Origin of the sequence: Psychromarinibacter sp. S121 (assembly GCF_049801035.1) — a bacterium.
GTDB lineage: Bacteria > Pseudomonadota > Alphaproteobacteria > Rhodobacterales > Rhodobacteraceae > Psychromarinibacter.
In genome coordinates, this window is sequence record NZ_JBNAGE010000008.1 from 1 (window position 1) to 57220 (window position 57220).

53 protein-coding genes (1 of these 53 cut by a window edge) are annotated in these 57220 nt (G+C 66.3%); 22 read left to right on the forward strand and 31 right to left on the reverse strand.

Annotated elements, in window-relative coordinates:
- The 6 genes from ACP156_RS23775 to ACP156_RS23800 form a co-directional block, all read right to left on the reverse strand.
- A partial coding sequence (locus ACP156_RS23775; protein ID WP_425053843.1) for a phytoene desaturase family protein occupies positions 1-1416 on the reverse strand: 1416 nt, incomplete at its 3' end.
- A complete protein-coding gene (locus ACP156_RS23780) occupies positions 1413-2963 on the reverse strand; it encodes an indolepyruvate oxidoreductase subunit beta family protein (RefSeq protein WP_425053844.1) in 1551 nt (516 codons plus the stop codon). The genes ACP156_RS23780 and ACP156_RS23775, both read right to left, overlap by 4 nt.
- 10 nt (positions 2964-2973) lie before the next feature.
- A complete protein-coding gene (locus ACP156_RS23785) occupies positions 2974-5118 on the reverse strand; it encodes a thiamine pyrophosphate-dependent enzyme (protein WP_425053845.1) in 2145 nt (714 codons plus the stop codon).
- Positions 5119-5167: 49 nt separating this feature from the next.
- Positions 5168-5653: a MarR family winged helix-turn-helix transcriptional regulator gene (locus ACP156_RS23790; protein WP_425053846.1), complete on the reverse strand. Its 486-nt coding sequence runs from the start codon at positions 5651-5653 to the stop codon at positions 5168-5170.
- Entirely contained in the window at positions 5650-7218 is a 1569-nt protein-coding gene (locus ACP156_RS23795) for a phytoene desaturase family protein (protein ID WP_425053847.1), read from the reverse strand. Before ACP156_RS23795 ends, ACP156_RS23790 begins: the two co-directional genes overlap by 4 nt.
- A 24-nt stretch (positions 7219-7242) precedes the next feature.
- Entirely contained in the window at positions 7243-8034 is a 792-nt protein-coding gene (locus ACP156_RS23800; RefSeq protein WP_425053848.1) for a cyclase family protein, read from the reverse strand.
- A gap of 347 nt (positions 8035-8381) precedes the next feature.
- On the opposite strand from ACP156_RS23800, the gene ACP156_RS23805 reads away from it, so the two are divergent.
- Genes ACP156_RS23805 through ACP156_RS23815 form a run of 3 tightly spaced genes read left to right on the forward strand, consistent with a single transcriptional unit; the run spans position 8382 to position 10474 of the window.
- Positions 8382-8807, forward strand: a complete 426-nt coding sequence (locus ACP156_RS23805; protein ID WP_425053849.1) for a cupin domain-containing protein — start codon at positions 8382-8384, stop codon at positions 8805-8807.
- Between the two features lie 18 nt (positions 8808-8825).
- Complete coding sequence (locus tag ACP156_RS23810) at positions 8826-9668, forward strand: fumarylacetoacetate hydrolase family protein (RefSeq protein WP_425053850.1); 843 nt, start codon at positions 8826-8828, stop codon at positions 9666-9668.
- Positions 9665-10474 (forward strand): SDR family NAD(P)-dependent oxidoreductase, encoded by an 810-nt coding sequence (locus ACP156_RS23815; RefSeq protein WP_425053851.1) that lies wholly within the window; start codon positions 9665-9667, stop codon positions 10472-10474. Before ACP156_RS23810 ends, ACP156_RS23815 begins: the two co-directional genes overlap by 4 nt.
- Before the next feature lie 242 nt (positions 10475-10716).
- Here ACP156_RS23815 and ACP156_RS23820 read toward each other — a convergent pair whose 3' ends face one another.
- Positions 10717-11139, reverse strand: a complete 423-nt coding sequence (locus tag ACP156_RS23820) for an acyl-CoA thioesterase (RefSeq protein WP_425053852.1) — start codon at positions 11137-11139, stop codon at positions 10717-10719.
- A 278-nt stretch (positions 11140-11417) separates the two neighbouring features.
- On the opposite strand from ACP156_RS23820, the gene ACP156_RS23825 reads away from it, so the two are divergent.
- The 6 genes from ACP156_RS23825 to ACP156_RS23850 all read left to right on the forward strand — a co-directional run bounded on the left by ACP156_RS23825 (position 11418) and on the right by ACP156_RS23850 (position 16247).
- Entirely contained in the window at positions 11418-13703 is a 2286-nt protein-coding gene (locus ACP156_RS23825; RefSeq protein ID WP_425053853.1) for a bifunctional salicylyl-CoA 5-hydroxylase/oxidoreductase, read from the forward strand.
- On the forward strand, positions 13700-14443 hold the full coding sequence (locus ACP156_RS23830; protein WP_425053854.1) for an SDR family NAD(P)-dependent oxidoreductase: 744 nt from the start codon (positions 13700-13702) through the stop codon (positions 14441-14443). The genes ACP156_RS23825 and ACP156_RS23830 overlap by 4 nt, the downstream gene beginning before the upstream one ends.
- Positions 14440-14880: an acyl-CoA thioesterase gene (locus ACP156_RS23835; RefSeq protein WP_425053855.1), complete on the forward strand. Its 441-nt coding sequence runs from the start codon at positions 14440-14442 to the stop codon at positions 14878-14880. The genes ACP156_RS23830 and ACP156_RS23835 overlap by 4 nt, the downstream gene beginning before the upstream one ends.
- Positions 14877-15290, forward strand: coding sequence for a RidA family protein (locus ACP156_RS23840; RefSeq protein ID WP_425053856.1), 414 nt, complete (start codon positions 14877-14879; stop codon positions 15288-15290). Before ACP156_RS23835 ends, ACP156_RS23840 begins: the two co-directional genes overlap by 4 nt.
- Entirely contained in the window at positions 15283-15657 is a 375-nt protein-coding gene (locus tag ACP156_RS23845) for an acyl-CoA thioesterase (RefSeq protein ID WP_425053857.1), read from the forward strand. The genes ACP156_RS23840 and ACP156_RS23845 overlap by 8 nt, the downstream gene beginning before the upstream one ends.
- Positions 15658-15767: 110 nt before the next feature.
- Positions 15768-16247 carry a MarR family winged helix-turn-helix transcriptional regulator gene (locus ACP156_RS23850; protein WP_425053858.1) on the forward strand — a complete coding sequence of 160 codons (480 nt, stop codon included), beginning with the start codon at positions 15768-15770 and terminating at the stop codon, positions 16245-16247.
- A 139-nt stretch (positions 16248-16386) separates the two neighbouring features.
- On the opposite strand, the gene ACP156_RS23855 is transcribed toward ACP156_RS23850, so the two are convergent.
- Positions 16387-18063 (reverse strand): ATP-dependent acyl-CoA ligase, encoded by a 1677-nt coding sequence (locus tag ACP156_RS23855; RefSeq protein ID WP_425053859.1) that lies wholly within the window; start codon positions 18061-18063, stop codon positions 16387-16389.
- A 265-nt stretch (positions 18064-18328) separates the two neighbouring features.
- On the opposite strand from ACP156_RS23855, the gene ACP156_RS23860 reads away from it, so the two are divergent.
- Together ACP156_RS23860 and ACP156_RS23865 are read left to right on the forward strand one after the other, a co-directional pair.
- A complete protein-coding gene (locus ACP156_RS23860) occupies positions 18329-19498 on the forward strand; it encodes a thiolase family protein (protein WP_425053860.1) in 1170 nt (389 codons plus the stop codon).
- Positions 19495-20595 carry an SDR family oxidoreductase gene (locus tag ACP156_RS23865; RefSeq protein ID WP_425053861.1) on the forward strand — a complete coding sequence of 367 codons (1101 nt, stop codon included), beginning with the start codon at positions 19495-19497 and terminating at the stop codon, positions 20593-20595. The genes ACP156_RS23860 and ACP156_RS23865 overlap by 4 nt, the downstream gene beginning before the upstream one ends.
- Before the next feature lie 7 nt (positions 20596-20602).
- Here ACP156_RS23865 and ACP156_RS23870 read toward each other — a convergent pair whose 3' ends face one another.
- Positions 20603-21241 carry a flavin reductase family protein gene (locus ACP156_RS23870; protein ID WP_425053862.1) on the reverse strand — a complete coding sequence of 213 codons (639 nt, stop codon included), beginning with the start codon at positions 21239-21241 and terminating at the stop codon, positions 20603-20605.
- Between the two features lie 160 nt (positions 21242-21401).
- Between ACP156_RS23870 and ACP156_RS23875 the strand changes: the two genes are divergently transcribed.
- From ACP156_RS23875 to ACP156_RS23885, 3 genes are all read left to right on the forward strand, one after another.
- Positions 21402-22601, forward strand: a complete 1200-nt coding sequence (locus tag ACP156_RS23875) for an acyl-CoA dehydrogenase family protein (protein WP_425053863.1) — start codon at positions 21402-21404, stop codon at positions 22599-22601.
- Positions 22602-22668: 67 nt separating this feature from the next.
- Positions 22669-23598: a LysR family transcriptional regulator gene (locus ACP156_RS23880; RefSeq protein ID WP_425053864.1), complete on the forward strand. Its 930-nt coding sequence runs from the start codon at positions 22669-22671 to the stop codon at positions 23596-23598.
- Positions 23595-24086 (forward strand): flavin reductase family protein, encoded by a 492-nt coding sequence (locus tag ACP156_RS23885; protein ID WP_425053865.1) that lies wholly within the window; start codon positions 23595-23597, stop codon positions 24084-24086. Before ACP156_RS23880 ends, ACP156_RS23885 begins: the two co-directional genes overlap by 4 nt.
- Before the next feature lie 292 nt (positions 24087-24378).
- On the opposite strand, the gene ACP156_RS23890 is transcribed toward ACP156_RS23885, so the two are convergent.
- From ACP156_RS23890 to ACP156_RS23935, 10 genes are all read right to left on the reverse strand, one after another.
- A complete protein-coding gene (locus ACP156_RS23890) occupies positions 24379-25119 on the reverse strand; it encodes an HpcH/HpaI aldolase family protein (RefSeq protein WP_425053866.1) in 741 nt (246 codons plus the stop codon).
- Positions 25116-26516 (reverse strand): FAD-binding oxidoreductase, encoded by a 1401-nt coding sequence (locus ACP156_RS23895; RefSeq protein WP_425053867.1) that lies wholly within the window; start codon positions 26514-26516, stop codon positions 25116-25118. The genes ACP156_RS23890 and ACP156_RS23895 overlap by 4 nt, the downstream gene beginning before the upstream one ends.
- A 2-nt stretch (positions 26517-26518) precedes the next feature.
- Positions 26519-27019, reverse strand: a complete 501-nt coding sequence (locus ACP156_RS23900) for a V4R domain-containing protein (protein WP_425053868.1) — start codon at positions 27017-27019, stop codon at positions 26519-26521.
- Positions 27020-27032: 13 nt separating this feature from the next.
- Positions 27033-28346: a TRAP transporter large permease gene (locus tag ACP156_RS23905; RefSeq protein ID WP_425053869.1), complete on the reverse strand. Its 1314-nt coding sequence runs from the start codon at positions 28344-28346 to the stop codon at positions 27033-27035.
- A gap of 15 nt (positions 28347-28361) precedes the next feature.
- Positions 28362-28874 (reverse strand): TRAP transporter small permease, encoded by a 513-nt coding sequence (locus ACP156_RS23910; RefSeq protein ID WP_425053870.1) that lies wholly within the window; start codon positions 28872-28874, stop codon positions 28362-28364.
- 116 nt (positions 28875-28990) lie between these two features.
- Positions 28991-29983: a TRAP transporter substrate-binding protein DctP gene (gene dctP / locus ACP156_RS23915; protein ID WP_425053871.1), complete on the reverse strand. Its 993-nt coding sequence runs from the start codon at positions 29981-29983 to the stop codon at positions 28991-28993.
- A 67-nt stretch (positions 29984-30050) separates the two neighbouring features.
- Positions 30051-30734 carry a GntR family transcriptional regulator gene (locus ACP156_RS23920; protein ID WP_425053872.1) on the reverse strand — a complete coding sequence of 228 codons (684 nt, stop codon included), beginning with the start codon at positions 30732-30734 and terminating at the stop codon, positions 30051-30053.
- A 366-nt stretch (positions 30735-31100) separates the two neighbouring features.
- Positions 31101-31595 carry a flavin reductase family protein gene (locus ACP156_RS23925; RefSeq protein WP_425053873.1) on the reverse strand — a complete coding sequence of 165 codons (495 nt, stop codon included), beginning with the start codon at positions 31593-31595 and terminating at the stop codon, positions 31101-31103.
- A complete protein-coding gene (locus ACP156_RS23930) occupies positions 31595-32824 on the reverse strand; it encodes a styrene monooxygenase/indole monooxygenase family protein (RefSeq protein WP_425053874.1) in 1230 nt (409 codons plus the stop codon). Before ACP156_RS23930 ends, ACP156_RS23925 begins: the two co-directional genes overlap by 1 nt.
- A 33-nt stretch (positions 32825-32857) precedes the next feature.
- A complete protein-coding gene (locus tag ACP156_RS23935) occupies positions 32858-33634 on the reverse strand; it encodes an SDR family oxidoreductase (RefSeq protein WP_425053875.1) in 777 nt (258 codons plus the stop codon).
- A 143-nt stretch (positions 33635-33777) separates the two neighbouring features.
- On the opposite strand from ACP156_RS23935, the gene ACP156_RS23940 reads away from it, so the two are divergent.
- A complete protein-coding gene (locus ACP156_RS23940; protein WP_425053876.1) occupies positions 33778-34797 on the forward strand; it encodes an AraC family transcriptional regulator in 1020 nt (339 codons plus the stop codon).
- A gap of 54 nt (positions 34798-34851) precedes the next feature.
- Here ACP156_RS23940 and ACP156_RS23945 read toward each other — a convergent pair whose 3' ends face one another.
- Positions 34852-36771, reverse strand: a complete 1920-nt coding sequence (locus ACP156_RS23945) for an FAD-binding monooxygenase (protein WP_425053877.1) — start codon at positions 36769-36771, stop codon at positions 34852-34854.
- A gap of 135 nt (positions 36772-36906) precedes the next feature.
- On the opposite strand from ACP156_RS23945, the gene ACP156_RS23950 reads away from it, so the two are divergent.
- Entirely contained in the window at positions 36907-37362 is a 456-nt protein-coding gene (locus tag ACP156_RS23950) for a MarR family winged helix-turn-helix transcriptional regulator (RefSeq protein WP_425053878.1), read from the forward strand.
- A 156-nt stretch (positions 37363-37518) separates the two neighbouring features.
- Entirely contained in the window at positions 37519-38757 is a 1239-nt protein-coding gene (locus tag ACP156_RS23955; RefSeq protein ID WP_425053879.1) for an amidohydrolase family protein, read from the forward strand.
- A 64-nt stretch (positions 38758-38821) separates the two neighbouring features.
- On the opposite strand, the gene ACP156_RS23960 is transcribed toward ACP156_RS23955, so the two are convergent.
- From ACP156_RS23960 to ACP156_RS23980, 5 genes are all read right to left on the reverse strand, one after another.
- Positions 38822-39706 (reverse strand): MBL fold metallo-hydrolase, encoded by an 885-nt coding sequence (locus ACP156_RS23960; protein WP_425053880.1) that lies wholly within the window; start codon positions 39704-39706, stop codon positions 38822-38824.
- Positions 39703-40413, reverse strand: a complete 711-nt coding sequence (locus ACP156_RS23965; protein WP_425053881.1) for a GntR family transcriptional regulator — start codon at positions 40411-40413, stop codon at positions 39703-39705. Before ACP156_RS23965 ends, ACP156_RS23960 begins: the two co-directional genes overlap by 4 nt.
- 15 nt (positions 40414-40428) lie before the next feature.
- A complete protein-coding gene (locus ACP156_RS23970; RefSeq protein ID WP_425053882.1) occupies positions 40429-41334 on the reverse strand; it encodes an ABC transporter permease in 906 nt (301 codons plus the stop codon).
- A gap of 6 nt (positions 41335-41340) precedes the next feature.
- Positions 41341-42315, reverse strand: coding sequence for an ABC transporter permease (locus ACP156_RS23975; protein WP_425053883.1), 975 nt, complete (start codon positions 42313-42315; stop codon positions 41341-41343).
- Between the two features lie 76 nt (positions 42316-42391).
- Positions 42392-43987, reverse strand: a complete 1596-nt coding sequence (locus tag ACP156_RS23980; protein WP_425053884.1) for an ABC transporter substrate-binding protein — start codon at positions 43985-43987, stop codon at positions 42392-42394.
- A 216-nt stretch (positions 43988-44203) separates the two neighbouring features.
- On the opposite strand from ACP156_RS23980, the gene ACP156_RS23985 reads away from it, so the two are divergent.
- The 4 genes from ACP156_RS23985 to ACP156_RS24000 are packed head-to-tail and all read left to right on the forward strand — an operon-like array spanning position 44204 to position 49513.
- Complete coding sequence (locus ACP156_RS23985; RefSeq protein ID WP_425053885.1) at positions 44204-45199, forward strand: ABC transporter ATP-binding protein; 996 nt, start codon at positions 44204-44206, stop codon at positions 45197-45199.
- Positions 45199-46191: an ABC transporter ATP-binding protein gene (locus tag ACP156_RS23990; protein WP_425053886.1), complete on the forward strand. Its 993-nt coding sequence runs from the start codon at positions 45199-45201 to the stop codon at positions 46189-46191. Before ACP156_RS23985 ends, ACP156_RS23990 begins: the two co-directional genes overlap by 1 nt.
- 28 nt (positions 46192-46219) lie before the next feature.
- A complete protein-coding gene (locus ACP156_RS23995) occupies positions 46220-47509 on the forward strand; it encodes an NAD(P)/FAD-dependent oxidoreductase (RefSeq protein ID WP_425053887.1) in 1290 nt (429 codons plus the stop codon).
- Between the two features lie 3 nt (positions 47510-47512).
- Complete coding sequence (locus ACP156_RS24000; RefSeq protein WP_425053888.1) at positions 47513-49513, forward strand: alpha/beta hydrolase domain-containing protein; 2001 nt, start codon at positions 47513-47515, stop codon at positions 49511-49513.
- Positions 49514-49521: 8 nt separating this feature from the next.
- Here the strand turns inward: ACP156_RS24000 and ACP156_RS24005 are convergent, their stop codons facing one another.
- From ACP156_RS24005 to ACP156_RS24030, 6 genes are all read right to left on the reverse strand, one after another.
- A complete protein-coding gene (locus ACP156_RS24005) occupies positions 49522-50985 on the reverse strand; it encodes an amidohydrolase family protein (protein ID WP_425053920.1) in 1464 nt (487 codons plus the stop codon).
- An 85-nt stretch (positions 50986-51070) separates the two neighbouring features.
- Positions 51071-53107: an ATP-dependent helicase gene (locus ACP156_RS24010; RefSeq protein ID WP_425053889.1), complete on the reverse strand. Its 2037-nt coding sequence runs from the start codon at positions 53105-53107 to the stop codon at positions 51071-51073.
- Between the two features lie 80 nt (positions 53108-53187).
- Positions 53188-53682 (reverse strand): RES family NAD+ phosphorylase, encoded by a 495-nt coding sequence (locus tag ACP156_RS24015; RefSeq protein ID WP_425053890.1) that lies wholly within the window; start codon positions 53680-53682, stop codon positions 53188-53190.
- A 2-nt stretch (positions 53683-53684) separates the two neighbouring features.
- Positions 53685-54035 (reverse strand): hypothetical protein, encoded by a 351-nt coding sequence (locus ACP156_RS24020; RefSeq protein ID WP_425053891.1) that lies wholly within the window; start codon positions 54033-54035, stop codon positions 53685-53687.
- Positions 54036-54088: 53 nt separating this feature from the next.
- Positions 54089-55162, reverse strand: coding sequence for a ParB/RepB/Spo0J family partition protein (locus ACP156_RS24025; RefSeq protein WP_425053892.1), 1074 nt, complete (start codon positions 55160-55162; stop codon positions 54089-54091).
- A gap of 1 nt (position 55163) precedes the next feature.
- Positions 55164-56567: an AAA family ATPase gene (locus ACP156_RS24030; RefSeq protein ID WP_425053893.1), complete on the reverse strand. Its 1404-nt coding sequence runs from the start codon at positions 56565-56567 to the stop codon at positions 55164-55166.
- Positions 56568-57204: 637 nt separating this feature from the next.
- Between ACP156_RS24030 and ACP156_RS24035 the strand changes: the two genes are divergently transcribed.
- Positions 57205-57220, forward strand: the beginning of a protein-coding gene (locus tag ACP156_RS24035; protein ID WP_425053894.1) for a replication initiation protein. The gene runs 1172 nt beyond the window's last position; 16 of the gene's 1188 nt are visible here — the first part of the coding sequence; its start codon is at positions 57205-57207; its stop codon lies off the right edge, out of view.

The window sequence follows — 57220 nt, forward strand, 5'->3', positions numbered from 1 at the left end:
CAGGAAGTTCTGGGTCAGGTGATGCGAGCCGCAGATCTGGTCGCCGCCGACAAGGTTCGGGTTCCCGGCTTCGAGGTCCAGGGGCGACACCGTCGTCTGCCCAAGGATGGTCTGGCGGAAGCCGGGCGCCTGTTCCTCGATCAGGTCAAGGACACGCTCGGTCATCGGGGCCTTCGCGGCGTCCCAGTCGGTCGCGGCGATCTGCCCCTTGGCGTCGCCGGTGATCCCGGCGGGCACGACACGGGCCTGCACCCACAGGACGTGCTTGCCCTCGGGCGCGCGGGAGGGGTCGAACAGCGTCGGTTGTCCCACCACCAGAATCGGCGTGTCGGGCAGCAGACCGGCCTTCGCCTGCGCATAGGTGCGGGCGGCGGTGTCGATCGAGCGGCCCACGTGGACATAGGCGAATTCGCCAAGCTTCTCGGCGGTCCACGGCACCGGACGATCCAGCGCGAGGTGCAGCATCATGGTGCCGGGGGCGTGCTGGAACTTTGCCATGCCCCGGTCGAACCGCGCATCGCCCGAGGTGCCGCCGATCAGCCGCATCAGGTGTTTCGGCGCCAGCCCCGCCAGAACGGCAGAGCCGGGAATGCGGGCGCCGTTCGCGACGACGCCGATCACCGAGCCCTTGTCGTGCAGGATCTCGGTCACTTCGGTGTCGCACTCGACCAACCCGCCGCGCGCCTCGATCATCTTCACCAGCGCGCGCGTCGCCACGTCGGCGCCGCCCTTGCCGATGACCATGCCCATCGCCTGACCGGCCATCGCCTCGAGGTAGGGGAAGATCGCGCCACCGGCGATGTCGGGCGCGAAGTCGAGGTGCATCCCCCATGTCGACAGCGCGGTGCGCAGGCGGGGGTCCTCGAAGGTTTCTTCCAGCCATGTCCGGGGCGAGGTCATCAGGAATCGCGCCACGTCCAGCGACTTGGCGGTGCCCTGCGCGCGCCACGTTTTCCACAGGAACTTTGCCAGCGGACCGCGCCGCATCGGCGTGCCCAGCAGACCGCCGACGATGCCCGCGCGTTCCGGGAACTCGGCCATCAGGTCGCGCCACGCCTTCTTGTCGGCGTCGGACGCGAAGGTCGCCAGCGTCTCGTCCACGTCGGTCGAAACGCCAAGGTAATCGCCCGGCTCCATCGCCTGTGCGAAGGGGCGGGGGATCGGGACGAACTCCATCCCGTGCTCGACCATCTCGGCCCCGTGCTTCGCCATGAAGGCAGAGCCTGCGAACATCGACAGGTTCATCGCCGCCACATCGTGACGGAAGCCGGGCAGCGTCAGTTCCTCTGTCCGGACCGCGCCGCCGGGGGTCGGGCCCTGTTCCAGCACCCGCACCTTGAAGCCGCGCGTGGCAAGGTCGGCGGCGGCGACAAGGCCGTTGATCCCCGCGCCGATGATCAGAACCGGACCGCTCATGCGGCGAAGCTGCGCACGGTTTCCAGCGCGCCGTCCAGTTTCTCGCCCTTCACGTCGTCCAGCGCGGCGGTGCGCAGGCGGCGCATCCAGTCGGCGGCATCGTCGCGGCCCTTCAGCATGTCCAGCGCGCCCATCACCTTGGCGAACTTGGACAGGCCGCGGGCGTGGGTGTCGGAGTAGCCCTTGATCAGGCGGTAGTTGGCCAGCACCTCGGCGGCCAGCTTGCGGTCGGTCTTCGCGACGTCCAGCACCGTGGCGAACCACGCATCCACATGCGCCATCTCGGATTCGTGGCGCAGCAGGCGGCGGCGGATCGGCCGCAGCGAGGACATGACCCACAGCGACAGGAAGCCCGGAACGCTGTCGGTGCGGATGCGGCGGCCCTTGTCGAACCGCTTTTCGTACCACGCCTCGAAGCCCTTGCGCTTTTGCACCCAACGGCCAAGGCCACGGGGCAGGGTGGTCGAAAATTCCTCGAACCGGGGGTGGAAATACTCGGTCAGCATCAGGACCTGATCGTCCTTCACCACCACCTCGCCCTTCACGCGCTCATAGCGCGAGGCGCGGGTCTTGATGTCGGCGACGCGGGGAATGTCGTCGTAGCACAGCGCGCGGGCGCAGTACTTGGCAGCGTTGACGCTCATGTCGAAGGGGGCTTCATCCTGCGCGACGACCTTCTCGACCATGTCGAGATACTGCGCGCCATAGGCGACGTCCTGATAGTCGACGACCTTCTTCAGACCCAGCCCCGCCATCTCTTGCACCTCGGCCGGCAAGGCGGTCAGGCGGGATTCCAGCGCGGCCCATTTGGCTTTCAGCTTCTCGGGGACGTGCAGCACCGGGACCGGCGCGACGGGCTTTTCCTCGATCACCGGTGCGGGCTTCTTGCCCTGCGCCACGTCGTAGGCGTCGTTGAAGGCCCGCAGCGAGGCGTCGACGCCCCGGCCCGAGGCGCGGATGACTTCTTCATAGCTTTCCTTCGGGAAGGGCAGGGCGCCCGACCCGGCCAGACCGCCCAGAAGCGAGGACGAGATGACCGAGCCCGCCTGTTTCGCGATCGTCTCCATGTCGAAGGCAACGACGTGGTCGGCGGCGATGCCCATCGCCTCGATCACCTCGGGGCCGTTGGCGCGGCCGTCGCCGGGGACGACCTTCTCGGACACCGCCGGGATGCGGTGGGTCGAGGCGATCATCGTGGTCCGGCCCGGAGTCACGAAACCGCGCATGATGGCGCGTCCGCCCTCCATCAGTTCGGACGCGATCATGATGTCGACGTCACCGATGGCCGGCGACAGCGCGAAGACCGGCATCCGGCCGGTGTCGCGGCACATCTCGACGTAATAGATCGTGGCGCCGGTCCGTTGCGCGACGCCCGCTACAGACGTGGACTGCGCGCGATAGCCGTTGGCCTCGGCCACGGCGACGATCCAGTTGGTCAGGACCCCGCCGCCCTGACCGCCGACGGCCAGCGCCGCCAGCGTGATGATCTTTTCCCCGTCGGGGCCCGGAGAACGGCGTGCGATGATCGGTTTGGCTTGCATGTTCATGGGTTTGACCTCAGGCGAAGGCGATGCGCTTGGCGTCGCGGCGGGTTTGCAGCCACGAGATGATCCGGCGCGACCGCGAGGCGCGGCGTTTCTCGGCGTCGGACGGGTTAGAGACGATTTCCGCCTGATAGAACGACGGGCACAGCACGGCGGCATCCGCCACCTCGCCGCAGTTGCCGCAGCCGACGCAGGTCTGGTCGATGGCGGCGACCGGATCGTCGCGCAACGGATCGCCGGTGTCCTTCACCGACAGCGACGGGCAGCCCGACAGCCGCATGCAGGCGTGGTCGCCGGTGCACACGTCCTCGTCCACTCCGAAGCGCGGGCGCACCACGCGCTTGCCGTCCTTCGCGGCCTTGGCCATCTCGGGCTTCACCCGGCGCTGCTTGTTCAGCATGCACTCGGACGAGGCGACGATGACCTTGGGGCCTTCCTCCTCGGTGGTCAGGGCCTCTTTCAGCGTGTCGCGCACCTTGGTCACGTCGTAGGTGCGGTCGATCTGGCGGACCCATTTGACGCCCATGCCCTTCACGGCGGTGACGATCGAGTTCTGGGTCTGCTTGGTCTTGTTGTCGGCGCGCGACGACAGGATGTCCTGCCCGCCGGTGGCGGCGGAATAGAAGTTGTCGACGATGACGATCACGTTGTCCGACTTGTTGAACACCGCGTTGCCGACCGACGAGGTCAGGCCGTTGTGCCAGAACCCGCCGTCGCCGACGAACGAGATCGAGCGGCGGCCGCCCTTGTTCTCGTTGTGGAACGCCGCGGCCGAGGCGGGGCCAAGGCCATAGCCCATCGTCGTCGCGCCAAGGTCGAACGGCGGCATGATCGAGAACAGGTGACAGCCGATGTCGGACGAGATGTGGTGTTCGCCCAGTTCTTCCTCGACCAGCTTGGTCGCCGCGAAGATCGGACGTTCCGGGCAGCCGGTGCAGAACCCGGGCGGGCGCGCGGGCAGGGTCTTGGACAGGTCGGGGATCGCGACGGGTTCCTCGTTGGTGGCGACCTTCGCCACCGGCAGCAGGTCCGCGGCGTGTTCGGCGAAGAAGGCGCCAAGGCCGTCGACCATCACCTGCCCGGTGTACTCGCCGCCCATCGGCAGCATGCCCTTGCCTTCCAGCTTCACCGCCTTGCCCTGCTTGTACAGCATGTGGGCGATCTGCTGTTCGATGTAGTTGGGGTGGCCTTCCTCGACGATCAGGACGGCGTCCTTGCCTTCGCAGAAGTCGAGGATCTGGCTATCGACCAGCGGATAGACGCAGTTCAGCACCAGCATGTCGATGTCGGTGTCGCCGTAGATGTCGGCGAGATCCAGACGGTTCAGCGCGCGGATCACCGTGTTGTAGGTGCCGCCCTGAACGATCAGGCCGACCTTGCCGGCGGGGTTGCCGAAGCGTTCGTTGATGCCCTGATCGACGATGAACTTCTCGGCCGCGGGCTTCCGCTTTGTCAGCTTCTCGGCCTCGTGAAGGTAGGTGGCCGGCGGCAGCACGATGCGGTCGAGCTTGCGGCGCGGGTTCTCCAGCGCGTCGGTCACCGTCATCGCCGGGCGCTTGTTGTCCGAGGCGGTGAAGTGACCGTGAACGTGGCACGACCGGATGCCGACCTGAAGCATGACAGGCGTGTTCGAGATTTCCGACATCTCGAAGCCCTTGCCCACCGCGTCGACGATCGACGGCAGGTTCGGGCGCGGGTCCAGCATCCAGACCTGGCTTTTCATCGCGAAGGCGTAGGTGCGTTCCTGCATGATCGAGGACCCTTCGCCGTAATCCTCGCCCACGATGATCAGCGCGCCGCCCGTGACCCCGCCCGAGGCGAGGTTCGACAGCGCGTCCGACGCCACGTTGGTGCCGACGACCGACTTGTAGGTGACCGCGCCGCGGATCGGGTAGTGGACCGAGGCGGCCAGCATTGCGGTGGCGGTGGCCTCGGAGGCGGACGCCTCGAAATGCACGCCCAGCTCGCCAAGGATCTCTTGCGCGTCGGCCAGAACGTCCATCAGGTGCGAGATCGGCGAGCCCTGATAGCCGCCGACATATCCGACGCCGTTTTCCAGCAGCGCCTTGGTGATGGCAAGGATGCCCTCGCCGGTGAAGGTCTCGCCCTCACCCTGTTTGAGTTTCTGGACTTCCTTGGCGAACGATCTTTCGGCCATGGGTTGTCTCCCTGAGGTATCTTGCGGCCCGTTTTGCGCGGGTCGGGGGTCAGTATTCGTGGTGGCGGATGTCGTAGAAGATCCGCAGAAGCAGGTCGTTGAAGGTCGCCCGTTCCTCGCCGGACAGCGCGGCAAGCATCGTGTCGCGCATCCCCAGCATGGCGGGCCACGCGGACCTGTAGGTCTGTTTGCCGGCGTCGGTCATGACGATCCGGCGATAGCGGCTGTCGCCGTTCTGCGCCTCGCGCCGGATCAGCCCGGCGGCCTCCATCGTGTCCAGCGTGCGGGACAGGGTGGATTGCTTGATGACGGTCAGCACCGACAGTTCGTTCACGGTGCGCGGGCCGCTTTCGGCCAGCACCGCCAGCGCGCGCATCTGGGCGACGCTGACGCCCAGTTCTTTCAGCGCGGTTTCCACCCCGCGATTGTACCGCGCCATGATGCGGTTCATCAGGTAGGGGGTGAACGCCTCTAGGTCGTCCTGCATCACCGCGGGCCGCGGCGGCGTGGCTGGCGTGGGCGCGGTGGCGGTCATGCCCCCAGTTCCTTCGCCACAAGAAAGCCCGAGCCGCCCGACAGTCCCGGCCCCGGATGGGTCGAGGCGCCGATGTGGTACAGGCCCTTGATGCCGGTGTCGTGCCGCTTGGTGTCGGTGAAGGGCCGGAACAGGAAGAACTGGTCCAGCGTGCAGGCGCCGCCATAGGGATCGCCGCCGACGAGGTTGGCGTTGTAGCCTTCCAGATCGGCGGGAGAGATCGCGCGGCGGGTGATCACCTTGTCGCGGAAGCCGTCGATGTGGCTGGCGAGGATCGCCTCGATCCGGTCGGCATAGGCCTCGCGCAGCGCCTCGGTCCACTGGCCGTCGGCGGGCACGTCGATTTCGCCTGCGGCGTCGCCTTTCACGTGGCGCGGGGCTTCGGGCATCTGCAGCCACAGGACCGTCTTGCCCTCGGGCGCACGGCTGGGATCGGCGGCGCAGGGCTGGCCGACGCAGATCGTTGGCACCTCGGGCAGCATCCCGCGCTCGGCCTCGTTGCCGGCTTTCGACACGCCGTCGAGGCCGGGGGTCAGGTGCAGAAGCTGGACCTTCTCCAGCCCCGGCGTGTTCCACGCGACGTCGCCGTCCAGCAGGTAATGCAGCTGGAAGTTGCCCTTGCCGTACTTGTACTTGCGCAGGTCGTCCCTGCGTTCCGGCTGCGGCGCGAGTGTGCCGTACAGCGCGTTCGGCGTGGTGCTGGCCAGCACGGTGCCCGCGATGACGGTGTCGCCGTTTGCAAGCCGCACGCCCTTGGTGCGGCCGGCGGAGATCATGACCTCGGACACCTCGGCGCCGGTGCGCACGGTGCCGCCGTGTTCCTCGATGATGGCGATCAGGCCGCGCACCATGTTCGCGGCGCCGCCCTTCACGACCGGGGCCGACGCGGCCTCTAGCGCGAAGCCGATCACTTGCCCCATCTGTCCCGAAAAGGCGGCTTCGGGACCAAGTCCGGCGTGCAGGCACCACGGCGCCCAGATCGCGCGGGACAGTTCGCCCTGAAAGGATGTCTCAAGCCAGCCCCGCATCGAGGTCAGCGCGCCGCCCAGCGTGGCGGCCAGCCCGCGCGGCTTGCGCCGCCATGCCTCGCCCGCCAGCAGCCTGGTGGTGGATTTCGACCACGGATCGCCGCCCATCAGCCCGAACAGCAGCCCCGCATCCGCCCCGAAGGCATCGAGATCGGCGGCCAGCTGCGCGCCGTCGCCCGTGTGATCCGCGTCGAAGGCCGCGACGTTGGTGGCGCGGTCGGTGGTATATGTCATCGCCCGTCCGTCGGGCAGGAGCACGCCGGTGGGCGTGTCGGTGGCGCAGAATTCCACGCCATGTTTTGCAAGGTCCGCAGCCAGCGCGCCATGGGCGGCCCCCGTGACCCACAAAACGAAAGTGGTGGCGAGGGGATCGTAGGTGACCCCCTCGGCCAGTTCTTCAGAGCGCATGCAGCCGCCCGCCACATCCTCGCGTTCGAACACGGCGACCCGCTTGCCCGAACGGGCCAGCATGGCGCCAGCGGCAAGGGCGTTCACGCCCGAACCGATGATCGCGACGTCTGCGGTGGTCTCGGCCATTCCGATGCGCTCCCTAAGCCCGGATCAGCCTGCGACCAGCGCCAGCGCGCGGATCGGCGAGCCGGTGCCCTTGACGATCTTCAGCGGCGCGGTGACGAAAACGGCGCCCTTCGGCGGCAGCTTGTCGAGGTTGGCCAGCGAGGCGAGACCGTACTTGTTGTGCTTGTGAAGCAGGTTGTGGGCGGGGAAGGGGATCTCGAACCCGCCGGCGGCGCCTGCATCGGTGCCGATGCACTGCGACCCCCAGCCAAGGGCCTTCTTCTCTTCCATCAGGTAGATGATCGCCTCGGCGGTCGGGCCGGGGGTGACGGGGCCCTCGCCCTTGTCGTTCAGGAAGGCGTCTTCATCGGTGTTGAACTTGTCCCAGTCGGTGCGGAACAGGACCCATTCGCCTTCCTTGATCTCGCCATGCTCGGCTTCCCATGCCTTGATGTGCTCGACGGTGAGCAGGAAGCCGGGGTCTTCGGCGGCCTCTTTCGAGAAGTCGAGAACGTTGGCCGGGGCGACGAAGTTCTGCGGGTCGATGGTGTCGACCGAACCGTCCGGGAAGTCCTTGCCGGTGATCCAGTGGTGCGGCGCGTCATAGTGCGTGCCCGAGTGTTCGCCCAGCTTCAGCCAGTTCCACGCCCACCACGGACCGCGGTCGCCGTATTCCGAGATCTTGTGGATCTCGATCGGCGGCGTCTGGTCAGCGATTTCGTCGGGCAGTTTCAGCAGCGGCGTGTCGGGGCCGAGCGGTGCGGTACAGTCGATCACCTTGATCGACCCGTCCAGCAGGCCGGTCGCGAGGGTGGCGAGTGTGTCCTGAGTGGTCATGTGTTGGCTCCCTGTGATCTTTCCGGAGGGTGTTGTTCCGAGGTATATGCAAAAGCATGTATTATTTTTCTTCAAGGGCAAAGTTTCTCGAACGGCATTTTTCGTTCTTTTTCGGGGGCGTCGCCCTGTGATCTTTTCCGGATGAGTAAGTTTTAGGCGCATGAAACGTGGCGAATCCGGATTGATGTGCTGCGAAATGATGCATCCGCAGAAAAATTTCCGCGCTGCGGAGGAATCGGCCAGATCGTCGCGTTCTGGAGAAAACGATTGAAGGTTAAAATAAATGGTGCGAGGGTTGACGTGACCGCGGCGGACCTGCCGCATCGGTGTGAAAGGGAGGCATCCACATGACCGATAAAGTTGTACCCGTCGTCACCCGCTCGGGCGATCTGGACGAGACCACGCTGCAGTCCGGCGAGTGCGTCCGCAAGTCCGGCGTCAGCCCGCAGCACACGCCCGCGACGAAGATCTGGTTCGGCCGTGTGACCAACGAGCCGGGCCACCGCTCGCCGCCGCACCACCACGAGCACGCCGAGACCGGCGGCTACGTCCTGAAGGGCCACGGCCGCATCTACTTCGGCGAGGGCTACAAGGAATACGTGGACATGTACGACGGCGACTTCGTCTTCGTGCCGCCCTTCATGCCGCATGTCGAAGTGAACATGAGCACCACCGAGGAACTCGTCTGGCTGACCTGCCGCACCCCGGACAACCTGGTGACCAACCTCGAAGACGTGCCGGACGAGGCGCTTGAAGGCTACCGCCGCGCCTGATCCGGAAAGGAAAGACGAATGAAGCTTCTTCGCTACGGCGCGCCCGGCGCAGAGCGTCCGGGCCTGCTTGGCGCCGACGGCGCGATCCGTGACCTGTCGGGCGTGGTGTCCGATATCGACGGCGCCGCGCTGTCGCCCGACAGCCTTGCGCGGCTTGCCGCCTTGGACCCGGCCTCGCTGCCGGTGGTCGAGGGCAGCCCGCGCATCGGGTCCGCCATCGCACGTCCGGGCAAGTTCCTGTGCGTCGGCCTGAACTATGCCGACCACGCCCGCGAGACGGGCAAGGAGCCGCCGGCAGAGCCGGTGCTGTTCTCGAAGGCGACCACCGCGCTGTGTGGACCCTATGACGATGTCGAGATCCCGCGCGGTTCCGACCGCACCGACTGGGAGATCGAACTGGGCGTGGTGATCGGCAGCCGCGCGAAATACGTCTCTGAAGCGGACGCTTTGGACCATGTCGCGGGCTATGCGCTGGTCAATGACGTGTCCGAACGCCGGTTCCAGTCGGAACGCGGTGGCCAGTGGGTGAAGGGCAAAAGCCATGACACCTTCGGTCCGGTCGGTCCGTGGATGGTGACGAAGGACGAGATCGCCGACGTGCAGGACATCGACCTGTGGCTGGATGTGGACGGTGAGCGCCGCCAGACCGGCAACACCAGGACGATGATCTTCGGCGTCGCACACCTGGTGCATTACATCAGCCAGTTCATGACGCTGGAACCCGGCGACATCATCGCGACCGGCACGCCTCCGGGCGTCGGGCTTGGGATGACGCCGCCGACCTTCCTGAAGGAAGGCCAGATCGTTACGCTGGGGGCCGCCGGTCTTGGCGAACAGAAACAGCGGATGGTGCAGGCATGAGCATGGACGTCGACAAGCTGAAGGGCGCGCTGACCGACTTGTCGGGCAAAACCGCCATCGTCACCGGCGCTGCGCGCGGGCAGGGGGCGGTCGAGGCCGAGCTTCTGGCCGGCGCCGGGGCGTCGGTGCTGATTTGCGACGTGCTGGTCGAGGAAGGCGAGGCGCTGGCCGCCCGCCTGACCGGCGAAGGGCGCGACGTGCGGTTCCTCAAGCTCGACGTCACCTCCGAAGCCGGCTGGGCCGAGGCGCTGGAGGTGGTGCGCGACTGGACCGGGCGGCTGGACGTGCTGGTCAACAACGCGGGCATCATCAACCGCAAGATCATCGCCGATATGTCGGTCGAGGAATGGCGCAAGGTGCTGGACGTGAACGCGACCGGCGCTTTCATCGGCGTCAAGCTGTGTGCGCCTTTGATGGCGGAAACCGGTGGCGGCTCGATCGTGAACATCTCGTCGAACAGCGGTTTCTCGGGGCATTACGACCCGGCCTATACTTCATCGAAATGGGCGTTGCGCGGGTTGACCCGGTCAGCGGCGATGGAATTCGCCGAAGCCGGAATCCGGGTGAATGCGATCTGCCCCGGCCTGATCGTCACCGACCTGAACCGCAACTCGCCGCACCTTGGTCCGATGATCGGCATGACGCCGATGCAGCGGCCGGGCGAAGCGGAAGAGGTGGCGCAGTTGGTGTTGTTCCTCGCGGGTGAGGGATCGGCCTTCATCACGGGCGAGGATTTCGTGATCGACGGCGGGTTCACCGGCGGCGCGGCGTATCGGCGGGTTGCGACCGAGACCGGTATTTTGTGATCCGGGTGGTGTTGGGATGGGGTGGAACCCCATCCTACATTCTGGTGTGGGATGAATTTGTCGCGGGGGTGATGGGGTAAAACCCCATCCTACGATCGCGGGTCGATCCAACCGGTGTAGATGGGGTGAAACCCCATCCAATCAGCCACATCTCAACCCACGTAGGATGGGGTTCCACCCCATCCAATCAACCACACCACACCCCACGTAGGATGGGGTTCCTCCCCATCCCATCCAACATCTCACCCCGCCACCATCTCCGGGTGCAGGTACTTCTCCAGCCCCGCGCGGCAATCGTCCGGCCAGGGGTGCGACTTGTGATCCTTGGTCGAGGTCATCACGATCAACTGCTCGATGGTCCAGATCACCTCTCCGTCCACCGTCACCACCGTGTACAGATCCAGCGACGACTTGCCGATCTTGCGGACGTGGACGTTGAATTCCAGCACATCGCCATAGACGGCGGGCTTCTTGAACTCGATGTTCATCTTCACGCTCGGCAGCCCGAGATGGCGTTCGAACATCAGCTCTTTCCACGTCACGCCGAAGGACGCGAACATCGCCTCGTTCACGTCCACCAGCATCGACAGGTAAGCGGGGTGATAGGCGATCCCGGTCAGGTCGCAGTCGCCGAAGCGCATGGGCTTCTGAATCGTAAAGGGCATTCCGTTGTCCTTCCGTGCGCGCCCCCGACAAGCCCTGCAAATTCGCAGCGTGCCGCCGATTTGGGCATCCATTTATTTTATGTCTAAACCTTAACAACCGCAGCGCCACGGTCAAGCGAACTTGGCCAGATGGGCATACAGCCCCGTGTTTTAACGAAAAATTAACTCTCGCGAGCCGGCACCCGATGGACCGCGACCCACGCAGTCGGTTTATTTTAGTCTTGAAATAAATATCCGACTCACTATTCTGAGGGAAATCAAGCAGGGAACGATCTGTCATGAAAATCGCTGTGCTTGGCGGCGGCCCCGCCGGTCTGTACTTCGCCATTTCGATGAAGCTGCGCGACAGCGCTCACGACATCACCGTCTACGAACGCAACCGTGCCGACGACACGTTCGGCTGGGGCGTGGTGCTGTCGGACGAGACGATGTCGAACTTCGACGACAACGACCCCGTGTCGGAAAAGATGATCCGGGACAAGTTCGCCTATTGGGACGACGTGAAGGTCGTGCGGGGCGAAGAGTCGATGACCTCGGGCGGCCACGGCTTTTGCGGCATCGGCCGCAAGCAAATGCTGCTGCTGCTTCAGGAACGCGCCCGCCAGCTTGGCGTTTCGCTTGAGTTCGAGACGGAAATCACCCCCGAACGCATCAACGAGCTGAAAGCCTCGAACGACCTGCTGGTCGCCGCCGATGGCCTGAACTCGCGCACGCGCAGCCAGTTCGAGGACAAGTTCAAGCCCGAGATCGACATGCGCCAGAACCACTTTGTCTGGCTCGGCACGCACCAGAAGTTCGACGATGCGTTCACCTTCATCTTCGAGAAGACGGAACACGGCTGGATCTGGGCGCACGCCTACCAGTTCGACGATGACACCGCGACGTTCATCGTCGAATGCGGCCCCGAGACCTACAAGGCCTTCGGCTTCGACACGCTGGATCAGGACGCCTCGCGCAAGCTGTGCGAGAAGATCTTCGCGGCGCACCTTGGCGGCCACGAGCTGATGACGAACGCCAGCCACATCCGCGGCTCGGCCTGGATCCGGTTCCCCCGCGTGACCTGCGAGAACTGGTATTTCGACAACGTCGTGCTGCTGGGCGACGCCTCGGCCACCGCGCATTTCTCGATCGGGTCCGGGTCCAAGCTGGGCATGGAAAGCGCCATCGCGCTGGCCGACGAACTGAACTCGGACAAGCCGCTGGGTCAGGCGCTGCAGGACTATCAGGACGAACGCAAGCTTCAGGTGCTGCGCGTGACCTCTGCCGCACGGAACTCGACCCAGTGGTTCGAGGAAGTCGAACGCTACCTGTCGCTGGACATGATGCAGTTCAACTATGCGCTGCTGACCCGGTCGCAACGGATCAGCCACGAGAACCTGCGCCTGCGCGATCCGGAATGGCTTGCCTCGGCAGAGGCATGGTTCCAGCAGAAGGCGGGCAGCAATTCCACCCGCAGCCCGATGTTCGCGCCGTTCAAGCTGGGCCAGATGGACCTTGTGAACCGCGTCGTCGTCTCGCCGATGGCGCAGTACAAGGCGAAGGACGGGATGCCGACCGACTGGCATTTCGTGCACTACGCCGAACGCGCCAAGGGCGGCGCGGGCCTTGTGTTCACCGAGATGCTTTGTGTCTCTATGGAAGGCCGGATCACTCCGGGCTGCCCCTGCATCGGCCCCGAGCAGGTGCCGGTCTGGGAACGGCTGGTCGATTTCGTCCACACCGAAACCCCCGCGAAGATCTGCGCCCAGATCGGGCATTCCGGCCGCAAGGGGTCGACCCGGCTGGCGTGGGACGGCATCGACCACGCGCTGCCCGAGGGCGAGAACTGGCCGCTGCTGTCGGCCTCGGCGATCCCGCTGATGGACGGCAACGTCGTTCCCAAGGCGATGGACCGCGCCGACATGGACAAGGTGAAGACCCAGTTCGTCGACGCGGTGAAGGCCGCCGACGCCGCGGGCTTCGACATGATCGAAATGCACGCCGCCCACGGTTATCTGCTGGCGTCCTTCATCTCGCCGATCACCAACACGCGTGACGACGAATACGGCGGCAGCCTTGAGAACCGGATGCGCTATCCGCTGGAGGTCTTCGCCGCGATGCGCGACGCGTGGCCGTCGGAGAAACCGATGACCGTGCGGATCTCGGCTCACGACTGGATGGGCGACGAGGGCGTGACGCCGGACGAGGCGGTCAAGGTCTCGGCGATGCTCAAAGAGGCCGGCGCCGACGCGATCAACGTGTCCTCGGGCCAGACCGACAAGAAGGAACAGCCGATCTATGGCCGCATGTTCCAGGTTCCGTTTGCGGATCAGGTGCGGCAGGAAATCGGGCTTCCGACGCTGGTCGCGGGCAATATCTATGAACCCGACCACGTGAACTCGATCCTGATGGCCGGACGTGCCGACCTTGTGCTGCTGGCGCGTCCGCACCTTGCCGACCCGTACTGGACGCTGCACGCGGCGGTCGAACTGGGCGACACCGAACAGGAATGGCCCGCGCCCTATGAAGGCGGCCGCCGTCAGGCGAACACGCTGGCCGAACGGGCAAAGGCGATGGCTCAGTGAGCCTTGCCGGCAAAACGGCCTTCGTGACGGGTGGCGGCTCTGGTGTCGGGGCCGTCATCGCCACGATGCTTGCCGACGCCGGCGCGCAGGTGGTGATCTGCGGCCGCCGCGCCGAGCCGCTGGAGGCGGTCGCGGCGACGCATCCGAATATCCACGGCACCGTCTGCGACATCACCGACGAGGCGCAGATCTCTGCCGCCATCGCCAAGGCCGCGCCGGATATCGTGGTGGCCAACGCCGGGGCCTCGGAAAGCGCGCCGCTGGTGAAAACGGAACTTGCCGCGTTCGAGCGGATGATGTCGGTCAACCTGACCGGCACCTTCCTGACCTTCCGCGAAGGCGCGAAGGCGATGAAGGGCAAGCCGTGGGGCCGCCTGATCGCCATCGCCTCGACCGCCGGGATCAAGGGCTATGCCTATGTTGCGCCCTATGCGGCGGCGAAACACGGCGTCGTCGGGCTGGTGAAATCCGCCGCGCTGGAATTCGCGAAGAAGGGCGTCACCGTCAACGCGATCTGCCCCGGCTTCCTGGATACCGAGATGACCGAGCGATCCATCGCGAACATCGTCGAGAAAACCGGCCGCTCGCCCGAGGACGCCCGCGCCTCGCTGGAAGCCACCAACCCGATGCACCGCCTTGTGCCGCCCGAGGATGTCGCCCGCGCCGTCCTGTGGCTGTGTGGCGAGGGGTCGGACATGGTGACGGGGCAGGCGATCTCTGTCTCGGGGGGCGAGACATGACGCAGACCTTCACCCTCCGCCGGCAGGTAGAGTTCAACCACTGCGACCCCGCCGGGATCGTGTTCTACCCGCGTTACTTCGAGATGATCTCGGCCGTGGTCGAACGCTTCTTCTCGGACGGGCTGGGCTACAGCTGGGCCTCGATGGGTCTGTTGGAAGGCAACGGCACCCCGATGGGCGACATTTCCGTCCGCTTCCACAACCCGTCGCGGCTGGAAGAGTGGCTGACCTTCGACCTGACGGTGAAACGTCTGGGCCGGTCGTCGGCGACGCTGATCGTCCGCTGCTCGTGCGAGGACGAGCCCCGCTTCACCTGCGAGGCGACGCTTGTACACGCAAACATCAAGAAGGGTCGTTCGCAAAGCTGGCCGGATACCGCACGCCGGCGGATGGAACGCTACCTGACCGAGACCGAAACAGGAAAGACACCCGCATGACCGTTCTGACGCCCCATATGTTCCTTCAACCCGACGGCTGGGTTCCTGCCAAGGGCTATGCCAACGGCGTTCTCGCCGAGGGCCGGATGGTGTTCACCGGCGGCCTTGTCGGCTGGAACGCCAAGCAGGAATGGGAACACGAGGATATGGTGGGCCAGTTCCGCCAGACGCTCGAGAACATCGTCGCCGTGCTGGCGACGGCAGGGGCGCGGCCCGAGCATCTTGTGCGGCTGACGTGGTACATCACCGACAAGCGCGAATACCTCGACAACCTGCGCGGCTTCGGCGCCGCCTATCGGGACGTGATCGGTCGGCACTTCCCGGCGATGGCCGTGGTGCAGGTCGCGGGCCTGATGGAAGACGAAGCGAAGGTCGAGATCGAAGCGACCGCGGTGATCCCGAATGCTTGACGGTTCCGCCGCAGCCCCGGTGATCGCCACCGTCGCGCCCTATGGCGAGGTCACGCCGCGCGGTGCGGTGTTCGGAGGCTGGATTCTGGCCCAGATCGACCACGCCGCCGGGCTGGCGGGCCGCAAGCTTGCGGGCGGCGACGTGGTGATCGTGTCGATCAAGGACCTGACCTTCCACGCGCCGCTGTATGCCGGCGAGGAATTCGTGATGCACGCCGAGGAGACACGGCGCGGCAACACTTCCTTTAACCTGTCGATAACGGCGGTGGCCGAACCCGACACGCAGGTGCGTCAGATCATGACGGCCGACGTGCTGCTGGTCGCCGTCGACGCGGAAGGAAAGCCCCGTAAACTCTCGGGCGCTTAAGACGAGTTCCCCGACCGGCAGCCTTCCGAGCCGGGCAGGGCGGCCGCGCGCAGAACGCTTTGCGCGCGGCTTCAAATTTTGATACTCAAAATAATCAGGCAGGATCAGGTATGGGTAAAGATTTCATGGACGCGCCGATTGCCACCGACATCGCGGACGAGAACCTTGCGCGGCAGCGGCTGCGCCTGTGGCTGCAGATGCTGAAAGCGACCCGCTATGTCGAAGGCACCCTGCGCGAGAAGCTGCGGGCCGGGTACGACACCACGCTGCCCCGCTTCGACGTCCTCGCCGCCCTGCACGCCGCGCCGGAAGGCATGAAGATGAGCGAGCTTTCGCAACACCTTGTGGTGTCGAACGGCAATGTAACCGGCGTCGTGGACCGGCTGGTGACCGAGGGACTGGCCGAGCGCCGCAATCTCGAAACCGACCGCCGCGCCTTCGTGGTGAACATCTCGGACAAGGGCCGCGCCCTGATGGACGAGATGACCGCCGAGCATCTTCAGTGGATCGATTCCATTTTCGAGAACGTCTCGGAACCCGACGCCGCGCGCGGGATCTCGATCATGCTGGACATCCGCCACAAGAGTTGAGGCGGTCGGGGTTCGACATGATTGGATTGGTCATGATGGGGTGAAACCCCATCCTACACCCTGCAATGAAACCGCACCGTAGGATGGGGTTTCACCCCATCAACGCCCCCCGCCGCGACACGCATCACCGCGCCCAACGTCACCGCTTCACGGTCACTCCGGCCGCCTCGCGGTCCCATGTGGTGTCGGTCACGCCTTCTTCGCGAAGCTTGAACTTCTGGATCTTGCCATTCTCGGTTCGCGGCAACTCGGCCCGGAAATCCACAAAGCGCGGCACCGCGAAATACGGCATCCGGGTCTCGCAATGGCGGATCACCTCTTCGCCCGTCAGGGACGCGCCGTCCTTCAGGACGATGGCGATCATCACCTCGTCCTCGGCCAGCTCGGATTGCACCGGATAAGCGGCGGCGGTGGATACGGCAGGATGGCTCAGAACGCCTTCCTCGACCTCGAAGGACGAGATGTTCTCGCCCCGCCGCCGGATCGTTTCCTTGATCCGGTCCACGAAGCGGAAGCTTCCGTCAGCCGACCGCACCACGCGATCGCCAGTGTGGACCCACAGGTTCTTCCATGTCTCCACCGTCGCCTCGGGCATCCCGAGATAGCCCGACGCGAAGGCATGCGGCGCGTCGTTGCGCAGCACCAACTCGCCCGGCGCGCCATCGGGCACCTCGTAGTCCTGGGCATCGACGACACGCGCCTGAAAGCCCTTGGTGACATAGCCCATGGTGCCGGGGTTTACCGTGTTCGCCTCGGTCTGGATCACGTTGTTCGTCTCGGTCGAGCCGAATGCGTCCAGCAGCAGGATGCCGGTGCGGCGCAGAAACTCGGCGTGGAAATGCGCGGGCACGCCGGGAGCCAGCGCGATGCGGGTCGAATGGTCCAGCTCGGCGGGCGATTCCGTCCGCGACAGCAGCATCGGCACCATCGCGCCCAGCAGGTAGGTCACGGTCGCGTCGGTTTCCTTCAGCGCCTCGTAGAAGCGCGAGACCGAGAATCGCGGCGCAAGCGCCTGCGTCGCGCCGTAGACCAGCGCCTGAAAGAAGCAGTTCAGCGCGTTGGTGTGGAACAAGGGCAGCGTTGTGTGCAGCACGTCGCCTTCGGTGATGCCCAGCTGGCGGCCCGTGGTGATGGCCCACCAGAAGAACTGCGCGTTGGGGCAGATCACGCCCTTGGACAGCCCCGTGGTGCCCGAGGTGTAGAGGATCGAAAACGGATCGGACGGCAGCACCTCGGCCCCGTCGACCGGCGCGCCGGGGGCGGGCAGGGGCTTGGCCCCTTCGGGCAGCGTGTCGCCCGCGTCGACGACGAAGACCTGTTCCAGCGGCAGCGGATCGCGGTCGATGGTCGACAGCGAGTCGGTCAGCCCGTCTTCCACGATCAGCAGCTTCGCGCCCGAGTTGGCGAGGATGTGCTGCAACTGAAGCCCGCGCGAGGCGGTGTTGACCGGCACGGACACCGCGCCGATCCAGCTGATCGCGGCGAACAGCTCCATGAACTCGATCCGGTTGCCGCAGATCAGCGCGACCTTGTCGCCGGGCTGCACCCCCGCCTCGACCAGCATCCCGCCCCAGCGGGCGGCGGCGTCGCGCAGTTCTCCGGCGGTGCGGGTCTCTGCGCCGACGGCGATCAGCGGCAGGTCCGGCAGCATCGCCGCGCGGCGGGCCAGCAGCTTGGGCAGCGAGCGGTCGCGCTCGGGCACGTCGCGTTCCAGCGCGTCGGAACGGGCGTGGGAGTCGGCCGCATAGGCATTCGCGACATCGGGGTCACCCAGATCCGGGACTTGGCGGACGGCAAGCGGCGCATCGGTGTTCATCTGGGGACCTCCTGGATCGCGCGGACCGGCATGGTCCGTCAATTTGGTTGAACCCTAAAACAATTTGCGCAGCACGCAAGGCACTTTTGTCCAGACCCCCGCGCCCCCGCGTCAATTGGCCGATTCAACCGATGAAGCGCACGTATTCTGTGCATTCCAAGCACGAATAGCGCGCCTCTACACCGGCCCGACCAATCAGATCAGGCTTGCACAGCACCCGACTTGCCGTCAGTATACTTTTAAATTCGTAGTTTCCGGGGGCAGGATGACAGCCACTCGAAAGGGCTATGACGGGGTTGTCGTCACGACGCCGACCAGCGTGCCCTACCAGCGATTCTCGACCGAGACCGCCCAATGGTGGGCCGGTGCCGCGCTGCGCGGGCTGGCCGAAGGGTCCGGGATTTCGCACCGCGAGATGGACGGGCTTAGCCTTGCGTCCTTCGGCATGGCGCCCGACAGCGCGATCAACTTCGCACAGCACGCCGGGATGACCGTGCGCCATCTCGACACCGTGCCGCTGGGCGGCGCGGCGGCCACCGTCTCGCTGCGCCGGGCGGCCCGGGCCGTGCAGGCCGGTGACGCCGACGTGGTCGCCTGCATCGGCGCCGACACCAACACGCCCGACAGCTTCCGCGCCATGCTGGCCGGGTTCTCACGGTTCGCCCAGGACGCGGTCTATCCGGTCGGCGCGGGCGGGGCGAACGCCAGCTTCGCGCTGCTGACCCGTCACTATATGCAGCGGTTCGGCGCCACGCGCGAGGATTTCGCCCGCATCTGCATCGCCCAACGCGACAACGCGCTGAAGAACCCGCGCGCGCTGATGAAGAAACCGCTGACGCTCGACGCCTACATGGCCGCGCGCCCGGTGTCCGACCCGGTCCACCTGTTTGACTGCGTGATGCCCTGCGCGGGGGCGGAAGCCTTCCTTGTCATGCGCGAAGACACCGCGAAGGCGCAGGGCATCCCCTTCGCCCGCCTGACCGGCACCATCGAACGTCACCACGCCTTCCCCGACGACCCGGTGCAGATCCGGGGCGGCTGGGCGCAGGACGTGGACGAGCTGTACGCGATGGCCGGCTGCTCGCCCGCCGACATCGACGTGCTGCAGACCTACGACGATTACCCCGTGATCGTGATGATGCAGTTCGAGGATCTGGGCTTTTGCGCCAAGGGCGAGGGGCCTGCCTTCGTGCGGTCCCGCGACATGCGCATCGCGGGCGACTTCCCGCAGAATACCTCGGGCGGGCAGCTGTCGGCAGGGCAGGCGGGCGCGGCGGGCGGCCACCTTGGGCTGGTCGAGGCGATCCGTCAGGCCGCCGGCACCGCCGGGCCGACGCAGGTCGCGGACGTGAAACGCGCGATGGCGCTTGGCTTCGGGATGATCAACTACGAACGCGGGCTGGCCTCGGCCGCCGTGGTGCTGGAGGCCGCATGACCGTTCTGCTTCCCCCCGCCGCCAGATCCATCCCGACGCTTGGGCTTGTCCGCGGCGCGGCACAGGGCCGGTTCGCCCTGCAACGCTGTGGCGGCTGCGGCGCGTTCCTGTACCCGGTGCGCGACGTGTGCCCGGCCTGCCTGTCGCAGGACTTCGGGTTCGAGGACGCCCCCGACACCGGCACGCTGCTGTCGGAAACCACCGTCAATATCACCAGCGATCCGTATTTCCGCACCCTTCCGCCGGTGCGTCAGGGGCTGGTGCAGGCCGACTGCGGCGTCACGATGATCGCGTTCGTCCACCCCGCCTGCGCGCCCGAGGGGCGGGTGCGCCTGTCGCTGAAACTCGACCGCGCGGGGATGCCCGTGGTCTATGCCCAACCCGAAACCGGAGACGCCGACATGCAGGACGATCCCCACTGGCGCGCGCTGACCGCCGACCCCAAGGGCCGCCGCGTGCTGATCACCGACGCCACGCATCCGGCCGCACAGCCGCTGGCCGAGGCGTTGACCAAGGCAGGGGCAAAGGTCATCCAGCCCGACGCTGCCGAGCTTGACCTGACCTCTGACGCATCCGTCGCCGCGCTGGCAGAGAAAATTGGCGCGACGGTCGACATCGTGATCCACACCGCCGGAGCCTTCCATGCGGGCGGCGTGACCGATGACACCGGCGCCACCCGCAACAGTCTCGAAAAAGGGCCTTTGGGCCTGATGCGTCTGGCCGCTGCCTTTGGGCCGAAGCTGGGTGAAGGCGCGGTTGCGTGGGTGAACCTTCTGGGGCTCAACGCACAGATGGCGACGCCGGGGGCCGCGGGCTTTGCCGCCGCGCAGGCGGCCACCCTGTCGGTCGCGCAATCCCTGCGCGCCGATATGGCAAAGCGCGGCATCCGCGTGATCAACCTGTTCTCGGGCGCGCTGGATCATCCGGCCTTCGCCGCCGCCCCGCCGCCGAAACTGCCGCCGCAGGCGCTGGCGAAGGCCGTGGTCACCGCGCTGCAACAGGGTCTGGAAGACGTCTACGTCGGCCCCGAGGCCGAAGAGTTCCGCGACCGCATGGCGAAGGACCCGAAGGCCGTCGAACGGATGATGTGGGGCTAGGCCGCCGTCACACCCGGAACCGGTCGCGCGTCGTCGCATAGGACATCGCGCCGACCCGGCCGATGGTGTCGATCACGTCCTGATCGATCCGCCCGTCGGCGCCGATCGCATCCTCGCGCAGGTGAAAACCGACGATGGTGCCCAGCACGATATCGCGCGCAGGCCCAAGATCGACGGTCGAGTGCAGCTTGCACTCCATCGCCACCGGCGCTTCCGCGATACGCGGCACGTTGACCGAGGTGCCCGGCACCGTCGCCATGCCGTTCAGCGACAATTCGTCGGCGCCCGGTTCTACCGGCGCACCGCAGGCGTCCATCTGCGCCGCAAGCGCCGCGTCCGAGATGTGAACGATGAACTCCCCGGTTTCGAGTATGTTCTGCGCGGTGTCCTTGCGCCGCCCGTCGGGACGCGGCTCGATCCCGATGGCAAGCGTGGCGGGGTCATGGCTGAGCAGGCCGAAGAACGAGAACGGCGCGGCGTTCGGGACACCTGCGCCGGATACCGTGGTGACGAAGGCGATGGGCCGGGGCGTCACCGCGTTGGCCATCAGCCGGTAGCGGTCGAAAGGCGTTTCCGCCGTGAAGTCGAAATACCGGTGATCCACCTTGCGCGTTCCTTGTTCATCCGTGCCGGTTGCAGGTGCCACGACCGCCGCCCAAGGTCCAATCAATGCGCCGTATACGGCTCATTCGCCGCGCGAATATATCTCCATGCACCATATTCATCCGCAATATTCCAAGAATGAATTTGAATTATAAAATATCCGCGGTGCATCATTTCCCCTAAGCCAACAAGGGACCGCCACGATGAATCAGCCGTTTTCGCCCGCCCTGTCCGCCGCCGACCTGACGGAAGCGCAGTTCGACAAGCTTACAGAAACTTCAGAGTTCGAGCATCTCCTGCAGGTGATCGGCGAACGCGTCGAGGAATTCGAGGAAAAGCGGCACATCCCGCGCGACGTCATCGACCTGATGAAGAAGGCCCGCATCTTCCGCTCGGCCACTCCGAAGAAGTTCGGCGGCGATGCGATGGCCCCGCATCACTTCCTGAAGATGGTCGACAAGATCGGCACCGTCGACGGCTCTGCCGCGTGGGTCTCGGCCTTCGGTTCGGCCAACACCTACACCGCCGCCCTGTGCGAAGAGGCGCAGGCGGTGATGTACGCCGACGGCCCCGATCAGGTCTTCGCGGGCGGTCTGCACCCGGTGCAGGAAGCCACGCGCGTCGACGGCGGCTGGCAGGTCTCGGGCCGGTGGAAATTCGCGTCGGGCTGCATGGGCGCCGACTGGATCGGCGTCGGCATCGCCGGCAAGCCGCAGGGCGCCGAAGAGGGCGCGCCGCCGACCGTGATGATGGCCGTCGCCCCCGCCGCCGAGGTCGAGATCATCGAGTGCTGGGACGTCTCGGGCATGCAGGGCACCGGCAGCCACGACACGACCGTCACCGACAAATATTACGCCGATATGTGGATCTGCGAACGCGGTGCGCCCGGCGTCGTGGACGAGCCGCTGTATAAGTATCCCGCCATGGCCTATCAGGCGCAGGTCCACGCCGCCTGCAACCTTGGCCTTGCCCGCGCCGCAATCGAGCAGGCCAAGTCGGTCTCTGGCGCCGCCAAGATCGCCGTCGGCCATGCCCGCCTGTGCGACCGCCCCTATTACCTGTCCGGCATCGCCGAATGCGAGGCTTTGCTGCGTGGCGCGCGGGCGTTCTTCTACGAGGCCGCCGAGGAAGCGTGGGACAGCCTGCAAAAGGGCGACCCCGTGACGCTGGACCAGAACAACATGCTGCGCCTGTCGGCCACAAACGCCGCCCGCGTCGGCGCCGAGGTGGTGCAGCGCGCCTATACCATTGCCGGGATGGGCGTGATCTCGAAGAAGAACCCGATGCAGCGCTATCTGCGCGACGCGATGGTCGTCACCCAGCACGCCGCCGTCACCGATGTGGTGCTGGAAAGCGCCGGCCGCGTGCTGGCCGGTCTCGACGCGCCGCGCGGCTATCCGTGACATGGACGGGTCGGGTGCCGATACGCGGGGGCTGTCATTCCCCCTGGGAATGGCGCAGCCTGCGCCCATGAAACCCGTGCATCCGACCCGGTTCGACCTGAACCTTGTGAAGGTCTTCCTTGCGATCTCTGACACCCGCAGCCTGACCGACGCGGGGCAGCGGCTGGGGCTGACCCAGCCCGCCGTCAGCCACGCCCTGAAGCGCCTGCGCGACCAGTTCCAGGATCCACTTTTCCAACGCGTCGGCAACCGGATGGAACCGACCGAAACGGCCACCCGGCTGCGCGGACCGTTCGAGACGGCGCTGTCGCTGCTGGAACAGACGATCCACGACGCCCACAGCTTCGACCCCGCCGACTCTACCCGCCGGTTCCGCATCGCGATGACCGACACGGGCGAGTTCTATTCCATGCCCCGGATGCTGGCCGCGCTTGACCGGCTGGCGCCGAAGGCCAGCCTGACCTCGGTGCGGATCGACCCGGAAGAAACGGAAAGCGCGCTGCGGTCCGGGCAGGTGGATCTGGCGCTTGGCTACCTGCCGGGGCTGGAGGATGCGCGCTGCAGGGGCGACCACCTGATCCAGGACCGCATGATCTGCCTGATGCGCGAAGGCCACCCCGCCGCCACCGGGCCGTGGACGCAACAGAGCTTCGCCAAGCTGTCCTTCGTCGACGTCAGCCGCGCCGCCACGGGCTATCAGATGGCGCGCGAGATCCTTGAACAGCGCGGCATCCGCATCGGCGCCCGCGCGCGGCTGGAACACTTCACCATCGTCCCCGAGGTCGTCGGCCAGACCGATTTCGTCGCGATCTTCCCGCATTCCATCTTCACCCGGCTCGAACCGCGCGGAGGCTTTATCGCCCGCGACTTGCCGTTCGAGCTGCCGCCCTACGATATCAAGCTTTGGGTGCACGACAGCTTCGCCACCGATCCCGCGCTTGCGTGGCTTCGGGCGATGATCGTCGAGACCCTGACCGGCAAGGAGACCACGCCATGACCATCACCACCGAGGACTTCCGCGAGTCGATGGCGCATTTCCCCGGCGCCGTGACGCTTGTCACCGTCGGCTCGGGCGACGCCCGGCGCGGCATCACCGCCACCGCCGTCTGCTCGGTCTCGGACACGCCGCCCAGCCTGCTGGTCTGCGTCAACCGCAAGACGGCGACCTGCGCCGAGATCACGCGGACCGGCAAGTTCAGCGTGCAGTTGCTGGACGACACCGCCGACGAGATCGCGATGACCTTCGCCGGCGCGCGGGGTCTTGAGGGCGCGGCCAAATTCACGGCCGGAGAATGGGACGAAACGACAGGCGGCCAGCCGCGTCTGGCGTCCGCGCTGGTGTGCCTGTGCTGCGAGGTGGAAAGCCACAGCGATTCCGGCACGCACCGGATCTTCATCGGCCGGATCAAGGAAAGCACCCGCGCGAACGGCGAGGCCCTGGTCTATGCCCGGTCGCGGTTCCGGAGGTTGCAGGCGGCGGGGTGATGTGAGCGGGGGTGCGATTGATGGGGTGGAACCCCGTCGACCGGCCATCGGATTTTTGCACCATCTTGTTGCCACCCCACAAAATACAACGCCGGGCCGATGATGGATGGTCGCGGTGTTCTTGGGTGCGGTTTGGATGGGGTGGAACCCCATCCTACGCGGTCCCGGCGCGGCCCGGCGGTGCGGGCGATGGCGTGGAACCCGATCGCGCATGATCCCGACGCGGGCGGACGGCATGGCGGATGGGGTGGAACCCCATCCAGACGACCCGATACCAACCCGGAAACCCAGATCACCCCAACGGCGCCAGCGCCTGATCGCTGGCTTGTGTCAGCCACAGCGCGTCCGAGCCCTCGATCACGAAGGCCAGCCGCTTCAGCCAAAGCGCGCTTGCCTCGCGGTTCGGGGTAAAGATCCCCGCCGGGACGCCCGCTGCTTGGGCGCTCGCAAGCAGCTGGTCGATCAACGCGTCCAGCGTTTCGGACGACCCGCGCGCGACGCGGTCGACGTCCAGATCGCCCGGCCCGATGAAGGCCACGTCGATGCCCGGAACGGCAAGGATCGCGTCGACGTTCCGAACCGCGTCCAGCGTTTCAAGCTGCACCGCCACGACCGTCTCGCGCCGCGCGCGATCCACAAGGCTGCCCATGTTCCGGATATGGCCCGCCGCGCGGCCCGGTCCGGCGCCGCGTGCGCCCTCGGGGGCGAAGCGCGCCGCGCGGACGACCGCCTCGGCCTCGGCTGCTGTCGACACGTGCGGCACCACGATCCCGCAGGCGCCCGCGTCCAGTGCCGCCGCGATGTTCGGCACCGCCTTGCCGCGCACCCGCACCAAAGACGGCACCCCCGCCACGTCCGCCGCGCGGATCATGTCGGTCAGCAGCGCGTCGCCGATGGGGCTGTGTTCGGTGTCGATGCAGATGAAGTCCGGTTTCGCGCCCGCGACGATCTCGACCGCGACGGGCGAGGGGATCGCCATGAACGGCCCGCGCAGCGCCTCTCGCGCCGCGATGCGCTCGCGCAGCACGCTCACGCCGCCATCCCCGCGTCGAAGCTTTTCGCCGGGTTCAGGATGCCTTTCGGATCCAGCGCCGCCTTGATCGTGCGCATCAGCGCGATCTCGGCCTCGGTGCGCGAATAGCCAAGATAGTCCCGCTTGATCGCGCCGATCCCGTGTTCGGCGGACACCGTGCCGCCCAGTTCGCGGGTGATGCCGTAGACGATCTTCTTGATCTCTTTCTCGGGCTGCGCGCGCCCCGCCTCGGGGACGTTCACCACGACGTGCAGGTTGGAATCGCCGATATGTCCGTAGGACAGCGACCGCGCCGTCGGATAGGCCTTCGCCACCGCCGCCTCGATCCGGGTCACCGCCTCGTCCATCTTCGCGATGGGGATGCCCACGTCGAACGGAACCAGCGGGCCCAGCACGGTCTCGTACTCGGCGGGGCTTTCGCGCACGGCCCACAGGGCGCGTTCTTCCTTGACCGAATTCGCCAGCACGCCGTCCTCGACAAGACCGTCCTCGAATGCCTTCTCGAACAGGCTTTCCATCGCGCCCCGCGTCGCCTCGGCGTCGAAACCGGTGGCTTCAAGGATCACGTAGGCGCCATGTTCGCCCGCCAGCGGCGAGCCCAGCCCGGTTCCCTTCGACATGAAATGGAAGAAGCTGGGCCACATCACCTCGAAGCTCGACAGCATCGGCCCCAGCGCACCGCGCGCGGCGCGCAGCAGGGCAATGACCGACGCGGTATCGGCGCAGCCAAGAAAGGCGGTCGCCTTCGCGGGCGGGTTCGGATGCAGCCGCAACACGCAGCGCGTGATGATGCCCAGCAGGCCCTCGGACCCGATGAAAAGCTGTTTCAGGTCCAGCCCGGCGTTGTTCTTCAGCATCGTGTTCATGCCGTCGATCACGGTGCCGTCGGCCAGCACGACCTCCAGCCCCAGCACGTGATCGCGCGCCATGCCGTACCGCACCACGGTATTGCCGCCCGCGTTGGTGGCCAGCACGCCACCCAACTGGCACGACCCGCGCGCGCCGATGTCGATGCCCAGCATCATGCCCTTGTCGGCGGCCGCGTTCTGCGCGGTCTCAAGGATCACGCCCGCACCGGCGGTGATGGTGCCGGCGTCGGTGTCGATCCCTTCGATGGTGTCGAACCGTTCAAGGCTTAGAACGATGCCGTCGGCCTGCGGATGCGCCGCGCCCGAGATCCCCGTCAGCCCGCCCTGCGGCACCACCGGCACCCCGGCGGCGTGACAGGCGGCCAGCAGGCCCGACACCTCTTCGGTGGTCGAAGGCCGCGCCAGCGCCAGCGGCTCGGTCGCCGTCAGCCCGGCCCAGTCCTGCCAGTATTTCTCGGGGATCTCGCCCGCCAGTGTGACGACCTTCTCGCCGAAGGTCTCCTGAAGGGTTCTTGCGAAGTCAGTCATGGTCAGCCTTGTTGTTCCGGCACCGCCTCGAAGACGCAGCGGTCGGCGCCCATCGAGGCGCAGGCGGTCTCTGTAACGCGTGTCGGTCCGCCGAAGATCATCGCGGAGACCGCCGTCAGCATCCCCCGGATCGGTCCGCAGACCGGGAAGTCGGACGCGCCGAACCCGGCGGCGAAGGGCGAGCCTTCGACCGTCACCGTCAGCGTGTCATCGGTCAGCGCGATGTCCCATTTGCCCCAGCCCAGCTGGCCCGAGGTCTCGCGGATCACCGCCAGCAGTTTCTCGGCCTCGTCTGCCCCGGCGGACTGGTAGGTGGCGGCGGACTTGCCGCCCGCCACCCTTACGCTTTCCGCCATCGCGTCGATCACCGCCGGCCGCTGTTCGGCCGGCATCGCCAGCGCGATCCCCATCAACGCCTCGGGCTTGATGAACATATAGCGCATCGCCCCGTCGTGATAGGTTCCTGCCTCTGCGTCGTAGGCGACTCTGTCTCTGAAGCTCATCTTCGTGCCTTCTCTACAGGATCATGTTCGGCACGACTGTCGCGAGCGACGGCACCATGATGACCAGCGCGATCAGCAGGAAGACGCACAGGATATAGGGCAGGGCGGCCCGTGCCACCTGCGGCAGCGTCGTGCCCGGAGGGCTGACCCCGTGCATGACGAACAGCAGCAGACCGAAGGGCGGCGTGGTGAAGCTGACTTCCAGCATCAGCAGCATGATCAGGCCCCACCAGATCATGTCGTATCCAAGATGCTGCGCCAGCGGCACGAAGATCGGCAGCGTGATCAGCATCATCGACACCTGGTCCATGAACATGCCCAGCACCAGCAGGATCAGCATCATGACCATCAGCGTCTCAGTCGGCCCCATCTCTAGCGAGGTGGCCCAACGGACAAGGCCCGAGGACGCGCCCGAGAATGCCAGAAGCTGTGCGAAGGTGGTCGACGCGGTGATCAGCAGGAAGGTCATGCCGGTGACGCGGGCGGAATCCGCGATGGCTTCACGCACCGCCTTGAAGTCCAGCGCGCGGAAGATCAGCGCGAGGATGGCGACGGCAAGGATGCCAAGCGCGCCGCTTTCGGTGGGAGTGGCAAAGCCGGTCAGGATCGAGCCGACCACCGCGATGATGATCACCACCATCGGCAGGATGTCCCGGCAGAAGATCTTGATGCGCTCGCTTACGGGCAGCGGCGTGTAGTCATACGAGGGCGCCGCCTCGGGATCGACCTTGGCCTGAATGAAGATCAGGATGCCGTAGAAAACCGCAAGGATCACGCCCGGCAAAAGACCCGCGACCAGCAGGCCGCCGATGTCCACCCGCGCAAGCGAGCCGAACAGAACGGCCAGCGCCGACGGCGGAATGATCACGGCAAGACCGCCCGAGCCAAGGATCGGCCCGATCGCCATGTGCCGCTTGTAGCCCCGTTTCATCATTTCCGGCACCATCAGCGAGCCAAGCATGCCGGTGTTGGCCAGCGACGAGCCCGACAGCGCGGCGAACACGGTTCCCGAGGTCACGGTCAGGTACGACAGGCGCGCGGGAAGGCGGCCGATCAGCACGTCGATCCCGTCCAGCACCCGGCGCGCAAGGCCCGAGTGGAAGAACAGCGCGCCCATCACAAGGAACAGCGGCACCGGGGCCAGCGCGTAGGTCGAGACCGCCATGGTCGCGTTCGAGACCATCTGCTCGATACCGCGCACGCCGCCCATGAAGAGGAATACGCCGATTACGTTGACCACGAAGAAGCCAAGCGCCACCGGCAGGCCGATCCCCATCGAGAACAGCAGGCCCCCGACAAGGATCGCGATCGAAAGTGTCCAGTCCATCATCGCCCTGTCTCCTTACATGCCGGCGTGGGATTCGGGGGGCGCCCCGAAGAAGCTCTCGCCGCGGGCGAAGAAAGCGAGGAATTGCAGGCCGCCAAGACCGAAGCCCAGCGGCATCGTCAGGTACAGCGCCCACATCGGCGCGTCGAAGCTGCGCACCTCGTAGGACCCGTCGGCCAGCACGCGGATCAGCGATTTGCCGGTGTGATAGGTCAGGTACAGGCAGACGACGGCGGACAGGATCTGAAGCCCGGCCTGCCAGTAATGGCGCAGGCCGGCGGGCATGTAGGTCAGCAGGACTTCCACGCAGACATGGCCCCGCGTCAATACAAGCCACGGCAGGCACAGGAAGGTGATGTGCAGCATCGCGTACTCGACAGAGTTCACGGCCCAGATCACCGTGGGCAGGCCCAGGTTCCGCGACAGCACGTCATAGATCACGATCAGAACGATCGCGGCCACCAGCAGACAGGCAATGCGGAACAGCAGCAGGCAAACGGCATCCAGGATGCGCAGGGCGGATGTCATCGGGGTGTCCTTTCAGGTGCACGGGCCGCGCCCGCCTGGCGGGAGAGGGTACCGGGCGGGCGCGGGGCTGTCGGCACGGGCGGCAGAGTGCTGTGCCGCCCGTGCTGGTGACATGCTCAGAAATCTTCGAAGAAGATCGCCTTGAGCGCGTCGTGGTGGGTCGGGTCACGCTCCATCAGGCGCTTCCACGCGATGTCGTAAGCGGTCTCAAGGAACATCTGGCGCTGTTCGCCGGTCAGTTCGATCGTCTCGATACCGCCTTCGGCCAGCAGCTTGCTTTCCTCTTCGGTCAGCGCGGTGTTGTCCTCGAACGACGAGATCTCGTGCTCGATGGCGGCCTGGTTGACGATTTCCTTGGCTTCGTCAGACAGGTTGTTCCACGCGTCGAGGTTCATCGAGATCAGAACGTCGGTCTGGAAGAAGCCCGGGTCGATCCGGTACTTGATGAACTTGTCCCAGCCAAAGTCGCGCAGGCCGGTCACAGGATAGCCGGTGCCGTCGACGACGCCGCGTTCCAGCGAGGTGTAGACCTCGGATGCGCCCTGAACCACGATGGTGGCGCCCAGCTCTTCAAGGAAGGCGCGGTACAGCGGCGACGACCGCAGGCGCAGACCGCTCAGGTCGACCTGACCGTCATCGGCGACGCCGGGCTTCTCGGTGGTCCACAGGTGGAACGCCGCACCGCCGTCGACGTGGGCCAGAACGTGCGCGTTGGCCTTCTCGTGGAACATCTGGTTCACCAGGTCCAGGCCGCCCTCTTCACGAACCGTCATCGGGTCCTTGTTCGACCCGGCGAAGGCTTCGCCTTCCGGCACGATGTTCAGGTACAGGCCGGCGGGCAGCAGGAACATGTCGGCGATGCCGTTCTGCTGGGCTTCGCCCATCCGCTCGTTCGGGATGGTCTCGGGGCCGCCGATCACCTGGATCTGCACGACGCCTTCGCCACGCTCGTTCACGAGGTCCACGAAGTTCTGGAAGTTGCGGGCGAAGGAAACCTGCGCCGGCACGAAGGTCACGGCGCGGATGATTTCCTGCGCCTGAACGGCAGCGGCGGAGAGCGCGAACAGCGCCGCGGTGGCCGCCCCCTTGATCAGTCCGTGTTTGGTCATTGTCGTCCTCTCTGTCAAAGTTGGTTGTGGCCCGTGCCGCCCCATCGCGGTCGTGCGGGCCGGTTGGTCACCCGACCGCTTCGGATCGGTTGGCGGGTCGTTGTCTGCGCTCGGCATCGGCGCGTTCGAAGAAAACCAGCGCGGCGTCCACGAAGGCCGCCATCGCGTCCTGCGCGGCGGCGGGATCGCGCGCCATGTAGGCGTCGGCCAGCCGCGTGGTGCCGGCCCGAGCGGCGGCGCGGCCCTCGGGGGAATCCAGCGTCGCGGCGCGGACAAGATGCACCTGCATGTAGAACCGCAGGATCGTCTCGCGCAGGCGGCGGTTGCGGATCCGTTCGACCCAGAACGCCCGCAGCGCGCGGTTCGCGGCGGCAGAGTCCTCGGGCCGGTCGGCGCACTGGATCGCCTCGTAGAGGCTGCAGAACAGTTCGTCCTCGGACGGGTCGGCGGTGCGCACGACGCTGGCGAAGGCCATCGGTTCCAGCGCGCGCCGGATCTCGAAGATGTCGCGGATCTCGTCCAGCGAGGGCGAGATGACGATATAGCCGCCGCGGCCCGCGTTCTCGATCAGGCCGTCGCTTTCCAGCCGCCCCAGCGCCTCGCGGACCGGGGTGCGGGACACGTCCTTGTCGCGGGCGATATCCGCCTCGACCAGCCGCTCTCCGGCCCGGCCATGCTGCCCGACGAGGTCCGACAGCAGGCTGTCGTACACCTTCTGGGCTAGGGGGATGGTTCCGGTCCTCTGTCGCATGCTCACTGGCTCTGTGGCTGTTTTGTATACCTTTAACTCTAAAATATTATTTGCAAGCCAAAAGTGACATGGCAGCTATGCAGCCAGCGCCAATCAAAGCGCTTCGCATCCGTAATTACCTGTTTTTCATGGTTTTTAAAAACTAGAGGCCATCAGCATCCCATTGATGACGCCAAAAGCGACGGCAAGGGCCCGAATCCGACGCTGCCTATTTGAACTGTTTAGGGTTGAAGGAAAAATCTGCCAGTCTGCAAAGGCACTTGCTGCGCGCACCATTCCGCAAAACGCCCGCCGCCGCGCTCCGGACGGGGAACGCGGCGGCGAAAATCAGCCTGATTTTTCAACAGAATTGAAACGCGCGCCCCGTCAGGCCACCGCCTCGATCCGATGGAATCGGGTGCCCGCATAGATCAGCGCCTCGCCGTTTTCGGCAAAGGCGACGTCGGTCATCCGCCCGATGAAAACCGTATGGCTGCCCGCATCGGTCGCCGCCGTCACCTCGCACGAGATACTGGCCAGCGCGCCCGACAGCCGCGGCAATCCGGCGGGGCAGGCGCCCCAGTCACCAGAGGCGAACTTGTCGCCGCCGCTTTGCCCGCCGGCCCCCGCGAAGGCCATCGCGACATCCGCATGATCCTGCCCGAGAAGCTGGACGGAAAACCGCCCGGACCGCGCGATCTCCATGCAGGTGCCGGTCTTGCGGTTCACGCAGACCAGCAGGCTGGGCGGGCTGTCCGTCACCGAACAGACCGCCGTTGCCGTGATCCCGCGCCGCAAGTCGCCTTCCCCGGTGGTGATCAGCGTCACCGCGCCGGGGAACAGGCCCATCGCCTGACGGAACGTGGGAACGTCGACCGACATCACGCCGCCTGCAAGCTGGTCAGATAGTCGTCCGCCGCCGACGGGTCCGCGAACCACGGGAAGAAGTCGCGCGGATCGTCGAAGCCGTTGGCGATGCGCTGCGCGAGACCGGGCAGCACCTGCGCCGAGCCCATGATCTCCAGCACGAAGGGCGGCGGCGGCAGCAGCATCATGTTGGTCCAGCGCACGACCCACTGTGCATAGTCCCAGAACCGTTCGAAGGTCGAAGACATCCACGCCTCGTCGAACGGCCTGTCGCCCTGCGCCACGATCGCATCGAGATACACGGCGGCCGCTTTCGCCGCGTTGTTCGCGCCCTGTCCGGTGATCGGATCGTTCAGACAGACCGCGTCGCCCAGCCCGAGGATCTTGGCGCCAGAGGGCAGCGTGCCCACGGGCTTGCGCACCGTCGGCGGGAAGCGACCGGCAAGGATCCCGTTGTCGTCGGTCAGTTCCACATTCCGGCAGCGGTCGGCTTCCCACGGCAGGAAGGTGTCGAGGATCTTCTTCGACGTCGCCAGATGCTCGGCGGGCGAGGACACGTCGCGCCAGCAGTCCATCGGGCCGCCGGGAATGCCCTCGAACACCATGATCTCGCAGGGGCCGGTTTTGGTCAGCGCCGGGAAGACGAAATACTCGCCCACGCCGGGGATCAGGTTGAAGTTCACCGCCGAGTATTCCGGCCGCGGCGTCATGCCATGCACATAGGTCAGCGCCAGCGCCCGCTGCGGCGCGTCGAACGGCGAACGGTCTGCGTCGCGTTCGAACAGCCGGCCGATCTCGCCCTTGCCGGACGCCACGATCACCAGATCCGCGGTCTTCGCCTCGGCCTCCAGCTTCGCCACGTCGGCGCTTGCGATCTCCAGCGTGCCGCCCAGCTTGGTGAACTCTTCCAGCCAGCGCGGCATCTTCACCCGCTGGTCCACCGACTGCGCCGGCTTGTCCAGCATCGCGGCCCAGTCCACGACCTTGCTCGGGCCTTCCGGGTTCGGCACCGAAAAGCTGATCCCTTCGACCGGCGGGCAATCCTCGGCCCAGAAGTCGATGCCGAGCTCGCGCTCGTGCGCCAGCGCGGCGTCGAACTGGCATTGCGACGACAGAACCTTGCCCGCCGCGATGTCCTCGCCCGTGCGGTCCTGGATGATCTTGGCGTCATAGCCCTTCTTCAGAAGCCCGATGGCAAGCTGAAGCCCCGACTGTCCGCCACCTACGATGGTGATGCGTTTCATTGTCTCTCTCCTGCTGGTTTGTCGCTGTTATTGTCAGTCCATCAGCCGCGGGATCGCCGGGGTGTAGCCCTCGGGGCCCATGGCCGTGTATCCGCCGTCGACCCGCAGGTCGGTGCCGGTGACGAAGCTGGCCTCGTCCGAGCACAGGAACATGATCGCGCTGGCGACCTCTTCCGGGTCACCCACGCGCGGGAACAGGTGGAAGTCGGCGCCGACCTTGTCGGTCTTGTCGCGGTCGCCGCCGGTGAGGCTGTCCATGATGTTCGACCACGTCCAGCCCGGCGACACCGCGTTCACCCGGATGCCATCCGGCGCAAGATCCATCGCCTGGTTCTTCGTAAGCTGAAGGATCGCGGCTTTCGACACCGGGTACAGCCAGCGCCCGGTCTGCGCGACGCGGGCCGAGATCGAGCCGAAGTTGACGATCGCGCCCTTGCTCTTCGCCAGTTCCTCGCGCGCGGCCTGCATCAGCATGACCGAGCCCACAAGGTTGACGTCCAGCGCTTCCAGCCATTCCGCCCGGCTGCTTTCGGCGCCGTTGTCCAGATAGGTCGCCGCCACGTTCACGATGAAGTCGATCCGCCCGAAGCTGTCCTTCGCGGTCTGCACGACAGTCGCGATATCCGCGTCCGACCGCAGATCGGCCCGCACGAAGACCACCCCGTCACCCGTCACCCGCGCGCCGCCCTCGGCGTCGATATCGGCGACGACGACCTTCACGCCGTGATCGCGGAACGCCGCGACCACCGCCGCGCCGATTTTGGTGGCACCGCCCGGCACGATCGCCACCTTGTCCGCCAGTCCCCGCATGTTCAGCTCCCCGTGTTGTCATGGATTTGAAATAATCCTTGCAGGTCTCCCCACGGCATCGGCTATCCTGCTTGCGAAGGCGGTATCCGGATTGCGCAGAAATATGCTTCGAACCTGAAGCAACCGCCCTCAGGGAGATGTCGATGCAGGACGCCCGGCCATTCTCGGACCCGACCACGCGGGGCAGGGGACTGCCCCTGTCGCGCTATCGTCTCTTCGAGTCGACCGACATCGACGACGCCCGCGCCCGTGTCGCGCAGGTCTATTGCGATCACCGGCTGGACGTCGTGGGCCGCCATGGCTTCGCCGCCGCCCAGAACCGGATCGAGGGCAGGGCGCTGTCGGTCAACGTGATGACCTACGGCGCGAAGACCGTGATCGCCCCCGGCGCGCTAGAGCGGTTCTTCCTGTTCCAGTTCCCGATCCGCGGCCACGCCTCGGTCAGCAACGGCGACAACGTCCACGAGATCGGCGGCGGCCGCAGCGGCGTGCTGAACCCCGACGCCGAGACCTGCATGATCTGGAGCGAGGACTGCCTGCAAGTGATGCTTCAGGTCGAACGCACCGCGCTCGAGGATCTGGCCCGCCGCCAGTTCGGGCTTCCCGCCTCGGCGCCGCTGCGCTTTGCAGGGGCCGCCGACATGACACGGGGGCAGGGCCGCGCCTTCGCCGGTCTGCTGGAACACGCGATCCGCGAGGCCGACCACGGCTGCAACCTGTTCGACGGCCCCGCCGTCATGGCCGAACATTTCGAGACGATGCTGCTGCTGGGCCTGTTGCAGACCCAGCGCCACAACGCGATGCCCGCCGCCGACGACAGCCCCCGCGCCATCCCGCGCGCCGTTCGGCTGGCCGAGGCGTACATGGAAGCGAACCTTGCCTTCCCGATGACGCTGGACGAGATCGCGACCGAGGCCGGCGTCAGCCTGCGCGCCCTGCAATCCGCGTTCCGCGCCTGCCGGGGCAAGCCACCGATGACCGTCCTGCGCGACATGCGGCTTGACCGCGCGTGGCAGGCGCTCAGCCACCCCACGTCCGACACCAGCGTCACCGATGTCGCGATGTCGCTGGGGTTCTTCCACCTCGGCCGCTTCGCGGAACAGTACCGTCAGAAATTCGGCTGCACCCCGGTCGAGACGCTGAGGCGGTCGATTACCGGATAACTCCGGTAATCATGATTATGTAAACCCCGGATCGCTCCGGGGCCCGGCAGACCGTCAGCCTTCACCAACCGGGCGCAGGAAACCGGCGAAGAAGCTGGACAGGTCCTCGTAGCCATCCAGCGGCAGCACGTTGGCGATGTACTGATCCGGGCGGACCACGATCATGCAGCCCGCGTCCCGGTCGATCCCGCGCATGTCGAAGATATCGCCCAGACCCTTGTGATCCACGCAGAACACCTTCTCGTGGTCCTGTAGGCCCAGCGGCCCTTTCTCGGGCTTCAGCAGCGACGGCATGTCCTCATAGGCCAGCTGGTCGAAGGTTTCCTGAAACACCGCCCGCACGTCGATCACCGCGTCGATATCCTCGTCGCGCCGGGTGTGCCGCACCACGGGCGAGGCCGGGTCGGTCTTCAGCCAGTCGGCCAGCCGGTACAGCGCCGACCCCGGCGCGGCGTCGTTGCGGCCCGCGAAGGCATAGATCCGCCAGCGCCCGTCCGCTTCGGCCACGTGGCCCAGTTGCATCTGCATCGCGTCCGCCACCCGCACCACCGGGGCGGAATGGAACCGGCGGCCGATCTCTTCGCCCGTGGCCAGCGCCTGATGGGTCGGCGCGGCGGTCAGCGCGGACTGGTCGTATTTCACGGCAAGCCCGCCGGTGAACTCGAGGTTCTCGATGAACTGCGCCTGCATCCGCGGCATGTCCGTGCCGTCCAGTTCGGACTCGCCCGGCGGCGCCGACATGATGCGCGACCACGCGTGGTCGGTGTCGATCAGCCGCTTCGCCTCGACCCAGCGCTCGGCGGAATAGCTGCGCAGCAGGCTTGGGTCGGCACGGCCCTGGAACACGTGCGCCAGCTTCCAGCCAAGGTTGAACGTGTCCTGCATCGACACGTTCATACCCTGCCCGGCCTTCGGGCTGTGCGTGTGACAGGCGTCGCCTGCGGTGAATACGCGCGGATTGCGGCTTTCGCCCTCGGCCACGTCGTCGAACCGGTCGGTCAGCCGGTGCCCGATCTCGTAGACCGACCACCACACGACCTCTTTCACGTCCACCGTGTAGGGCGCCATGATCCGGTTCGCGGCGGCGATGATGTGCTCGTCGGTCAGGTTGCGGGCCGAAACGCGTTCGTCCGGGTTCAGCTTGTCCAGCTCCACGTACATCCGGAACAGATAGCCACCCTCACGCGGCAGGATCAGCACGTTGCCCTCGGTCGCCGAGGCGATCAGGCACTTCTGCCGGATGTCGGGAAAATCGGTGTTGGCGAGGATGTCCATCACACCCCACGCCTGATGCGCGGCGTCGCCGTGCAACTCGCCGCCGATGGCCTTGCGCACGTTCGACCGGGCGCCGTCGCAGCCGACCACGTAATTCGCCCGCACGGTCTTGGTGATGCCCGCGTTCACGCCGGTGTTCTCCAGCGTCACGGTCACCGGGTGGTCATCGGTGGTGGGATCGACGGTCAGGTCTTTCACCGACCAGCTGTAATCAGGCTCCAGCCGCGACGGCGACTTGCGCATCACGTCCAGAAACAGCTCGTGAATCCGCGCCTGGTTCAAAAGCGTGTGCGGCATTTCCGAGGAATCGTCCGCCACGTCCTGAACCCGCCCGACGCGGCGCACATGCGCGGGGTTCGCGGGGTCCGGCGTCCAGAAGGTCGTCTGGTTCACCCAGTAGCTTTCGCGCTTTACCTTCTCGCCGAAGCCGAAGGCCTGAAACATCTCCATCGTGCGGGTGTTCACGCCGTCGGCCTGCCCCTTCTCCATCGGGCCCGGCTTGCGCTCCACGATCATCGTGTCGATCTCGGGGAACTGCGACAACTGCGCGGCAAGGCACAGGCCCGCCGGTCCGCAGCCCGCGATCAGTACGTCGACCTTCTTGGGCAGCGGCGCGAAAGGCGTGCGGTCTCGCCGGTTCGGCGCCGCCGCTTTCAGGTCCGGGTCCCCGCCGCGAAATCCGTCGTCATAGTACTGCATCGTCGCTCCTCCCTGCCGGGACGATCCCGGGATGGGCAATTGATAACTGTACTTACTACCTCGAGTCAAGAAAGTATGTGTACAAATCATTTTCCCGCTCCTACCATGCCGGGGCGATGTCAGAAGGAGGCCGTGATGGAGGCCTACGGAATGGCCGGGCACCTGATCCGGCGGCTCAACCAGATCTCGACACAGGTCTTCAGCCGGCGGATGCAAGAGGCGGGCTATGACGTCACGCAGGTGCAGTTCGCGGCGATGGACGCGCTGGCCGCCCAACCCGGCATAGATCAGGCCGGTGTCGCCACGCTGATCGCCTATGACCGCGCCACGATCGGCGGCGTGATCGACCGGCTTGTGCAGAAAGGATTCGTTGCACGGAAGGTCAGCAAGAAGGACCGCCGCGCCCGCGAGGTCCGTTTGACAGACGAGGGCACGCGCGTGTTCCAGGAAATCCTGCCCATCGTCTCGAACCTTCAGGAAGAAATCCTGCTGGGCCTCGAACCCGACGAGCGCACCGCGTTCCTGTCCCTCGCCCGCAAGGCAGTTTCCACCGCTGAAGACGGGACGCTTCAGCCCGACGCGCAGCCCTAGCCACCCGGCATCCTGCCCAACGATCAGGCAGTTATCGCCGTCCGGCGCAGTCAGGACGGTCGTTCGACATGCAATAACCGACCAGAGTTTGACATCGTTTGCTCATTTGATCAAACTATCCGGGAACACTCCCTACACGTCCTTCCCGGAGACCCCATGTCCCTGACTATCCTGCGCAATGCGACCGTCTTTGACGGTCATTCCGACGACCTGATCCCCGACTGCGATATCGTGATCGAAGGCGACACCATCCGCGAAGTGACCTCTGGCCGCTCCGGCCTGACCGCTGATATCGAGATCGACGCCAGCGGCAAGACCCTGCTGCCCGGCCTGATCGACGCCCACGTCCACCTGTTCGCCGCGCACCTGTCGATGGCCCAGTGCGCGCACTACCCGATGACGCTGATGACCCTGAAATGCCTCGCCCGTACCAAGAACATGGTCGAGCGCGGCTTCACCACCGTCCGCGACGTCGGCGGCGGCGACTTCGGCATGCGTCAGGGTCTGGCCGAGGGTCTGATCCCCGGCCCCCGCGCCTTCATCGGCGGCCCCGGCCTGACCCAGACCGGCGGCCACGGCGACCACCGGATGAAGACCGACGAAGACCTTGTGCGCAACCGCTATGCCAACGGTCACGAATTCACCCACCGCCTTGTCGACGGCACCGAGCAAATGCGGCAGGTCGTCCGCGACGAGCTGCGCAAGGGTGCCGACCACATCAAGCTGATGGCTTCCGGCGGCGTCGGTTCGCCCAACGACGCGATCGAGGACTGGCAGTTCTCCGAAGCCGAGATCCGCACCGCCGTCGAAGAGGCCGAGGCGAAGGGCAAATACGTCGCCGCCCACACCTATGCCTCGACCGCCGTGCAGCGCGCGGTGAAGAACGGCGTCCGCACCGTCGAGCACTGCAACCTGATCGACCGCGAGACCGCCGCCGTCGTCCGCGACTGCAACGCTTTCGTGGTGCCGACGCTGGTCTGCTACGAGGTGACCAAGATCCACGGCGACAAGCTGGGCCTGTCTCCCTACGTGATGCAGAAACTGGACGAGGTGAACGAAGGCGGTATTCACCTGCTGGAACATTGCGAGGCCGAGGGCACGCCGATGGGCTTCGGCACCGACCTGATGGGCGAGATGGAATATGCCCAGTCGATGGAATTCGTGATCCGCGCGCGGGTGCAAAAGCCGGTCGACGTGATCCGCTCCGCGACCTCGGTCAACGCAAAGATCCTGCAGATGGAAGGCAAGCTGGGCTGCATCGCCGAGGGTGCGCTGGCCGACATCATCCTTGTCGACGGCAACCCGCTGGAAGACATCACGCTGCTGGACGGTCAGGGCGAGAACATCCCCTTCATCATGCAGTCGGGCAAGGTCTACCGGAACCGCATGAACTAAGCGCGGCCAACGCCGAACGCACCGCCCGTCGCTTCACGCGGCGGGCGTTTTCGTTTCGCTGCTGTCAGTCGAACCGGCCGACCGTCGCATCCGGCGACAGGTCCAGCGTCATCCCGTCCTCGGCCCAGACGATCCGCCCGCCATAGACCGCCAGCATCTCTTGCTGGGCGCGGGCGCGCAGCAGCGGGTCGTCGAACTGCTCGGACAGATGCGACAGCACCAGCGTCCCCACCCCGGCCTCCTCGGCCATGCGCGCGGCTTCCAGATGGCTGGCGGCGGTGGCCCGTGCCGCGTCGGGCAAGGGCGTGCCGTGCAGGTACTGGCACATCGTGATCATCACGTCGGTGCCCTTGGCGAAGTCCACCACCTCGGCGCAATACCCGGTGTCGCCGGTATAGGTCAGGTCCGCGTCGCCGGACCGGAACCGGTAGCCAAGACAGGACAGATGCGGCGCGAAGTGCTGGGCGTGCCCGACCGTGACGGCCACCTCGCCAAGCTGGAAACCGTCGCCCGCCGCCACCTCCGTCACCTCGTAGGCCAGCGGCGGCCGCACCCCCTTGCCACCCCGCGCGGCAAAGATCGCAAGGCTGGCGGGATGCTCTCGCCGGGCGATGATATCGGGACGAAACGCCCCTTCAGAGCCGAAAAGCCGGTCAAGGAACTGCGCCACCGGCGGCGGGCCATAGACGCGCAACGCGGGCGCGTCGCTTTGCTGGTCCCAGCGCGTCATCACAAGCCGCGGCACGTCCAGCGCGTGATCGGAGTGCAGATGCGTCAGCAACAGATCGGTGATCTCGCCCGGCACACCGCCCGCCTCGATGAACCGCTGATGCGCGCCGCCGCCATGGTCGATGACAACGGACCGATCCGCGGTCCGCAGCCAATAGCCGGAACTCACACGGCGCGCCGAGGGGCCGGGCGTGCCGGTCCCAAGACAGGTCAGCTTCAAGACCCGCCCTGCCCTTCGTTCTCGGTCAGGAAATCCGTCACCAGGTTGTGCGTCGCCTCGATATCCTCGCCCATGGTGCGGACAAAGGCGTCGCGGTCGCCATCGTCCAGCGCCTTCAGCATCACCTCGTGATACATCGCGAACCCCTTCTTGTAGCTGGTCTGCAAAAGCTCTCCCATCCGGTCCGACAGGAACCGGACATAGGCGCCCGACCGCAGCCACAGGTTCTCGATCTGGCTGATCAGAACGTCGTTCCCGGCAGCGCGGTAGATGCCAAAGTGGAAATGCCGATTGCACTCCAGCATCAGCACCACGTCGCCCGTCTCGCCGCAGGTCTGGTGCTTCTCAAGGATCTTCCCCAGCTCGGCCCGTTCATCCGCGCCGATGTGGTCGAACGCGATCCGCGCCGTCGCGGGCTCGATGATCATCCGCGCCTGCGTGATCTGCGCCAGTTCCGCGCGGTCAAGATCCGGCACCACCGCCGTTCCCGTCGAAGAGATCCGCAAGGCGTTCTCTGCCGCCAGCCGCCGCAGCGCCTCGCGCACCGGCATGTGCGAGGTCATGAACCTGTCCGCCATCGCCGAGATGGTGAAACTCTCGCCCGCCTCGAAGGCCCCGTTGACCAGCGCGGTGCGCAGCTGGTCATAGATCTGGTCCTGCACCGTCTGGCGGGTCCGGACCGGCTTGAAGGGGGCGGCACTATCCATCTTGGTTCTATCCCGTCATCGCAATTTCGGATCCAGCCTGTCGCGCAGCCAGTCGCCAAAGACGTTCAGGCTGACCAGCAGCACGATCAGCAGGGCAGAGGGAAATACCACCACCCACCATTCGCCGGCAAAAAGATAGCCATATCCGACCTTGATCAATGTCCCAAGCGAAGGCTGGCTGGACGGCATTCCGAAGCCGAGGAACGACAGCGTCGCCTCTGTCATGATGGCAAAGGCGATGTCCATCGTCGCCAGCACGAACACCGGGTTCAGCGAGTTCGGCAGGATGTGGCGGAACAGGATCGACATATGTTTCCGCCCCGCCAGCCGTGACGCCATCACGTAATTCTTGCCGCTTTCCGAGATCACCGCCGCCCGGACAAGGCGGGCAAAGTGCGGCCAGTGCGAAATGCCAAGCGCCAGCACCACGATATAGATCGCCGCGCTTTCCTGCTGCGACACCGGCAGCATCGCGCGGGCAAGGCCACCGATCAGCAGCGCCAGCAGCATCGCGGGGAAGGTGAACTGGATGTCCGCCGCCCGCATGATGATGGTTTCCAGCCAGCCCCGGAAATACCCCGACAGCAGACCCATAACCAAACCGATCAGGACAGAGATCGACACCGCCATCACGCCCACTTTCAGCGAGGTGCGGGTGCCGTAGATGATCAGCGACAACAGGTCCGCGCCCTGGCTGTCGGTGCCCAGCAGATACCGCGGATCGCCGCCCGGTTCCCACGACGGCGGCAGGTGGCTGGCGAACAGGTCCAGCGAGGCAAGGTCATACGGGTCCGTCGGCGCCACCAGCGGCGCGAAGACGGCACATAACACGATGAACGACAGCACGCACAGCGCGATCAGCGCGGCGGGTTTGCGGCTTAGGGCGCGGGCGTGGCCGCGCAGGGCTGCGGTCGGAGTCACGGGCCTTTATCCTTTCGCCAGTCGAACGCGCGGGTCGGACACCGCGTAAAGAAGGTCGACGATCAGGTTGATCACCGCGAACAGCAGCGCGATCAGCACAAGGAAGGTCGTGATGATCGGAATGTCGGACTCGGTAAGCGCCGACAGGAACATCGTGCCAAGGCCGGGCCACTGGAACACCTGCTCGACCACCACCGCGAACGCCACGAGATAGCCGATCTGGATGCCGCTGACGGTGATCACCGGCAGCAGCGTATTGCGCAAGGCGTGGCGGAAGTGGACGACGCGGTCCTTGATGCCGCGCGCGCGGGCGAACCGGATATAATCCATCCGCAGCACCTCCAGCATCTCGGCCCGCACCAGTCGCGCCACCAGCGCAACCTGGCTGATCGCCAGCGACAGCGCAGGCATGATCAGCGCCAGAAGCCCCGACTTGGTCAAAAGGCCCGTGGTCCAGAAACCAAGGTCCACCGTCTCGCCGCGTCCGAAGGATGGCAGCCAGCCAAGATGGACCGAAAACAGGAAGATCAGCAGGATGCCGATCACGAAGGTCGGCAGCGAAACACCAATGATAGAGCCTGTCATAAGCAGGCTTGCCCACCATTTCTCGCGCCAGATCGCCGCCACCACGCCCAGCGGAATGCCCAGCATCAGCGACAGGATCAGCGCCAGGATCGCCAGTTCCGCCGTCGCCGGGAACCGTTCCGCGATGATCTCGCCTGCCGGGCGCTGCTGTTTGTAGGACAAGCCAAAGTCGCCGTCCAAAGCGCGGTCGATGTACCGCACGTACCGCTGAACATAGCTGTCATCCAGCCCCAGTTCCTCGCGCAGTTCGGCGCGGGCCTCGTCGGTGGCTTCCAGCCCGAGGATCGCCGACACCGGGTCGCCGATGACGTTGCCAAGCTGGAACGCGATCAGGCTGACGACGAAGACGACAAGGAAGGCGTGGAACAGGCGCCGGGTCAAAAAGGCAAGCGACATGCGGGCGGTCTCTTTCTTGGGTCTGTGGCCCCGCCCGGTCGCGCCGGGCGAGGCCAGTGTTTGCCACGGGTAAGGATTACTCGCTGACCGTCACGTCTTTTAGCTGAACCGAGGTATCGGCCCGAACGTAGATGTCGACGTTGTCCTTCATCGCCCAGGTAATCGCCGGCTGGTGCAGATAAACGGCATGCACCGAGTCCTGCGCCATGCCGATCGCGGTGGCGTACAGCTCGTCGCGTTTCTCCAGATCGAAGGTCTGCGACAGCTCGTCGACCACGGCGTCAAGCTCGGGGTTGCTGAACAGCGCCCAGTTGTTCGCGCCCATGCCGTCGCCACGGGTATAGGCGATGGCGATCAGCGTGTCCTGCAGGTCGCCCGAGTTACCGGCGGCGCCGATCAGGTGGAACGAGCTGTCGGGCCCGTTGACCAGCATCTTGGCGAATTCCGGCCAGACCATGCCGTTCACGGTCACGTCGATGCCGATCCGCGCCAGAAGCTGCGCCGAGGCGCGGCAGATTTCCTCGGCGTTGACATAGCGCTCCAGCGGGCAGTTCAGCGTGGTCTTGAACCCGTCGGGATAGCCGGCTTCGGCCAGCAGCGCCTTGGCGCCCTCGACATCCACGGTCACCGGCTGCTCCATCTCGGGCGCATAGCCATAAAAGCCCGGCGCACCCGGAAGCGACACGGGGCTGGCGTGACCGCGCATGATGCGTTCGATGATGGCGTTCTGGTCGATCGCCATGCGGATCGCCTTGCGCACACGCACGTCCTTGAACGGGTTGGCGTCCAGCGGATTGCCGTCCTTGTCGAAGGTGGCCAGCGCAACGTCACGGGTGCCGTCCATCTCGATTTCCATGAACAGGCGCTGCGGCGTCTCTTCGATCTTGAAGCCCTCGGTGCCGGTCACCCGCTCGATATCCTGCAGCGGCAGGTTGGTGATCAGGTCGACTTCGCCCGACAGCAGCGCGGCCAGACGGGTCGGGTCGGACCCGATGGCGGTGTAGATCGCGCGGTCGACGTTGCCGGTGAACTCGCCCCACCAGTCCTCGTACTTGACGAAGGTGGTCTGCTCGCCCGGGATCTGCTCTTCCAGCATCATCGGGCCGGTGCCGTTGGCGTGGCGCAGGGAATAGGCCTCGGCGCTTTCCGAGCCCAGCTGCGGGATCTCGGTCACGCCATGCTCGGCGGCCCACGCCTCGGACATCACGAACAGGCGCGTCAGCTTGGCGGGCATCACCGCATCCGGCGCTGCGGTGATCATGTCGACGGTGGTGTCGTCGACGACGACCGCGTCGGTCACCTTGCCGAACATCGAGGAATACAGCTTCGAGGTCGACTGGCGCTTGATCGAGAACGCCACGTCTGCCGCCGTCATCGGGGTGCCGTCGTGGAAGGTGACGCCCTCGCGGATGGTCAGGCGCCAGGTCGAGTCGCCTACGTATTCCCAAGCGGTCGCAAGGCCGGGCACCAGCGACATGTCCGGGCCCAGCTCGACCAGCGTCTCGTAGGTCTGGCGCGCCAGCGCGGTCGTGACGAAGTCGTTCGTCGCGTGCGGATCAAAGGTCAGGGCGGTCGTCGTCCCGGCGTAATTCAGCGTCGCGGCCGGCGCGGCCATCGGCAGCGCCAGCGCGACGGCAAGCGCCGCGGCACGGGTGAAGGACTTGTTAAGCATCGCTGTCTCCTGTTGGCGAATTTGTTGTTCGTTGCGTCTGATCATCGCTAAAACGATCATTTGATCAAGCCTATTTACATTCATTCAGCCATGACGCAGTCTGAAACGGTGAAAAATTGATCGAATGCCGCGGGTGTGGTCACGATGACCGGGCCGAAAGGCGCAGAATCTAAAAGAGCGGATGCGATGAACGCGCAAGGCAGCGAAGACTACCGCATGGCGACAGACAGACTCCCGACGGCAGCGCCCGTCCTTTCGGTGCGCAACCTGTCCGTCGAATTGCGCCGCGACGGCAAGACCACCCCCATCGTCCAGGACATTTCCTATGACCTGCGCGCGGGCGAAATCCTTGGCATGGTCGGCGAATCGGGGGCGGGCAAATCGATGTCCGGCAACGCGGTCACCGGCCTGCTGCGCCCGCCGCTGCACGTCTCGGCCGAATCGGTGACGCTGGACGGCACCCGCATCGACACCCTGTCCCAGACCCGGATGACCGACCTGCGCGGACGCCGGATCGCGATGATCTTCCAGGACCCCCTGACCTCGCTGAACCCGGTGTTCACCATCGGCGACCAACTGGTCGAGACCATCGTGCGCCACACCGCCCTGCGTGGCCGCGCCGCCCGCGACCGCGCGCGCGAGCTTCTGGAACAGGTCGGCATCCCCGGCGCCAGGGACCGGCTGGACAGCTACCCCCACGAATTCTCCGGCGGCATGCGGCAGCGCGTGGTGATCGCCCTTGCCCTCGCCGGCGACCCCGACGTGCTGTACGCGGACGAGCCGACAACGGCGCTGGACGTCTCTATTCAAGCGCAAATCATCGCCCTGTTCCGCCGGCTCTGCCGTGAACGCGGGCTGGCCGCCGTCCTTGTCACGCACGATATGGGTGTGATCGCGCAGGCCACCGACCGCGTCGCCGTGATGTACGCGGGCCGCATCGTCGAGACCGGCCCGACCCGCGACGTGCTGAAAGCCCCGCGCCACCCCTACACCTCGGCCCTGATGCGCTCGATCCCCGAGATCGGCCGCCGCCAGCATCGCCTGCCCCAGCTGTCCGGCGCGATGCCGCGCCCGGGCGCCCTGCCCCCCGGCTGCTCGTTCTCGGACCGCTGCCCCCGCGCGACCGACGCCTGCCGCCTCGCCGTGCCCGAGATGACCGGCGCGACGACCCACCCGGCGGCCTGCCTCCACCCCCTCGACGGAGACGCGTAATGTCCGACCAACAGATGCTGCTCGAAGCGAACGGCCTGGGACAGGTCTATGGCCGCAGCGCCTCGATCATCCAGAAGGCCCTGCGCATCGAACCCCGCCGCGTCGCCGCCGTGCGCGGCGTCGATTTCCGCCTGCGTCCCGGCGAAACGCTTGCGCTGGTGGGCGAGTCCGGCTGCGGCAAGTCCACCGTCGCCCGCTGCGTCTCGGGGCTCGAAATCCCGACCGACGGCACGGTGCGCTACGCCGGCGAGTCGATGGAGGCGATCGCCCGCATGGGCCTGCCCGCCCGCCGTGACGTGCAGATGGTGTTTCAGGATCCCTACTCTTCGCTCAACGGTCGCTGGACGGTGGGCCGCAGCATCGCGGAACCGATCCGCGTGCTGGGAATCGAGACTAAGACGGCGCGTCTGAACGAAATGGTCGCCGATCTTCTGACGCAGGTCGGCCTGTCGCCCGAAGATGCCGACAAGTACCCGCACGAATTTTCCGGCGGCCAGCGCCAGCGGATCGCCATCGCCCGCGCCCTGTCCACCAAGCCCAAGGTGATCATCTGCGACGAGCCCACGTCGGCGCTGGACGTCTCGGTTCAGGCGCAGATCCTGAACATGATGAAGGACCTTCAGGACGAATTCGGGCTGGCCTACCTGTTCATCACCCACGATCTTGGCGTCGTCGACCACATGGCCGACCGCGTGGCCGTCATGTACCTTGGCCGCATCGTCGAGATCGGCACCCGTGACGAGATCTTCGCGGCCCCCCGCCACCCCTACACCAAGATGCTGATGGAGGCGGTGCCAAGCCTCGACATCGACGCCGCCGAGACGCCGCCGCCGCTGGGCGAACTGCCGGACCCGGCAAACCCTCCCTCCGGCTGCCCCTTCCGCACCCGCTGCCCCCACGCCGAGACCCGCTGCGCCGAAGCGCTGCCGGAACTCGAAAGGCTGGACGGTCGCCGCGTTGCCTGCCTGCGGGCCGGCGAACTGGCGCTTTGACCGCCGCATCAATCCCGGACATGCCCGAATGACCCTACCCGACCCCCAGGACACCCTCTGGCGCCGCACCGCACGCGGCGCATTCACCGGCGACGCCGCCTTGCCCGACACCGTTGACGTGCTGGTCATCGGCGGCGGCTTCACCGGCCTGACCGCCGCCCGCGAACTGGCGATGGCGGGTCACAGCGTTGCGGTGGCCGAGGCGTCGCAGCTTGGCGAAGGGGCCAGCGGCCAGAACGCCGGGTTCGTGGTGCCGAACTTCGCGCTGATGGACCCGAAGGCGGTGATCGCCAAGCTGGGCGAGGACAAGGGCGGCGCGCTTCTCGACCTCGTGTCGACCGGTGCCGACGCCGTGTTCGAAACGGCGCGTGCCGAGGGCATCGCTTGCGACGCCGCGCAGACCGGCTGGCTGAACCCCGCCGCGACAGAAGCAGACGCCGAGATGCTGCGCGCCCGTGCCGACACATGGCGCCAGCGCGGTCGCCCGGTGCGGTTCCTGTCCGCCGACCAGATCGCACAACAGACCGGAATGAGGCTCTATAAAGGCGCTTTGCTGGACGACAGCGGCGGCACGATCCACCCGCTCGACTACCTCTTCGGCCTTGCCAATGCCGTTCGCCGCCATGGCGGCACCGTTCACGAAGGCGCGCCGGTCAAAAGCCTGGCGCAGTCCGGCGACGGCTGGACCGCCACCGTGAACGGCAACCGGATTCGCGCGGGCAAGGTTCTGCTGTGCACCAACGCTTTCACCACCGGCGCCGCCGGTCGGCTTGGCCGCACCACCGTTCCGCTGCGCGTCTACCAGATCGCCACCGCGCCGCTTGACGCTGACACCGTCGCGCGCATCGCCCCGGACCGCCGCCCAGTGGGCGACACCCGCAAGAACCTGTTCACCTACCGCCTCGACCGCGACAACCGCCTGATCTCGGGCGGCATGGCGGCCGTGCCGCTGGGCGCAAAAGCGCGACTTGGCCGCGTCATCTCGGAACGGCTGGCGCAGGAACTGTCCCTGCCGAATATCCCCAGAACCGAGGTCGTCTGGACCGGCGTCGCCGCCCTGACCCCCGATTTCCTGCCCCGGATCTACAGTTTCGGCCCCGGCGCGTTCGGCGGCATCGGCTGCAACGGGCGCGGCATCGCCATGACGGCGCAACTGGGCCGCACCCTCGCCCGCGCCGCGATGGGCGAACCCGCAGATACCCTGCCCGTGCCCTTGCGCGACGCCCGGCGAATCCCGTTTCATGCGCTGACGCCGCTCGCCGCCTCTGCCGGGCTGATCAAGGCCCGGCTTACCGACGCCCTGTCCGCAAAGTCCTGACCCATGACCGACCTGCTGAAGCTCGACATCGCCACCGACACCCCCTTTGCCGGCGGTGCGTCCTTCGGTGACACCGGCCCATACCGCCTGATCACTGGCCGCGCCCTTCTGGCGATCCGGCCCGACGAGATAGGCGCCGATGGCATCTACCACGCCGACCGGATCGAGACCGACGCGCAGGGCCGCATCCGGGCCGAGGCCGACGTGTTCCTGATGACCCCCGCCGACCCCGCCAAAGGCAACGGCACCCTGCTGTTCGAGTTCATCAATCGCGGCAACAAGCGCGCGCTTCAGTTCTTCAACATGGGCGCGCCCGGCAACACCCCCCGCACCGCCGCCGACGCCGGGGACGGTTGGCTGATGGCTCAGGGCTATACCCTTTGCGTCGTGGCGTGGCAGGGCGACGTGCTGCGCGGCGACGGTCGGATGACCTGCCGCCTGCCCGGCTACACCGACGACACCCCCACCCGCATCGCCGCCGAATTCATCGTCGAGGACGAAAAGACCCGCTTTCTGCCGCTGTCCACCAAGACCGGCACCCGCAGCTATCCGGCGGCAAAAACAGACACTAAACAAGCGAAACTTACCCGACGCCGCTTTCCCGACGCCCCCCGCGAAACGATCGCCCCTGACGCATGGGCGTTCGAGCGGATCGACGGCGACGCCTCTGGCCTCGGCGCGGGCGACGTGATGGCGGCGGAACAGGCCATCGTCCCCTGCCCCTCGCATATCCACCTGTTCGACGGCTTCCGCCCCGGCTGGATTCACGAACTGGAATACGACGCCACCGGTGCCATCGCGCTGGACATGGGCTTTGTGCTGGCCGCCGAAACCGTCGCCTTCCTGCGCCACGCCACCACCGGCAACCCTCTGGCCGGCGCGATCCGCCACACCATCGGCTGGGGCCGCTCGCAATCCGGCCGCGCGATCCGAGATTTCCTCTGGCGGGGCTTCAACGCCGACCACGCGGGCCGCCCGGTGTTCGACGGAATGCTTCCGCATATCTCGGGCGCGGGCAAAACCAACATGAACCGGTTCACCAACCTCGTCGTCGCCGCCTCGCGGCAGTACGAGGATCAGCAGAACCCGTCGGACCAGTTCCCGTTCTCCTATGCCGAGACGACCGACCACATCACAGGCCGCACCGACGCCATCCTGAAGCACCCCGAAACCGACCCGAAGGTGATCCACACCCACACCGGCTCGGAATACTGGTATCGCCGTGGCTCGCTGGTGCACACCGATACGCAGGGCAACGACCTGCCGCAGCCCGACGGCGTCCGCGTCTACACGTGGTCCAGTTCGCAGCACTGGGCCGACACCCGCGTCGCCAAACCGGTGAAGGGCCCCTGCCGCGAGTTCTTCAACAACGTCTACACCGCGCCCTTCTTCCCCGCGACGCTGACCCTGATGCGGAACTGGATCGCCAAGGACACCGCCCCGCCGCCGTCGCGCATCCCCACCGTCGCGGATGGCTCGCTGGTGACGGCGAAGGCCTACCGGGACAGCTTTCCGCAGATCCCCGGCACCCTGCTTCCGGCGGACGCCAACGCCCTGCCCTTCACCGACTACGGCGCGGGCTACGCCACCGGCGACGCCGTCAGCCACCCGCCGAAGCGCGGCGCCGACAGCTACGCCGTCCTCGTCCCCGCTCCCGACGCACTGGGCAACGACCGGGGCGGACTGGCCGCGCCGATGGTCTGCGCCCCGCTTGGCAGCTACACGGGCTGGAACCTCCGCGACCGGGGCCACGGGCATGGTATGATTTTCTCGTTCATGGGGGCTTACATCCCGCTGCCCGAAACGGCGGAAGAGGCCGCGCTGACCGGCGACCCCAGACCGCCGATCCCGCAGCTGTACCCCGATCCGGAAAGCTATACCGCCGCGATCCTGCAAGCGACCGACCAGCTTATCGCGGACGGGTTCCTGCTGCCCCCGGCCCGGCCGATCTATGAGACGCTATCGCGCAACTATGGCGCGTCGCTGCATCATCACCGTCTCTAAACCGCGCTTTAGCGGATCAATTCCGGGAACCCGGCCTCGTCCACTAGTCGGAACGCGCGCTCGGCGATCTCGTCCTGCAACGCGTCCAGTTCCGGCTCGTTCACCAATCTGCCGCCCTGCTTGCGGATCTTCCCCGCGATCATCACCGTATCGACGTTGTTGCAGTTCGCGAACGCGACCACCGTATCCAGCGGGCTGATCGCCGGGGCAAGGTTCATGTCCCGCCGCCGCAGCATCACGATGTCCGCCTGCTTGCCCGGCGTCAAAGACCCGACCTTGTGATCCAGCCCCATCACCGCGGCGTTGTTCAGCGTCGCCCACCGCAGCGCGTCCAGCGTCTTTACGCTGGTCACGTCGAACACGCTGCCGCCGGTCCCGATCGTCTTCAGGTTCCCCGGCTGCCCCGCCGCCTCGCGGGCCTCGTCGTTCGCCCGCTGCTGCGCGATGTTGTCGTACAGACGCTGCACCTGAAGGCTCAGCCGCATCGTCTCGAACATATTCCCGACGAAACACATCTCGCCATCGTTCCCGATGCTCGGACGCCCCCCGGCAGCGGCCACCCGAGACACCAGCGGGGGCCGTCCGTGCCCCCGGATCTCGGCCGGCGGAGTCGCCGTGATCGTCGCGCCATGCTCCACCAGCACCCGGATCTCCGCGTCGTCGATGTAGTTCCCGTGCACCGCGTTGTGCTTCGGCGGGATCAGCCCCTCGGCCGCCAGCGTCTTGTACCCGCCCGCCACCATCCGGTTGCCGCGCCCCCAGATATGCGCGCTGGACACCACGTCCAGTTCCCGCGCCAAAGCGAAGTCCTGCCGGCAGACCTCCATCGTCGAGTAATCCGGCCCAAGGATGCACAGCGCCAGCCCAAGCAGGTCGTCCGCCGCCAGCGCGCCGCTTCGGATGCGCTCGACCTCGGCACGCGGATGCGGCACCTCCGAGAAATGCGGCTCGCCCGGCTTCGGCTCGGGCTTCAGCGTGCCATGCCCGAACACGCCGCGGATACCGGCCTTCAGCAGACCGTCGATTGCGGCGTCGGTATGCTCGGGCGTCCGCGTGTTGTGGCACCATTCGAAATGCGTGGTGGTGCCGCCATCGATCTGCGCCAGCGCGCCGAACCGCAACGCAACGTGCAGATCCTCGGGCGTGTACAGCGGCGCCAGCCCGCCCTGCAGGTACTTGTAGTAATCCGAGCCGACGAAATCGCCGCCGACGCCCCGCAGGATCGTGTGCCACAGGTGGTTGTGCGCGTTGACCAGCCCGGGAATGACGATCATGTGCCGCGCGTCGATCTCTTCGGCATCGTCCACATCCAGACGGGGCGCAACCGCCACGATGCGGTCATCCTCGATCAGGATATCGCCCTTCGGCAGCGTCCCGATCTCGTCGTCCATGGAAACGATGGCTGCCGATCTGATGACGCGTCGCATGATGTGTAAAATCCCTGTTCCGTGCCCTGCGCCACCCACGCCCATACCGGGCCAGACGTTCCGCAAGTTACGAGAACGTCTGACATATCATTTGATCAAAGGCAATGGAGGCGGCTGCCAGACCCCCGCTTCAGCCCCACATCTCGCGCATCTGCGCCGCGACGTCGATCCGCGCGGGCGCCGGGGTCGGCGCGCCCCCTGCCCCCTCGGGCCGCCATGCGAAGGCATCGAACCGGCCAAGGATCTCTTTCGGGATGAACCGGGTCCGGATCGCGTACAGGTGCCGGTCGCCGTTCCGCGTCTGCTGGGTGACATGGAACCGCAGCGGCACCGTCAGCGAAAGACTGTCCTTCGCGCGCGTCATGCCCACGTACAGCAACCGCCGTTCTTCCTCGATCTCGTCCGTGGTGCCGGTGCCAAGGTCGGACGGAATGCAGCCGTCGACCACGTTCAGCACGTGCACCGACTTCCACTCCTGCCCCTTGGCGGAATGGATCGTCGACAGGATCAGGTAATCCTCGTCCTGCAACGGCACGCCGGCCTGCGCGCTGGTCGCCTCGGGCGGGTCCAGCGTCAGTTCGGTCAGGAACCGCTCGCGGCTGGGATAGCCCGCCGCGATGGCCTCTAGCTGCAACAGGTCGCCCCTGCGCGACTCGGCGTCCTCGTGCAGCCGCTCGAGATGCGGATCGTACCACGCCCGCGCCCGCCCGATGGCCTCGGGCCAGCCCTTCAGCCCGCACAGCGTCTCGACCAGACCGGGCCAGTCGGCGGCGGCGCGCGGCGGCGGCTCGACGGCCTCCAGACCCGCCAGCGGATCGGGAGCGATGTCGATGGCGTCCAACACCCTGCCTGCCGCCACCGGCCCAACGCCGGGGATCAGCTGCAACACGCGGAACCCCGACACCCGGTCACGCGGGTTCTGGGCAAAGCGCAGCATCGCCAGCATGTCCTTCACATGCGCGGAATCAAGAAACTTCAGCCCGCCGAACTTCACGAACGGCACGTTGCGCCGGGTCAGTTCCACCTCCAGCGGGCCGGAATGGCTCGAGGTGCGGAACAGCACCGCCTGATCCTTCAGCCGCATCCCCTCTTCCCGCGCCGCCAGCACCCGGTCGGCCACATAGCGCGCCTGATCCGCCTCGTTGGCTACAGTTACTAACTTGGGCTTTTCGGCGCTGTCGCGGTCACTCCACAGGTCTTTGGTGAACCGCTCCCGCGCCTGTCCGATGACTGCGTTCGCCGCCTCGAGGATCGGTTTCGTCGACCGGTAATTCCGGTCCAGCGTGACCACGTCCGCCGCAGGCTGGAACGACTGCGGAAAATCAAGGATGTTGCGCACGGTCGCGGCCCGGAAGGCATAGATCGACTGCGCGTCGTCGCCCACCACCGTCAGCCCCCGCCCGTCCGGTTTCAGCGCCATCAGGATACGCGACTGTAGCTTGTTGGTGTCCTGGTATTCGTCGATCAGCACGTGATCCCACTGACCGCCGATATGCGCGGCGAACGCCTCGTCCGACATCACCTGCGCCCAGGCCAGCAGCAGGTCGTCATAGTCCAGCACGTTCTGTTCCTGCTTGGCGCGCACATAGTTGCCGAACAGCTGCTTCAGCTGCGCCTCCCACGCATTGCACCACGGGAAATGCCGGGTCAGCACCTCGGCCAGCGGTTCTTCGGCGTTCACGGCGCGGGAATAGATCGACAGGCACGTACCTTTCGCCGGAAACCGGGTTTCCGTCTGCGACAGGCCCAGACCGTGACGGCACAGGTTCATCAGGTCGGCGCTGTCCTCGCGGTCGTGAATGGTGAAATCCGGCGCCAGCCCGATGCCTTCCGCGTTCTCGCGCAGGATCCGCGCCCCGATCCCGTGGAACGTCCCCGCCCATGTCAGCGCCTCGGCCGCGTACCCGCTGCCCATCGCCGCGCCCGTGATCCGCTCCACCCGCCGCGTCAGTTCCGTCGCCGCGCGCCGTGAAAAGGTCATCAGCAAGATCCGCCGGGGATCGGCGCCATTCACCAGCAGATGCGCCACCCTGTGCGCCAGCGTGTTGGTCTTGCCCGACCCCGCCCCCGCGATCACCAGCAACGCCGGGGGCACACCGTCGCCCACGCCATGCGTCACCGCCGCCCGCTGATTGTCGTTCAGCTTGTCGAGATAGGCCGTGTCCATGCCCCCTGCCCCGCTTTTCCTGGCCCGCTTGTTCTTGGTTTGATCCAAGCTAGCAGAGCAGGAACGGAATGGGAACAGATTTACCCCAGCCGCCCGTCATCGTCGACCAGTTCAAGCGACGCCGCCGTCCCCTGCCCCCAGCCCCACAGCACCACGTTTGCACTGTCCGCCCGCGCCCCTCGGGCAAAGCTGCGCACGACCATGCCACAGTGCCCCTGCCCTATCAGCGTCTCGGCCAGATCCTGCGTCGGCACCCGCTCGCCCCGGTGCATCCGCAACCGCCATGCCGGGTCGCCAAGATTGTCGGGGGCAAACCCGACCGACGCCAATGCACCGGCGTCTCGCGCGTCGAACAGCCCCGAGATGTCGGCGCGAAACTCTACGATGACCGAGGGCTGAAACGCCCCGCCCCGCGCAATCTCATAGCGCAATGTCTCGAAGTCGCGGGCAAGGTACAAAGCCGCCCTGCCCTGCCGGTTGAACCGCCCGCCGAACCGCCGCGCGCCCTCGCCCGACAAGGGCTCGCGCGCGTAATACGGGTGCAGCGCCCGGAACAGCGGCCCGCGATAGTCCATCGTCAGGCGAACACGCCCGCATCGACCGACAGGATCCAGTCGCGCACCCAGTCGGCGTGGCCGTCCTGCACAAGGTCCATCGCCGTCATGCCGTCGAACCCGTCCAGCGGTTCGGACCGATACCACGCATAGGCAATCGCCTCGCCGCCGACGCGGGGCGCCATCATGTTCACGATCTCCAGCATTTCGCGAAGACGCCGCTGCGTGCGCGCCGACTTCACCCGCTCGCGCCGGGATACCGCATCGCGGCCAAGCCCCACCGTCCGCGCGATCTCGTCCCGCGTGGTCAGCAGCGCCGCCGCGATGCGTTCGGGCTGGAACAGCCCGTCGGACTGATAATCGACGATGGACATGGGCAAGGCCTCCATTCACACAGAATGACACATAATGCGTCAGCCCGCGTGAATCAACGGTCCAGCAGCCGCTCCAGTTCCGCCATGGCGACCTGCACCAACTCGCGGTCCACCCGCTTGCCCCGCAGCCGGATCATCCACCCGCGCGAGTCTTCCTCGGCCTGCAACGTCAGCCCGGTCGACAGTTCCTTGACCGGCCCCGTCTTCACCGCCTTCGGCCGCCCGCCCCGCTTTGGGTCCGCCTTCAGCTCGATGCCCGCCAGCGCCGACCCGATCATCTCGGCTTCCTCCGCCGGGGTCTCGGGCGTCCGCTCGGCCAGCGCATCGCGCAGCCGTTCCTCGGCCCCCTCACGCAGCGCCGCCGCCAGCCGAAGCCCGTCCTTCTCTTTCAGCATCTCGGGGAAGGTCAGCATGTCGCCCAGTTCCTCGAAAATCAAAGCGAAGGACCGGATCTTCGACCGCTTCGCCTTGGACGCCGCCGGGAACAGCGCGTTCACCGCCGCCTCGGTCGTCTCGAAGGCGCCCTGATGAACGGCGATGACGGATATCCGGCCCCGCTCGAAATGCGACAGCGAGGCGCGGATCTCGTTCTCTTCGATCATCGCGGCAAAGGTGCCGCCCATCGCTTCGGGGTCGCGGATCACGGCCTTGATGGTGCGGTACTTGTCCATCTCGGTCATCGCGAACAGGTCGCGATAGGCCATCAGCCGGCGGTAGCCCGACAGCAGCCCGTACTCGGTCCCCAGCCGCTCGTTCGGCCGCACGAACACCTCGATGGGCAGCCGCAGCCCGCCCTTGGTGATCGAGGCCTTTAGCTCCTGCATCTCCTCCGCGTCCAACACCACCCGGTCCCGCACCAGCGCATCCGCGTCGATGGTCTCGATGGGCAGCTCCAGCATGACCAGCCCCCGGCCCTCGGCGTCGCGCAACCGCTCGGCGTCGGCCTTGTGCTTCGCCGCCTCGGCCCGCTCCTCGGGCCCGCGCGGGTCATGCAGCCCGGCGCTTTCCGCCGCCACCTGCGCAATCGGAGCCGCCATCGGCCCCCGTCCGGGCGTGGCGCTGAACTCCTGCTCCAGCTTGCTCAGATCCTCGGCCGAGGGTGCTTCCAGCTTTCTCCGCTTCGCCATCTCACACGGCCTCCTTCTCGGCCTCGGCCATCTGGGCATCGCGCCACCACGTGCCAAGGATCACTTCCTTCACCTCTGCCCAGGTCCGGTCAAAGGTCTCTCGCCCGCGGACATAGGTGTCCCGGTTGAAGTCGCGATAGTCCGTCTCATAGATGCCGCTGACCTGCTCGCCGGCCTGCCCGACCATCGCGGTGACTTCCTGCCGGTAGGTGGTCATGAAGTCTCCGAAATAGGCCTGGATCACGTTCGCCAGATCCGTCTGCTGCCCCGCATCGAACCGCGTGATCAGCGCCCGCACGGCATCCCACTCGAACCGCATCTCGGGCAGCCCCCCCTGCCGCCGCGCCCGGTTCTCGCCCTCTTCGATCGACGCGAAGGTCGAGTAGATCATGTCGAAAAACCTGCCGGTGCTGTCGAACTCCAGAAACGAGGCCCCCAGCGGAACCAGCAGGATATCCGCCGCCGACAGGGCGTTGATCGTCAGGTAGCCAAGAGCGGGCGGGGTATCGAGCAGGATGATGTCGTAGTCATCCAGCATCCCGCCCTCGTCCAGCGCGTTCAGCAGGGCGTCCCACAGGGGCCAGCCACGGGCCTGCATACGCCAGACGGGGACCTGGAATTCGGCCCAGTACAGGTTCAGCTGGGCGCCGATCAGGTCGATGTTGGGCCAGTGGGTCTTCTGGACGAGGTTTCGTGGCGAAACCGTTAAAGCCTCGTTAAGGGTTTCGTCGAACGGGATCGGAGGCTGGCCGCCTGCCTCGCGGATGCGGTTCTCTTCCTGGAGGTGCAGCGCATAGTCCCGCGCCAGCATCGGGAACACCGTCTGCCATTCGTCCTCGACCTTGCCGCCCATGATCGAGGTCATCGAGCCCTGGCTGTCGAGGTCGATCACCAAGACTTTGTAGCCGTCCAGAGCGGCGGACATCGCGAGATGCGCCGAGGTGCTGGTCTTGCCGACACCGCCCTTGAAGTTCGCCACCGCGACCACCTTCGCCGGCAGACCCTCGGGCCGCCATGCGCGGTACTCGCGATCCTTCGCGCCTTCCTCGGCGAAGTGGTCGCGCAGGATCAGGATCTCGTCCAGCGTGAACCACTTCGACCCGCCTTCGCCGTCGCCCTGGGGCAGGTCCGGGTTCTGCCGCAGCACCCGCCGAAGATGGGCCGGGTTCACCGGGATCAGGTATTTGCAGACTTCCCATGTCGAGAACTTCCGCAGCCGCTTTTCGCCATCCGGGGCATAGCCGCGCCGGGCGAGGTCGTCGCGGCCCCGCGTGGCGAAGGCCGCCGCCTTGGCGAAACGGGCCGTGTCGATCGGGTCGGCGAGCTTTTCTGCCGCGCGCTTCGGATCTATGTTGAAATAGGGGGGAAGGTCAGGTTTGCTCTGACTGCCGGGTTTCTGTGCCATCGTGCCTCGTCCATGTTCGCTGTTTGCCGCGATATCCCGGAAACTATGGCACATGGATTAGCCCTTGTGAATCGCATCGTGCGATGGGTCGGGCCTATACGTCTCTAATCCATATAGAAAAAAGACAGCACGAGCGGGTGTTTAGATTCTTTTTTATTCTTTAAGAATCTTTCCGGTCCAAAAAAGACATTAACATCATGGCGTTGATGGTGATCGGGTTCCCGTCTCCGGGATCAACGGGCACCGTATGCAGGGCGAAAGGAACCCGTTTCCGGTATTGCGGGTGCCGATTCGCGGGGCAGGGGAGCCATATTGAATCGGAATGGCCTGATTTGCCGCGTTTAGACCCGGTATTGCGCGAATCGGACCCTCTGGCCAATGATGCCGCCTGGGGGCGTTCCCGCAAATGGGTACCTTTCACTTCTGTCCGGTCAGCACAGGTACCCGTTTCCGGGACGCCCCCAAAGGTATCAACGCCGCTCTTGTCAGCGGATACCTTTTCCCCGATCATGGGCCGCAACGGGACAGGCCCTGCGCGAGTCGCACGGCCCACCAGATTCCGAGTATCGAGGCATGGCGGGCCAGCGACCCGCCCACAGGACAGGCAGCGCCTTTCGGCGCTGCGGACAGGGGCAGAATGGACGACATTCCCC

Excerpts from the sequence above, each read along its gene's own strand:
- ACP156_RS23780 (WP_425053844.1), bottom strand. The coding sequence starts at position 2,963 with ATGAACATGCAAGCCAAACCGATCATCGCACGCCGTTCTCCGGGCCCC.
- ACP156_RS23785 (WP_425053845.1), bottom strand. The coding sequence starts at position 5,118 with ATGGCCGAAAGATCGTTCGCCAAGGAAGTCCAGAAACTCAAACAGGGT.
- ACP156_RS23790 (WP_425053846.1), bottom strand. The coding sequence starts at position 5,653 with ATGACCGCCACCGCGCCCACGCCAGCCACGCCGCCGCGGCCCGCGGTG.
- ACP156_RS23795 (WP_425053847.1), bottom strand. The coding sequence starts at position 7,218 with ATGGCCGAGACCACCGCAGACGTCGCGATCATCGGTTCGGGCGTGAAC.
- ACP156_RS23800 (WP_425053848.1), bottom strand. The coding sequence starts at position 8,034 with ATGACCACTCAGGACACACTCGCCACCCTCGCGACCGGCCTGCTGGAC.
- ACP156_RS23805 (WP_425053849.1), top strand. The coding sequence starts at position 8,382 with ATGACCGATAAAGTTGTACCCGTCGTCACCCGCTCGGGCGATCTGGAC.
- ACP156_RS23810 (WP_425053850.1), top strand. The coding sequence starts at position 8,826 with ATGAAGCTTCTTCGCTACGGCGCGCCCGGCGCAGAGCGTCCGGGCCTG.
- ACP156_RS23815 (WP_425053851.1), top strand. The coding sequence starts at position 9,665 with ATGAGCATGGACGTCGACAAGCTGAAGGGCGCGCTGACCGACTTGTCG.
- ACP156_RS23820 (WP_425053852.1), bottom strand. The coding sequence starts at position 11,139 with ATGCCCTTTACGATTCAGAAGCCCATGCGCTTCGGCGACTGCGACCTG.
- ACP156_RS23825 (WP_425053853.1), top strand. The coding sequence starts at position 11,418 with ATGAAAATCGCTGTGCTTGGCGGCGGCCCCGCCGGTCTGTACTTCGCC.
- ACP156_RS23835 (WP_425053855.1), top strand. The coding sequence starts at position 14,440 with ATGACGCAGACCTTCACCCTCCGCCGGCAGGTAGAGTTCAACCACTGC.
- ACP156_RS23840 (WP_425053856.1), top strand. The coding sequence starts at position 14,877 with ATGACCGTTCTGACGCCCCATATGTTCCTTCAACCCGACGGCTGGGTT.
- ACP156_RS23845 (WP_425053857.1), top strand. The coding sequence starts at position 15,283 with ATGCTTGACGGTTCCGCCGCAGCCCCGGTGATCGCCACCGTCGCGCCC.
- ACP156_RS23850 (WP_425053858.1), top strand. The coding sequence starts at position 15,768 with ATGGGTAAAGATTTCATGGACGCGCCGATTGCCACCGACATCGCGGAC.
- ACP156_RS23855 (WP_425053859.1), bottom strand. The coding sequence starts at position 18,063 with ATGAACACCGATGCGCCGCTTGCCGTCCGCCAAGTCCCGGATCTGGGT.
- ACP156_RS23860 (WP_425053860.1), top strand. The coding sequence starts at position 18,329 with ATGACAGCCACTCGAAAGGGCTATGACGGGGTTGTCGTCACGACGCCG.
- ACP156_RS23865 (WP_425053861.1), top strand. The coding sequence starts at position 19,495 with ATGACCGTTCTGCTTCCCCCCGCCGCCAGATCCATCCCGACGCTTGGG.
- ACP156_RS23875 (WP_425053863.1), top strand. The coding sequence starts at position 21,402 with ATGAATCAGCCGTTTTCGCCCGCCCTGTCCGCCGCCGACCTGACGGAA.
- ACP156_RS23880 (WP_425053864.1), top strand. The coding sequence starts at position 22,669 with ATGAAACCCGTGCATCCGACCCGGTTCGACCTGAACCTTGTGAAGGTC.
- ACP156_RS23885 (WP_425053865.1), top strand. The coding sequence starts at position 23,595 with ATGACCATCACCACCGAGGACTTCCGCGAGTCGATGGCGCATTTCCCC.
- ACP156_RS23895 (WP_425053867.1), bottom strand. The coding sequence starts at position 26,516 with ATGACTGACTTCGCAAGAACCCTTCAGGAGACCTTCGGCGAGAAGGTC.
- ACP156_RS23900 (WP_425053868.1), bottom strand. The coding sequence starts at position 27,019 with ATGAGCTTCAGAGACAGAGTCGCCTACGACGCAGAGGCAGGAACCTAT.
- ACP156_RS23905 (WP_425053869.1), bottom strand. The coding sequence starts at position 28,346 with ATGGACTGGACACTTTCGATCGCGATCCTTGTCGGGGGCCTGCTGTTC.
- ACP156_RS23910 (WP_425053870.1), bottom strand. The coding sequence starts at position 28,874 with ATGACATCCGCCCTGCGCATCCTGGATGCCGTTTGCCTGCTGCTGTTC.
- dctP (WP_425053871.1), bottom strand. The coding sequence starts at position 29,983 with ATGACCAAACACGGACTGATCAAGGGGGCGGCCACCGCGGCGCTGTTC.
- ACP156_RS23920 (WP_425053872.1), bottom strand. The coding sequence starts at position 30,734 with ATGCGACAGAGGACCGGAACCATCCCCCTAGCCCAGAAGGTGTACGAC.
- ACP156_RS23925 (WP_425053873.1), bottom strand. The coding sequence starts at position 31,595 with ATGTCGGTCGACGTTCCCACGTTCCGTCAGGCGATGGGCCTGTTCCCC.
- ACP156_RS23930 (WP_425053874.1), bottom strand. The coding sequence starts at position 32,824 with ATGAAACGCATCACCATCGTAGGTGGCGGACAGTCGGGGCTTCAGCTT.
- ACP156_RS23935 (WP_425053875.1), bottom strand. The coding sequence starts at position 33,634 with ATGCGGGGACTGGCGGACAAGGTGGCGATCGTGCCGGGCGGTGCCACC.
- ACP156_RS23940 (WP_425053876.1), top strand. The coding sequence starts at position 33,778 with ATGCAGGACGCCCGGCCATTCTCGGACCCGACCACGCGGGGCAGGGGA.
- ACP156_RS23945 (WP_425053877.1), bottom strand. The coding sequence starts at position 36,771 with ATGCAGTACTATGACGACGGATTTCGCGGCGGGGACCCGGACCTGAAA.
- ACP156_RS23950 (WP_425053878.1), top strand. The coding sequence starts at position 36,907 with ATGGAGGCCTACGGAATGGCCGGGCACCTGATCCGGCGGCTCAACCAG.
- ACP156_RS23955 (WP_425053879.1), top strand. The coding sequence starts at position 37,519 with ATGTCCCTGACTATCCTGCGCAATGCGACCGTCTTTGACGGTCATTCC.
- ACP156_RS23965 (WP_425053881.1), bottom strand. The coding sequence starts at position 40,413 with ATGGATAGTGCCGCCCCCTTCAAGCCGGTCCGGACCCGCCAGACGGTG.
- ACP156_RS23975 (WP_425053883.1), bottom strand. The coding sequence starts at position 42,315 with ATGTCGCTTGCCTTTTTGACCCGGCGCCTGTTCCACGCCTTCCTTGTC.
- ACP156_RS23980 (WP_425053884.1), bottom strand. The coding sequence starts at position 43,987 with ATGCTTAACAAGTCCTTCACCCGTGCCGCGGCGCTTGCCGTCGCGCTG.
- ACP156_RS23985 (WP_425053885.1), top strand. The coding sequence starts at position 44,204 with ATGGCGACAGACAGACTCCCGACGGCAGCGCCCGTCCTTTCGGTGCGC.
- ACP156_RS23990 (WP_425053886.1), top strand. The coding sequence starts at position 45,199 with ATGTCCGACCAACAGATGCTGCTCGAAGCGAACGGCCTGGGACAGGTC.
- ACP156_RS23995 (WP_425053887.1), top strand. The coding sequence starts at position 46,220 with ATGACCCTACCCGACCCCCAGGACACCCTCTGGCGCCGCACCGCACGC.
- ACP156_RS24000 (WP_425053888.1), top strand. The coding sequence starts at position 47,513 with ATGACCGACCTGCTGAAGCTCGACATCGCCACCGACACCCCCTTTGCC.
- ACP156_RS24005 (WP_425053920.1), bottom strand. The coding sequence starts at position 50,985 with ATGGGCGTGGGTGGCGCAGGGCACGGAACAGGGATTTTACACATCATG.
- ACP156_RS24010 (WP_425053889.1), bottom strand. The coding sequence starts at position 53,107 with ATGGACACGGCCTATCTCGACAAGCTGAACGACAATCAGCGGGCGGCG.
- ACP156_RS24015 (WP_425053890.1), bottom strand. The coding sequence starts at position 53,682 with ATGGACTATCGCGGGCCGCTGTTCCGGGCGCTGCACCCGTATTACGCG.
- ACP156_RS24020 (WP_425053891.1), bottom strand. The coding sequence starts at position 54,035 with ATGTCCATCGTCGATTATCAGTCCGACGGGCTGTTCCAGCCCGAACGC.
- ACP156_RS24025 (WP_425053892.1), bottom strand. The coding sequence starts at position 55,162 with ATGGCGAAGCGGAGAAAGCTGGAAGCACCCTCGGCCGAGGATCTGAGC.
- ACP156_RS24030 (WP_425053893.1), bottom strand. The coding sequence starts at position 56,567 with ATGGCACAGAAACCCGGCAGTCAGAGCAAACCTGACCTTCCCCCCTAT.